Origin of the sequence: Terribacillus saccharophilus, assembly GCF_002272745.1 — a bacterium.
In the GTDB taxonomy this organism is placed as follows: Bacteria; Bacillota; Bacilli; order Bacillales; family Amphibacillaceae; genus Terribacillus; species Terribacillus saccharophilus_B.
Genome location: NZ_NPBD01000020.1, coordinates 1 through 55,115 on the forward strand (window position 1 = coordinate 1; position 55,115 = coordinate 55,115).

The window sequence follows — 55,115 nt, forward strand, 5'->3', positions numbered from 1 at the left end:
TCGTTGTCAACATGTTTTTTGTTTTTGTTTTTCGTGTTTGCCGCTTCGTTTGAAGCAACTTTAATAATTTACCATGGATGTAATGGCATTGCAATAGTTTTTTTAAAGAAATGTAAAATTTTCTTATAAACTGTTACATAGCATTATCTCTCATTCGTTTGCATTCTATGCAAATGCCTATATAAAGGTGAAAAAGAGAAGGGCAGTATAACCCTTCTCCTTTCTATTAAGAACGATTACGCATCTGCGGGAACAGCAATACATCCCGGATGGACGGAGCATTCGTTAACAGCATGATCAGGCGGTCGATACCGATACCCAATCCACCTGTAGGCGGCATACCATACTCAAGAGACTCTAAGAAGTCCTCATCCATTTCATGCGCTTCGTCGTTACCTTGTTCTTTTTCTTTCATCTGTGCTTCAAAACGCTCACGTTGATCGATTGGATCATTCAGCTCGGAGAATGCATTACCATGCTCTCTTCCTACGATGAATACTTCAAAGCGATCCGTAAAGCGCTCATCCTCTGGGTTCTTCTTCGCAAGCGGAGAAATCTCAACCGGGTGACCGAAGATGAACGTCGGCTGGATAAGTTTGTCCTCTACACGCTGTTCAAAGAATTCATTTACAATATGACCGAACGTCATTGTATCTTTAATATCAATACCATTTTCCTTAGCTAGAGCTTTCGCCTCTTCGTCGCTCATATGCTTCCAGAAGTCAACACCTGTATATTCTTTTACTGCATCTACCATGTGCAGACGTTTCCACTTCGGTTCAAGATTGATTTCATACTCACCATAAGGAATAACAGTTTTTCCAAGTACGTCTTTTGCAACATGTGCAATCAGGTTTTCTGTTAATTCCATGATTGTATCCATATCACCATATGCTTCGTACAATTCAAGCATTGTGAACTCAGGGTTATGGCGTGTTGAAACACCCTCGTTACGGAATACGCGTCCAATTTCGTAAACCTTCTCCAACCCACCAACGATAAGGCGTTTCAGGTGCAGTTCAATTGCTATACGCATATAAAGCGGTATATCCAATGCATTATGATGAGTAATGAATGGACGAGCTGCCGCCCCACCCGGAATGCTGTGCATTAGTGGCGTTTCTACTTCTAAGTATCCGATATCGTCCAAGTAACGGCGGATACTTTGGATGATCTTACTGCGAGTGATGAATGTCTGCTTTGATTCAGGATTTACGATCAAATCAAGGTAGCGTTGACGATAGCGCTGCTCGATGTCAGTCAAACCATGGAATTTATCAGGAAGCGGACGAAGCGCTTTGGAAAGTATATCAAAGGAAGTTGCCTTAACAGAAAGCTCCCCAACGTTTGTTTTGAACATAACACCAGTAACACCGACGATGTCACCTAGGTCGGCACTGCTGAATAGCTCATACGCTTCATCACCAACCTGGTCTTTACGAACATAAAGTTGGATCTGACCGCTCAAGTCCTGCAAGTGAGCAAAACCAGCTTTACCTTTTCCACGTTTAGTCATTAGACGGCCAGCAATTGTTACTTCCGCTTTCTTCTCTTCCAACTCTTCTTTACTGAAAGCATCAAAAGCTGCCACAAGTTCTTCTGTTTGATGTGTGCGCTCAAATCTAGCACCGAACGGATTATAGCCTTGGTTCATAAGCTGTTCCATCTTATCGCGACGCACCTGCATCTGATCGTTTAATTCTTCACTCATCCTGTTCACTCCCATTTCTTCTATATTCATTCTCTATAATGCTAAAAAAAACTGCCAGCTTGACTGGCAGTATCGTTCGTCCTCGTATAATGCAAGGTTTTCCGCATTGCTACCTCGTATTAGTATAGAAAAGCAGCCATGCTGTGTCAATAAAGCACGCCCGATTAAAACATTGCCATAGAAGCTTCCTATTGATCTGCAAAATCGTAAAGCAGATCGGCCATGTCTTCTTTTGTGGTTGTTTCATTAATCAATTTGCGTACTTTCCCAGTACCATCTAACCCTTTCAAATACCAGGCAGCATGCTTTCGCATTTCCATGATCGCTACTCTTTCGCCTTTCAGACGAACTAAGCGTTCCATGTGCAGCACACAAACGTCAATCTTCTCACGCGGTTTTGGCTCGTCCAAAATCTCGCCTGTTTCCAAGTATTGAACAGTTCTATATATCATCCACGGATCTCCAAGAGCAGCTCGTCCGATCATAACTGCGTCAACACCAGTCTCCTCCAATCGCTGCTTTGCAATTTGCGGCGTTGTAATATCGCCATTCCCGATGACAGGAATAGAAACGGATTCTTTCACTTGGCGGATGATATCCCAGTTAGCAAGTCCTTCATAGTGCTGCTCACGTGTACGTCCATGTAATGCGACTGCTGCCGCTCCTGCTTCTTGCAGCGCTTGTGCATTCTCCACAGCATAAATCGTACTGTCGTCCCAGCCTGTACGCATTTTAACAGTTACCGGCTTACCTACTTCTTTTACAACCGCAGATACCATTTCATGAATTTTCTCCGGTTGAAGCAGCCATCGGGAACCTGCCATGTTCTTTGTGATCTTTGGCGCAGGACAGCCCATATTGATATCAATAATGTCAGCTGTCGTATTCTGATCGACGAATTTAGCAGCTTCCACCAGCGTCTCCGGATTAGATCCAAAGATTTGTAAGCTCATTGGCTTTTCCTGTTCATCTATATAAAGCATGTTCATCGTTTTGGCGTTCCGAGTCACGATGCCGTTGTCACTAATCATTTCTGCACATACGATACCAGCTCCGAATTCCTTTACAGTCAATCGGAAAGCTGAGTTACTGATACCAGCCATCGGCGCCAATACCACTCGGTTCTTTATGGTGATATCACCGATATTGAACAACGTCTCTACCTCCCTTTGGTCTTTCTATATATTTAATGAACCCCAGCTTCTAACGCCTTGCACATCCCGGACTGCTAATGTATCCAGCCATTCCTGCACACTTTTACCTTTGAGGAGCAACTCAGGAGCTATCTCAGCTAAAGGCACTAATACAAAAGCTCGTTCATGCATGCGCGGATGGGGAAGGATAAGTTCCTCAACATTCATATTTTCTGTACCATACAGCAAAATGTCAAGGTCCACCGTCCGCGGTCCCCAACGAATAATCCGCTTACGACCTAAATCCTGTTCGATTTTTTGACAGACATGCAGAAGCTCCATTGGCTTCAAGCTTGTTTCCACCTCTGCCACCAAGTTCAGGAACTGATCTTGGTCCTCATACCCTACCGGATCGGTTTCATATACAGTCGATACCTGATTCAATTTTATTTCCGCGTGCTCATTCAGCGTTTGGATAGCCTGCTGTATGTAAGTCTCTCTTGGGGCTATATTTGATCCCAGTGCAATCCACGCCTGTTTCATAGGCGCTCCCGCCGTATTTCCACCGCTACCGATTCATAATGTCCTGCGATTGGAGGATTGGGTTTGATGACCTTCACTGTGCACGCCTCTAACAGAGAGAATGCTGCAAACAATTGCTTGGCAATCTCTTCTGCCACTGCTTCTATTAAATTCTTCGCTCGTCCTTCAACAACATCTTTGATGACCTCAAATGCTTGCCCATAATGAATCGACTGCGTCATATCATCCGATTCGCCAGCTTTACTGAGGTCAAGCTCCAGTACAGCATCTACGAGAAAACGCTGCCCTAGCTTATTCTCTTCCGGAAATAAACCGTGATAGCCGTAGAATTGTAATTGGTTCATATATATTTTATCCATCATTTACTCCTTCCTTACTAACGCGTCCATCATTTTCACAATTCGAGCTGTCTGTTTTACTTCATGTACCCGAACCATATGTATGCCCTTTGTAATACCAAAAGCTGTCGTAGCGGCTGTGCCTTCATCTCGTTGATCAGCAGGCAGATCAAGTACAGTACCGATGAATCGTTTGCGTGATGTACCGAGGAGGACAGGGTAGCCCATTGCCGTGATTTTATCTAACTCACGCATAGCAGCCATATTTTCATCAAAGGACTTAACAAATCCAATACCTGGATCAAGCCATATATCCTGTCGTTTAACACCTGCATCAATAGCTATTTGGATACTTTCCTCCAGATCAGCAATCATATCCGGAAGCAAATCGTTATAATGCGCTTCTTCACGATTATGCATTAAAATGATTGGAACGGCCAAACGCGCTGCTACATTCGCCATATCAGCGTCATACTTCGCTCCCCATATATCATTAATAATCGATGCACCCGCTTCGATAGCTGCTTCTGCCGTCTTCGCCTTGTACGTATCAATAGAAATCGGCAAATCCACCACTTCTCTAATGGCCTGTATTGCTGGTACGACGCGCGCAATTTCTTCATCAGCTGAAACAGGTTCATACCCTGGCCGGGTCGACTCCCCGCCAATATCCAAAATATCCGCTCCCTCAGCTGCAAGCTTTTGTGCTTGTTTAGCAGCAGCTTCTACATTTGCATAACTGCCTCCATCTGAAAAGGAATCAGGCGTCACGTTAATGATCCCCATTACAAGCGTTTGCTTAGAAAGATCATATTCTTTATTGCCTATCATGCGCTTCATATAACGTCAACCTCTCGTTCAATCTATCTTTATAGTGTACACGAATCCATGCATAAAAAAACACCCCTGCTAAGATAGGCAGGGGCTTTCCGTTCAATTAGTCTTCGAATTGGTAAAGTGGAGTAGAGAGGTAGCGCTCACCGTTACTCGGAACAATAGCTAATACTTTTTTACCTGCTCCAAGCTCTTTTGCAACCTTCTTGGCAGCAAAGATGGCAGCTCCTGTAGAAACCCCGCCTAGCAAGCCTTCCTTGGCAGCTGTTTCTCTGGCAGTAGCATACGCTTCATCATTCTCTACTTGAATGATTTCAGAGTAAATATCCGTATCCAGGATTGTTGGAACAAAACCTGCACCAATACCTTGGATTTTATGCGGTCCTGGGTTTCCGCCTGATAGAACAGGAGAGCTTGCCGGTTCAACCGCGATGATGCGGATATCCTTATTCAATTCTTTCAGAACTTGACCTACTCCTGTAATCGTGCCGCCTGTCCCGATTCCAGCTACAAACGCATCAAGGTCGCCACCGAATTCTGCTGCAATCTCCTTACCTGTCGTACGTGCATGAATGGCAGGATTAGCTTCGTTCTTAAACTGCTGTGGCATGAAATAGCCATGTTCCTTTTGCAATTCTTCCGCCTTCTGAATGGCACCTTTCATTCCTTCTGCCCCTGGAGTTAACACTAGTTGAGCTCCATAGGCACGAAGCAGGTTACGTCTTTCCATACTCATCGTATCCGGCATAACAAGAATCGCTTTATAGCCTTTGATAGCTGCCACTAGAGCAAGGCCGATTCCTGTATTACCGCTTGTCGGTTCGATGATTGTGTCACCTAGCTTCAATCTGCCGTTTTCTTCTGCATCTTCAATCATTGCAAGTGCAATCCGATCCTTAACAGATCCGCCTGGGTTCTGGAATTCCAGCTTTACATAAATCTCGGCACTATCACTGTCCGCAGTACGATTAAGCTTAACGATTGGTGTGTTTCCGATCAATTCAGAAATGGATGATGCAATTGCCATGATTATTCCCCCTAATTCCCACTGTTTTAATTGGATTTATTTAACTGTAAGCAAAATAGTGCCAAAAGTCAATCCAAACGAGAGGGCTTCATCTTCACCGAAGCAGTTCTTTTAATTCTTCTTCCGTAAACGTATACGTTTCATTACAGAAGTGGCAATTTGCTTCCGCTCCATGGTCTTCATCGATCATCGCTTGGATCTCTTCGTTCCCAAGACTCTTAATTGCATTCTGGATGCGGTCCTTGGAGCATTGGCAAGTAAAGCTAACCGGCATAGTATCGAGGAATTTAATATTTTCTTCTCCTATTAGCATCTCGAGGATCTGCTCCGGCGTTTTTCCTTCTCTAATTAATGTTGAGATCGGGGCAATAGAGCTGATCCGCTCTTCCAATTGTGTAATGATTGTATCATCAGCTCCCGGCAGCACTTGCAGAATAAATCCACCAGCAGCAAGGATGGTATGATCTGGATTAACCAATACGCCCGCACCTACTGCAGAAGGTACCTGCTCGGAGTTGGCGAAATAATAGGTGAAGTCGTCCCCAATCTCTCCAGAAACAATCGGTACTTGGCCGGTGAACATTTCTTTCAGACCAAGATCCTTCGCTACACTCAATGTTCCGACAGTACCTACAGCACGGGAGACATCAAGTTTTCCGATGGAGTTCAATTCAAAGTCGACATGCGGATTCGTGATATATCCTCTCACTTCACCTTTTGCATTGCTGTCTACAATAATTGGTCCGACTGGTCCGTCGCCTTCAACCTTTACCGTCAGCTTGTCTTCTCCTTTAAGCATCACACCCATCATCGTGCTTATTGTGAGCGTACGTCCAAGCGCTGCCGATGCCGTTGCCCATGTATCGTGACGGCGACGTGCTTCTTCCACTAATTCTGTCGATTGTATCGCATAAGCACGGATATTTCCGTTGAATCCTGTTGCTTTAATTAAATAATCACCCATGAGAGCAATGTCACTCCTTCTATATATATCAACCGTTATCGGCCTATTTTTTCCACAAGGTATTTTTTATCTTATCATAATCCTTCTGGTAAATCCTTTTATATGTTTACTATACCCAAACAGAGAAAAAGGCCTCCTAGAAGGAGACCTTTTCTTTTATGCTTTTGGACGATCATCTGAATCATCATTTGTTCGCGGGTTATCTTCAGGTATACCTGACTGATCCGGCGATTTGGAAACATCTTCATCGATGGCTGTGTCATCGGATGGAGTTACTTCCTTTTCTTCCTGCGGCTGGATTGTGACTGTTACATCATCGTCACTATCCTTCAGCAGGCTGGTTTTCTTATCAGATTTGCTGCGTTCAGCGGCAATCTCATCCTCTGTAGGAAGGCGTCCTTTATCAAACAATGTTTGAATTTGGAAAGCATCTAATGTTTCGATCTCAAGGAGTGTTTGGGCAATAAGCTCAAGCTTCTCTTTGTTTTCAGTAAGAATCTGCTTCGCACGTGCATAACACTGATTGATGAAGTTCTGTACTTCCTGATCGATTTCATAGGCGATTGCATCACTGTATGTTTGTTCATTTTGAATGTCACGGCCGAGGAATACATTACCGCCACTGCTAGTGAACTGCAACGGTCCGATCTTATCACTCATACCGTATTCGGTAACCATTTTACGGGCAATGCCTGTTGCTCGCTGGAAGTCATTATGAGCTCCGGTACTTACTTCACCGAAGATAACCTCTTCTGCTACACGTCCACCGAGCAATCCGGTAATCTTATCAAACAATTCCGGCTTGGTCATGAAATAGCGGTCTTCTCTTGGAAGCATGACCGCATAACCGCCAGCTTGGCCTCGAGGAACGATGGTAACTTTATGCACCATATCTGCATCATCAAGTACCATACCGATAACAGTATGTCCGCTCTCATGGTAAGCAACGATATTACGTTCTTTCTTAGAGATAACTCGGCTTTTCTTCGCAGGACCTGCAATGACACGGTCGATCGCTTCATCAACGTCGTCCATGATAATTTGCTTACGGTCACTTCGTGCAGCTACGAGTGCAGCTTCGTTCAATAGGTTCTCCAAATCTGCTCCGGAGAATCCTGGAGTACGCATCGCGATTGTACGCAGATTGACGGACTCATCAAGCGGTTTGTTGCGGGCATGTACTTTCAAGACTGCCTCACGTCCTATTAGATCAGGACGGTCAACTGTAATCTGACGGTCAAAACGGCCTGGACGAAGAAGGGCTGGGTCAAGAATGTCTGCACGGTTTGTTGCAGCGATGATGATGATGCCTTCATTAGCACCGAAACCATCCATTTCAACAAGCAATTGGTTCAATGTTTGCTCACGCTCATCGTGACCGCCGCCTAAACCGGCTCCACGCTGGCGTCCAACTGCATCAATCTCATCAATAAAGATGATACATGGTGCATTTTTCTTCGCGTTTTCAAACAAATCACGTACACGGGATGCACCGACCCCTACAAACATCTCTACGAAGTCCGAACCACTTATAGAGAAGAACGGCACGCCAGCTTCTCCTGCTACCGCACGAGCAAGCAAAGTTTTACCTGTACCTGGAGGTCCCACTAGAAGGACACCTTTCGGGATACGTGCCCCTACAGCGGAGAATTTGCGTGGATCTTTCAGGAAGTCGACAACTTCGACAAGCTCCTGCTTCTCTTCATCAGCTCCGGCTACATCACGGAACTTCACTTTCTTCTTCTCTTCATTGTACATCTTCGCTTTACTCTTACCGAAGTTCATCACTCGGCTTCCTCCACCTTGTGACTGACTCATGAAGAACAAGAAGATAAGCACAAGCAGTAAGATAGGGAGAAGGGTTGTCAAAAGAGTCTGCCAGAAACTTGGCTGCGGCTCTTCTTCCGTATTCACTTCGACACCTTGATTATCTGCAGCAGCGAGAATATCAGTCATCAGCTGTTCATTCTGAGGTATCTCAGCCTGGAACTGCGTGTTATTCTCCGTCTCGCCTCGTACTGTAATAATATTATTAGTAGGCTGGACGGTCATGCTTTGTATATCACCACTCTCAAGCGTGGTTCTAAACTTGTTAATGTCGTACTGTTCGATTTCGTTCGTCTGATTCTTGAATAAGTTGATCACACCGATAATGACTACAAATATAATTATAACCATTAAGGTATTGCGGAACACTTTGCTCATTGCCTACCTCCTCCCAAACGAGAAAACTATAGTAAATACTACCATATGCAAAACCTGCTATACAACTAAATACCCTTTACCTTATGTAAAAGGAAGATGATCCATACCGGTACTGATTATTCAGTACGGGCGCCGCCATATACTTCCGGTTTTAAAACACCGATATACGGCAAATTACGATACTTCTCCTGATAATCCAAACCATAGCCGACAACGAATTCATTTGGCACACGGAAACCGACCAAGTCCGCCTGGATCTTCGCCGTACGTCCTGAAGGCTTATCAAGAAGCGTGACGATTTTAATCGATTTCGCTTTCCGGTATTTGAACAAATCTACCAGATAGCTCAAAGTAAGACCACTGTCGATGATATCCTCAATGATCAAAAGATCTCTGCCTTCCACTTTCGTATCCAAGTCCTTGACGATTTTTACTTCACCAGAAGATGTCATACCGCCACCGTAGCTGGACACATCCATGAAATCCATCTCCAAATGTGTATCCATATGGCGGAGTACATCGGACATGAATGGAAGGGCGCCTTTCAATACGCCGATAGCAAGCGGGAATGAATCTTTGTATTCCTCTGTAAGCTGCTTGCCGATTTCAGCGCATTTCGCTTCAATCTCTTCCTTCGTTATCAGTACTTTCTCAATCTCATCATGCATTGCTCGGTCCTCCTGTTTGTTCCCCTTTTTTCGCTTGGTAGCACAGACGTAAATAGCTGCCTGATTCTCCTGTTGTTCTGCCTGTTTCCCCTTTTCTTAAACCGATAAGCCATAAAATGGTGCCAGTCGCATCCTCCACAATCGGCCAGTCCCGCCTATTAACAGCCGGAATTTTTTCATCAATGAAAATATCTTTTACTTTTTTGGTCCCTCTCATTCCGCGCAGCTTCATTTTGTCGCCATTTTTCCTTGTACGGACCTGCAAAGGCAAGGTAACATCCGCAATGGGCAATACGAAGTCGTGGGAACCGTTTTCGGTTGAGTGTGGGGTAAAAGAAGCCGTTAATAGAGATCCATCAGGTAACGTGACGCTTCCGGGAGCGTGAAATGTATAGTGGAATAAGTCCTTCGCCTCATTACGGAAAGAAACCGTCAATCGGCTATAGGACTTTGTCAGTTGTAATCCTGCCGGAAAATCTAAAGAGCTGTTTGCTTTAGAGCTAGCTATCAGTTCAAAGAACTGCGCTTCGTGCCGATGGTGCAAGTCCACCGGAAGCGCTTGATACAGATACATCAATATTAGATGATACACTCTTCTTTGTAAAGCAATCGGGTATGTAAGAAATCGTTCTATTTCAAAGGCTATCGCCTGTTTCCCGGCATCATATTCTACCACGTCAGTAAACATCTCCGCTGCCTGTCCTTCCAGATAAGCTTCATCTGCTTTAAGCGCTTCGCTAAAGCGCTGCGCATGCTGATGGAATGTCGGAAATTCTGTTTTTATCGGGTCTAGGACACGATGCCGGAAAAAATTACGCGTGTAATCTACTGTAGCGTTAGAAGGATCGATACGATACGGTATGTCATGCTGTTCACAATATTGTTGAATTTGCGCTTTGCTGCACGATAACATTGGCCGGATGAGTTCTCCGCTAGCGAATGGCCGCGTAATATCCATACCGCTGACTGCAGCAGGATTAGATCCGCGTGCCAGCCGCATCAAAATGGTTTCTGCCTGATCGTCTCCATGATGGGCAAGTAACATAGCATCAGCCTTATAACGATTCATACATTCCTCAAAATAGCGGTAACGCATTTCCCTCGCTGCAACCTGGGTACTTTGCTGATGTTTCTTCTTCCATCCTGGAACATCTAAAGTTACAGATTCTGACACAATTCCCCAATTTTCACATATTTCTTTCACGAATACCGTATCTAATCTAGATTCCTCGCCCCGCAAACCATGGTCGACACTTAAGGCGATGATATGCCAATTTCGCCGCTGCCTCTGTTCCTTCAAGAAATGGAGTAGCGCCATCGAATCCGGTCCGCCAGATACACCTACCAAGATAGTTGTACCTTCCTTCCATAAACCATGTCTGTCCATAAATGCTGTCACAGTCTGTTCCATTTACCGTCATCCTTATGTAGTTGCTGCTTTTATCGTACCACTTATGCAGCAAGACAAAAAGTTTATTGCAGCAGATAAAGCACATAGCAGGCGATACCATAGAAACTTAACACTACGCACTCGCCCAAACCCGCCTTGCGTCGATTGCTCTTCGCTACTCGGGAAGGGGTTGCTGCAGAAGCAGGAGCCTTGTTCTTCATAAGATGCTTCACCAGATCCTGTTTCATTGCAGTGGCGGTAGTATACTTGCCTGACAATGCCTTCTCCAAAATGGGCCGTAGTTTTTCAGCACGGGAGAGCGCCTTTCGTATAGTGGATTTCGGCGTGTCTCCTTTTGGAAATCTTCCGCCATTCATTATTTCCAAGGCTGTCATAGCAAGAGCGAATAAATCATATGTGGGTTCTGCTTTCCTGCTTCCCATACCCCAGTGGCCACGGTCATAAAACTCGGTATATTCCTTAATTGAACGGCCTAATTGGGTTGTTCCTCCTACATCTACCCATCGGAGCCGGACAGGATTTTCACTGACTACCAGATTATCTAGCTTCAAATCACCAAAAACCCATCCTGCCTGATGGAGATAATCCAGATCCTCCAGCAGACTCAGCAGCAATACCGGAAGCCACTCCACTCCTCTAGCCTTTATGTATGTATCAAGTCTGCTTCCCTGGATATACTCCATCACATAAAAGGTATACAGCTGGCCGCTCGGACTAACATAGTCATCTGTATCAAACAAACAAGGTCCTAGGAAATGTCCCCGGACCTTTTTCAGCGATTGCAGTACGTTCATTTCCATCGTCATCGAGGTACGCTTATCACTGATTTTCAAGGCGGCATCGACGCCGTTTCTTTTTGTCAGATAAACAGTGCCGATTGCACCGCTGCCAAGTTTTCGTATCAGTGGATAGTTTCCATTATGCCATTTGCCCGTTAAACGGATGCCTGCATGTAAATCAGCTGCCGAATTCTTCATATTCGGTAATCCCGTCTGTACGCTTTGGCAGTGATTGGCGGCTGAATTCATGAATTGCTTCCCGCAGCGCAGGCCCTGTCGGCGTGACTCCGCCTGTAGCAAGCTTCGGGAATACAGAAGACACGTTTTCCAGGCGCTCTGTCCACTCCATTACTTTGACAGCAGGGTCCCTTTTCCCCGGGAAACCAAGTATGGCAAACTTGTTGTTGCCAAGACGTGCATTCATACTAATCGAAAGATCGATTAATGCTTCTTTCACGACAGGAAGCTTATGGTGCATGCTGGCACTTGTATCTACAAGTATAAGCACTTCCAGATTAGCCGTTTCACTTATCTCTTCAACGACCTCTAGTACATCTCCTCTTTTTTCCGGCGGCAAATCGTCCAATGTATTACCTGGGCCCAAGATTTGCTTTAGTTCCCGATTAACGACCCCCTCGATCGTTTGGGTCATTGCCTGTTTTGTTACCATTTGGACTGTCTCTGTCAAAGCTTGCTTATAGATTAACTGACTGACACCGCCTCCAGCTTTTGCAATATTCTCCACTTCATCGAGGCTAAGTGAATGTTCCGTATGTCCTTCTTCCAGAATACCGATTACATTTACCGTAATATGTTGGGCATTAGCCAAGGCAGCGACCGCTGCTGGGTCTTCGCCGCGGTTGGAGCATCCATCTGTGATCAGCAGGATCTGTTTCAGCGTACTCGGTTTCATCGTTATCCCTCTTCTCCATTCGTTATCTCCATCATCGACGGGAAAGAGAGATAATATACGTTCGCTATGCCTCCTTCACTTTGTTTTTATAAGTAGGAATGGATGCCCAATCCGGCATGTTGCGATCAATTGCTGCCACCATGACTGTCATATCATCCTCTATCTCTCCTGCCTGGCGAACAACCTCTTCCAGGAGCAGATCAGCCATTTCCTGCGGCACGGTAGTCTTCATTTCCTTGATCTTTCGTTTCAGCCATATATCCATGTTCTCAACGTGCCGCGGGGCTTCGAAAATTCCGTCACTCATCATGACGAGCAAGTCCCCTGGCTGGAGCTGCTCCTGGACGACGTCCACCTCCAGATCCTGTACAATGCCGATCGGTAAGTTACCAGACTCTATTTTAAGGACCTGATCACCGCGCTTGATGAAGCTTGGTGTCGATCCGATCTTAAGGAATTGGACTGCTGCGTCATGCAAATCAATGACTGCAAGATCCAATGTTGCGAATATCTCTTCGTTGGAGCGAAGCGAGAGGATCGAATTGATTGATTTGATTGCCACTTCTTCTCTGATTCCTGACTGCAGAATCTGCTGAAGCAGCCGTAATGTCTCGGTGCTTTCCTCATGTGCTCTGTCTCCATTGCCCATACCATCACTAATTGCAATCGCGTACTTGCCCGCCCCTAGTTCGATCGTGGAAAAACTGTCTCCCGACACGAACCCCCCACCTTTTGCCGCATGTGCAACACCTGTATCCACAACGAATTTCTTAATAGAAGAGAACGCTAGGAAACAGGACTTATCCGGAAACGGCGCTATTTCTTCCTTCGTTACGACGACAGTCTCCCCCAGAATGTCGGATAAAATAGGGCCAATCAGCTTCTGCCCCTCGCCATGATATCCTTGTATGGATACATACATCTCAATATCGATGCTCCCTTTAGTCAGGGCGAATACATCCAGCTTGTCCACGACTAAGCCAGCCGCCCGCAAAGCAGCCATCATCTCTACCTCTTGATGTTCATGATTCTCCTTTTCCTTAACGATTTCTTTTGCAAAGTCACCCATTACCTCAGATACACCGTTAAGCTGATCGGCGACAAAGCGGCGGCTTTCCTGCACTTGCCGTCGCAGCATCTGATTAGCTTGATGGAAACTCAGCTCATGCTTCATCGTTTCAATCACTTTCTTTGATTTGACACAGTGGGATTCCAGATTCCGCTCTAGCAGCTTATTCGGCGGTCCTCCATCCTCCATATCCTCCTTAAGACTCTCCATTAATTGATAGGTACGATCAAACTGCTGCGCCCCCCAGCAGCGATCTTTTTTAAAGCACAACTGACACGTCTGTTCTGTAACATTGCCAAGCAGAAAATCAGTCTCTCGATTCCGCACATCTTCTGCAGCCCGATCAGGCGTGGCGAAGCTTTTCGCTAATGCATCGAAAACATTGGAGAACTGCTGCACACGATTAGCCGTAACATCGCGTACTTTTTGCAGATATTGCTCCTGTTCTTGGGCTTGCTCAGTAGTACCAGGAACGAAGCGGGACATACGCCGGATCCAGCTGTCCGGCGTCAAAACGAGCAGCAGAATACTAATAGCCGATGCAAGCAAGGATGGATACACCTCCTGCATACCTTGCTCCTGCCCATAAACACCGATAAGTAAAGTACCTATTATGAGACCTATGCTCACCCCAAATTTCTTCCCATCCTTTAATAAGCCGCCAAGCAAACCAGCAAAGGCTAATAGACTCATTTCATAGAGGCTGGCGACATTGGCAAGACTGAGGATCAAGCCGGCAACCACACCAACAGTCGACCCCATTGCCGCACCGCCGATCAAAGCCAGCAGCAAAACAAAGTAGCGGGAGAATATCTGTTCAACACCGGCCCCTTGTATTTGCCAGCCGATCGTGCCGGTCAGTACCGAGGCGAGCAAAATGATCAAGCAGACTATCTCTTCATTCTTTAATGCCGGATAATATCTTTTAATGGATAATAACGGAATGCTTTGCATAAAGATGATAAAGAGTACAGAACCAAGAATTCCTTCGACACCGATCATCATCCAGTCAAAGCTGGACAAGGTACTTTCATAAGAGAGTGCCAGCATCCTCGGGAGGGAACTTGCCAGAAAGACGAGTACAGCCATGACCCGAATTTGATGCGGTATCCTTTTACAAAGCAGAGCTAAGAAGTAAAGGACGAATGCAGCACCTGCTATATAAAGACCATGTGACCAATGATAGGTACTTGCTCCAGCGACTGTTGCCAATGTGATCTGCACCATCCTTTTCCTTCTTGTCAGCCAGATGGATGCCAGAAATGCTACAGCAAATGGGGAAACAGTAGTCAGTACTACAGCCCGTCCAAGTAAGAAGCCTACTAAAGCCAAAAGCCATGCTTTCTCTATTAATAGAAGTTTCGCCAGATCGAACCCCTTCTTCTTCCAATTTTCCAACCGCTTCTGCTCCACTCCATAGATGCCCCATTTCTTTCTTGATACTGTCTCCATTTCATTGAACACTCCTATCCTCATATTTACCGAGGGTCTGTGTACATACTATGGTAATCCCCGGGACAAACTCTTATTTGAATATAGTCATTTAACCACATCCCGCATTCACAATTTGTCAAAAGAACCGAGCATGACCTTAAAACATTTCGACTTAATCCCATACCTTCTCACCGGCTTCAACACAGCTTGGACAGCATAAGCTTTTTTGCGGCAATTTTCCCTGTCGTAATAGGCTCGGGTTCCGTAAGTCTTGTCAGAAAACTTTTATTTTTTATAGGAAGCGTTTTCCATAAAACTTCGATATTGCTTTTTTTAAAAAGAGGAGTAGAATAGTTCCTACTGAAACAGTTCGCATGCGAACTATTTTTTTTGTTGAGGGGATGACAACTTTGACTGATGAGGAAAAAATCAGCCAAGTGATCCAATCGTTTCGATGTCTGAATCAAGCTTTCCACAAGCAATTTTGGCATAATGCTGATCAATTGGGTGTGACTGTCGTTCAGCTGCACATCCTTAAAGTATTAGCGGACGAGCCTGGAACTGGCTTGAACGATCTTGCCCATAAGGTGAATGCGAGCAAGAGTACAGTAAGCGAAACGGTGGAAAGGCTTGTACAAGCTGAATTGGTGAAACGAGAGCGCTCGACACACGACCGCCGCGCAATCGTTCTGTCACTAACTCCAAAGGGACTGGAGCAGAAAAAGACAGCCTACCGAACCTATTTGCAAAGATTGGGGAACATTTCAGACTTCAGCACGGAAGAAGTTGAGACATTATTGTCTCTTCACAGCCGTTTGCTACAAAAGATAACAACTCAAGGAGATGAAACAACATGAAAGATCGTTCCGCCTATGTTAGTCCGGAAACGTTAACCAGAGGTCCGATCGTCGCCATCTTGGTTCTAGGTGCATTCGTAGCTATCCTAAACCAGACACTTATGAACATTGCATTACCTGTCATGATGGTAGATTTGGACATAGAAGAAAATTCAGCTCAATGGCTGACAACAGCATTTATGCTCGTAAACGGTATTTTAATTCCGATTACCGCTTTCTTTATGGAAAGATTCACAACTCGTAAGCTATTTATCACTGCAATGAGCCTGTTCGCAATCGGAACACTTATTTGTGGAGTCGGACCTGACTTTACAACAATCTTAATCGGCCGTATTGTACAAGCAGCCGGCGCTGGTATCATGATGCCTTTACTATTTAATACTGTATTGAGCTTGTACCCAATTGAAAAACGAGGCAGCGCAATGGGTGTCATCGGTCTAGCGATGATGTTCGCACCTGCAATCGGACCTACACTTTCAGGTTTTGTAGTCGAGCACGTATCATGGAGATGGTTATTCTTCATTATCTTGCCAATTGCTATCATCGATATCATTCTTGCAGTATTCATCCTGCGAAATGTAACGAAAACACAGAAATCATCTGTTGATGTCTTATCCGTCATCCTGTCTACTATCGGATTTGGTGGCTTGCTGTATGGCTTTAGTGTTGCCGGAGATAAAGGCTGGGATTCCGCACCGGTTATCACTACACTTGTAGTCGGTGGTATATCCTTACTCATCTTTATCATCCGACAATTGACAATCAAAAAACCAATGCTCGAGTTCCGTGTATTCAAATACTGGATGTTCTCTTTATCGACTACAATCAACGTCGTTATTACAATGGCTATGTTTGCAGCGATGCTATTGATTCCGATTTTCACACAGAATATGCTTGGTTATTCACCGCTTAAATCAGGTCTATTGCTATTGCCTGGTGCACTAGTTTCTGCGATCATGTCGCCGATTACTGGTAAATTGTTTGATAAGATTGGTGCTCGCCCGCTTGCATTGATCGGACTATTGATTACAACAATCACAACCTACTTCCTAAGTACGTTGACTATTGATACAACTTACACGTATATGATGACTGTCTATACTTTCCGTATGATCGGTGTATCTATGGTTATGATGCCAATCATGACAGCTGGTTTGAATCAGCTTCCTAAACGGTATTACGCTCACGGTACAGCAATGGCGAACACACTTCGTCAAATGGCCGGTGCAATCGGTACTGCATTGCTAGTTACAGTGTTCTCTACTCAATCAAAAGATCACGTTACAGACCTAATTACGTCTGGTACACCACAGCAGCAAGCAACATTGCTTGGTTCCATCGAAGGTATCAACGATGCTTTCTGGATTGCAACGCTTATCGCAGCAGTTGGTTTCATCCTTTCCTTCTTCCTGAAAAAGGTTCGTCCTGCAGATGAGATTGAACAGGAACAATCAACAGCTAATACAACACCAGTCGGAAAACCTTCCGAAACGAATTAATAGAAAAACCTGCATCCATAATGGATGCAGGTTTTTTTATATATTAGCCAGATGTTCGGAAAGGTTATAATCATGTACTTTCCACTTTTCCTCGATAAACTGAATATTGCTCAAGCAAGCGTTAACTAAATGTGTGTTCTCTGTATCAATTTCTCCATTAGAAATAGTAGATAGGATTGCCGATATCACGGCCCCATGACAAACGAGCAGCACCTTCTTATCACCATACTTCGCATTCACATCCTGCAAAGCCAGCATAACCCGTTTCACTAGGTCCTCCCATGATTCCATACCAGGGAAGTCCCAGCTAGGATACTTTGCCTCCCGCTCTGCCCGCGTCAATCCCTCTGCCTCACCAAAACCTCTTTCGACGAAACCTTCCATCTCTACAAGCGGCAGCTGTAATGCTTCATTAAGAATATCTGCTGTCTTTCTGGCCCGTTTCATCGGACTTGCTACAATCAGGTCAAAATCACTTCCGGCAAGAAAATCACGGGTAGCCTGCGCCTGTCTTATTCCTCTTTCATTCAGCGGTATATCTGTGCTTCCTTGTACTTTTCCTAGCTTATTCCAATCCGTTTCTCCATGCCTGACAAGACAAATCATCCTGATCCCCTCCCCTAATCTATAGTCCTACTATACCGTATTTTTCCTGCCAGAAGGTATCGATAAATTTATTGTTGACATATAGTCCAGGCTATTGTATTATATTCCTTGTGCTTCTAAACAATTCATTTATATGGCGGTGTAGCTCAGCTGGCTAGAGCGTACGGTTCATACCCGTGAGGTCGGGGGTTCGATCCCCTCCGCCGCTATCTCAAAACAAGGAATGCAATTTGCATTCCTTGTTTTTTTGTGTATAAAAAATCGGATGCTTTTCAGCATCCGATTAATCATTTTATATCTTAAGATTTGCATTTTATCAAATCCCAATATATAGACAGCAAGTTTAACCTTTTTTAGCGCCTCTGCCACCACGTTTTGATTCTGTGTGTTTCTTAAGGGACGCAAGACGGTCCTCTGAATCCTTCAAGAAGCGATTCATTTTTGCCTCAAAATTCTCGGGGCGCTCACGATGACCGCCGCCATGTCCGGAACCTCTATTGTTATTATTACGACGTGCTGGTGGCGGATTATCTTTCGCTTTCTTGATTGAAAGTCCAATTTTTCCGTCCTTCTCATTAATAACCTTGACTGTGATCATATCACCAACAGACAAATGTTCATTAATGTCTTTCACGTAATTATCGGCAACTTCACTAATATGCACTAGACCAGTAGAACCTCCTGGCAATTCTACGAATGCTCCGAAATTAGTGATTCCCGTTACCTTACCCTGATACTTGCTGCCTACTTCAATTGACATAAAAAAAATGCTCCTCCTTAAAGTTTGAAAGAAATATACTTCTTATATATTATATAAAAGCTTGGAAAAGGGTGTCAATAAGAGGGTTCCTCTTCGGTGATTTTAAAAATGGTTTCACCGTCTTTTGAGTAGAAATAGTTCGTTCTGGCGATTTCCAGGACATAACTCTTATCGTTCAAAAGTTCGATTTCCTCCTTAAGATCCTCTTCCTTCTTTTTCAAGCTGGCTAACTCTTCCTGCTTCTCTTCATATTCTGTCTGCTTAGAAGCATAAACATCACGCTGATGAATATGATAACCTACCATTAAACCAAGCAGAACAACTGCAAAAGCGGCGAACAAGATCAAACGCCGAAAGAGTCTTTTCTGTTTTTTCCGCTGCCGTTCTGTATATGCATCGTATTGTCTCGTGTAGCTGGACTCCATCTTCGTTACATTTCGTTTCTTTCTTGCCACGCCATTTTTACCTCCTTGCTCTGCGCAGTGAATCAAGTGCTTTCTTTGCTATATTCTTCATTTTACTATAGATACCTGCTAATTTGGAGTAAATTTTTCGGTACTTTTTTGGCGTCATTCTCCACACTATACGCCCGATCAGGCGTATAGGATAGAATAGAATTACTAGAACCAACCTTATCAATCTCCATAAAAGCGTCACTACTCCTCCTATCAGCAGCAGGAGCCCTTGGAGCAACAAACGGATTGGTGTCAGGATAAGTACCTGTAAAATCCGCCTAACGATCAGGATGGTCCGCCGGATGACACGGATAAGCCATTCGAGCACCCGCCGATAGCTTGTCTGGAACAAAGCTCTATATCCTGCAAATCCACATAACAAAGCTAAAAGAATATAAAAGCGCATTTCCCCCTGATTCACTTGAAACAGCAGGAAAAATAAGAGCAAAGTCTGCAGCAGCCAAAAGCCGCATTCCATGATGTAACGCATAAAAACTTGCTTTTTCCAGTGTCGTTCGAATCGGCGGAACGTATCCATGGCTGCACCAAGATAGACCCCGCCGGCAATCATCGACACGATGGTTAGGAATTGGACAGTGAGCGTCATTTGAAGAGCTTGCTAAAGATTCCTTTAGCCTTTTCCCCATTATGCTCATCCAAATAGGATAGCTCTTGGATTTTGCCTTTGATTGATACCTTCCCCTCCTGCAGATCAAGGTTCTTCATATGCAGGTTGCTCCCGCGAATGATCATATAGCCCATCTCAGTCTGGAGCAGGAATTCTTCGCTATCGAAGCTGTCCACTTCCTTCACACCGCTGATCTCGAGCTCTTTCCGATTGAACATCTTTATATCATGATCCGCTTGGGTTTTCCGGGTTTGATCCATCATTACCGCCTCCCTTTATCCCTAACAATCTATGAAGAAAGGGACAAGGTTAGAACGGGTTTATTGTACAGGCTCTTCCTTTTTCACTGTGTACAGTGTCGCAGCATCTTCCTTCTTAACTGCTTCCTTCAGCTGCTGTACTTCGATCGTTAGCAGCTTCTGACCGAAGCGGATCGCCATCTCATCTCCAACCGCTACATTCGTTGAAGCCTTCGCCTGGACGCCGTTGATCGTTATACGGCCTTGGTCGGCCACTTCTTTTGCCAATGTCCGGCGTTTGATCAAGCGTGAGACTTTTAGAAATTTATCTAAACGCATATTATTCACTTCCCTCATCCGTACTTTTCTTACCCTCTATTACTTGATGCAACGCAATTTCTGGATTTATTTTATAATAGCCCGCATATGAAGCAATAGCAAACAGAAGCTCTCCAACGACTTTTTCATCCACCTCTGCCTCTGATGCCCTTCTGCTAAACTCAGCCAGCAGCTGCGCCAAATTAGATGGAGAAGGTTTCTGCTTGCCAATCTCTGCTGCTTTCATCAGCTCCGGCTGCAATGATTCTTCATCCTGCTCAGGAACATACTCTGCCTTTTCTTCCTGCTTAATAGCTTCCCAGCTCTTGCTCAGCTCTTCTTCTGTTTCCAAGACTGCCTCTCCGAACACATGCGGATGACGGCGAATCATCTTTTCGGTTACACTTCGAATGACGTCTTCAATAGAGAAATAACCATCATCTTCACCGATCTGACTGTGCAGCATAACCTGGAGCAGTACATCTCCGAGTTCCTCGATAAGATTCTCATCATCATCCTTATTGATAGCATCAATCAGTTCGTAAGCCTCTTCGATCAAGTATCGGCGTAAAGATTCATGTGTTTGCTTTTGATCCCATGGACAGCCGCCAGGACCTCGCAGTGTCTGGATAACCTCACGTAATCTGTAGAATTTGTGGTTCATCTCCAGGGAGACTGCTGGTGGTACATACACACTCATCAAGTTACTGAATTCTACACTCCTGTCCAAGTCCTCCAGCATTACAGTTTTGATACTCTCATCCGAGCTGCCTACTGCGTCTACAATCGTAATCGGATATTCCGGCGGTAAATCTTCCAATAACTCCAGTTTTACTTCCGAAGCAACCATTTGGTCATATACCTGACAGAAGATGAGGTGTTGTCTGTATTCCAGCTCATCACGTTTGAACGATGTGGCATCAACGAACTGAAAACCATCAATCGGATCAATTCTCAGTGCAGAGAATAAATCATCTAAAAAGCTCTGTCCTCCAATAATCTTAACGTCCACTTCTTGTTGAGCCAATAGCAGCTGAACGGTCATTTCAGCCAGCATCGGATGACCCGGAACCGCATAAATCAACGAACCTTTCTCAGCTTGCCGGAATAAACTGTTAGCTATCTCTTCATAAACCGATTGAAAATCTGGATAATTTTCGTAAATTTTGTCATAGGAATGGAACTCCACCCCTTCTTCCTCCAGTGTTCTGACAACAGGATGATCCTTCGTTCTTACAAAGATAGGCTCACCATGTTCTTTTAATTTCTTATATATTCCTAGTGACAACTGATTTATATCACCACCACCAAGACCGACAACTTCAATTGTATGTTTCATTTTTCTTTTCTCCCTTCCAAGCGCGGTAAGTGTTTGCTGAACGGCAACGATTCTAACTCTACCCGATTGAATGCTCCTGTCTTAATCAAAGTAATTCCATACAATAAAGCACCTACGATGACCGCAAACAATACATACCCTAATAACAAAATTCGTGTTTTCACGTGAAACAATTCGACGGCAGCTACATATAAAAGTCCGACAGCGACAAGCATGGACAGTAATCCGACAAATAGACTTTTCCATGGAAGCTGAAATAATTTAATCTCCGGCAGATAGCGTTTAAGTAAATACATATTGCAAGCTAATATGCATGCCACAGTAATGACAGTCGCCAATGATGCGCCCATGATCCCATAGATCGGAACAAGCCATTCATTCAAAAACCACTTTAGTAGAAAACCAGCTGCGATTATAGCAGCTGTTTGCTTCCATTTTCCTAAAGTCTCTAACATCGAAGCTGTCGTCAATGTGAGCGAACAAACAAAGATCGTCAGCGTAAATACCTGCAAAGAATATGTACCGACATCATCCTTAAACAGTAGTTCGTTGACTAGCGGAAACAGAGTGACCAATCCAGCTGTTGCTGCGATTGATAACAGGAAGCTGAGCTTCCACCCGCTATGCAGCAAATGAACAACAGCGGTCTTCTCACTTATCAGCTGATTCTTCGTTATGGAAGGCACGAATGCTAATGCTAGAGAGGAACCGACGACGATGCCTAATTGGACTAGCGGCTGTCCTCGATCATATATCCCTTTCCATTCACGTGCTTCATCCAAACTCAAACCATGATCCAGCAATCCGGAAACAAGCGTGAAAGCATCGGCAAACTGCAATAACAGCAGTAGCATATAGTTTAGACAAATAAAAAGGCCGTATACGAGGATCGTCTTTATGATATATCCCCACGGAAGGCTCTGCTCTACCGATGAAATAATCGGCTCTTTCCTCATATAAAGGCAAAGTACTACGATACCAAAGCATGCCCCTACTAAAGATGCCAGTGCGGCTTTAGCTCCTATGTCGTACAAATCACTCCCTGAACGGACAAGCAGGAAAGTGACGGCAAGAATTAAACCTACACGGACAAGCTGCTCCACTACTTGTGAAACAGCTGTCGGCGTCATATTCTGCTTCCCTTGATAAACACCTCGCAGAATCGAAGTAAATGGCACTGCCAAGAAAATGAAAGCCGCTGCTTGAAGTGGTTTCTCCAAAGCTGTATCACCCATCAGTCCAGCTATTTGCGGTGCTAGCATATACAGCAAAGCAAATGTAATCACAGCCAGTCCGAGCAAGAAAATCCCTATTGGTAAATAAAACGAACGAAGAGACGGTGATGTGCTTCGGTACCGATCAGCAACTAGCCTGGACACTGCTGCCGGAATACCGTATAGAGCCAGACTTGCTGCTATCCCAAGGAATGGATACACCTGCTGATAGATATAGAATCCCTTATCTCCTACTATATTTTGAAACGGGACTCGATAGCCCGCACTTAAAACCTTACTGATCAAACCAGCGACAGCCAGCACAAAAGCACCATGAAACAGCCGCTTCATCCCTAACCCCATCCGATGATTCCTCCAAACTTTTCCTATTGGGATTATACCATATAGCATATCCTGCTTTAACTTTGAGCAAGATTCAATACGACTTGTCCTCGTTAAAGAAATATGCTGGATAAGAGGTGAACAGCATGTATAAGGAAGTTATCAAAAATAAAAAAGCAGTCTATTACTTTTCAGGAGGCGCAGTATCCCAAATCGGTGATATTTTATCAGGATTAGCCTTTCTGTTTCTCGCTTATCGTTTGACTGGGTCCAGTATCCATACAACAATTGTTGCCATTGCAGAAACTACGCCATACCTTCTTTTTGGATTATTCGGCGGAGCTTTGGCAGACCACATCAATAGAAGAAATCTGATGGTAATCATTGACCTATTAAGACTGATTATCCTTACTATAATCATCATTCTCTACATACAGGATTGGTTAACCTACCCTCATCTTCTTGTTGGAAGTTTCCTGCTTCAGTGCTGTGGATGTTTTTTTAATCCGGCTCACCGAGCTGTGCTCCCTGAGATAATCCCAGAAGAGAAACTGTCTACTGCCAATAGTGCCTGGGACACAATTCAACGTACTGCTTCCTTAATTGGTCCGATACTCGCAGCTTGGCTGCTAGCGAGTGCTGATATTATCTACTTTTTTGTAATAGATGCAGCTTCCTACGCTATCAGTGCTCTTTGCCTTTCTCGATTGCCGACTATGCCTCCGACTAGTAAGGAAGGCCGGCTGTCTATCGTATCCCTTTATAAATCTGTATTCGATTTCTTTAAATGGATAAATAAGAAGCCCGCCCTCATGCATCTATACATTACTACCTTTTTCGTTGTCTTTTTCAACACTTGGGTATGGCAGGTTGGCATATTGCTTGCGTTCGAGGAAATCACACAAAATGGAGAATCTTGGTATAACGCACTTCAAATCGTATATGGCGTCGGGGCAACAATAATAAGCATTCTAATTCCGCTACTGATAAAAAGACTGGAAATGAAAAAATATATTCTAGGATGCGTTATATGGGGTTCTGGAATCAGCATAATCGGTTCTGCTTACATGGTACCCTTCTTCTTTGTCGGCGCTATCCTTATCGGTATAGGTCTTCCTATAAGCAGCCTAACCAGGGTATATCTTATACAGACCCATGTACCAAAAGTGATGCTGGGAAGGGCATTCAGCTCTAATGCTGTACTCCTGTATGCAGCAAATACGCTGTCACTAGCACTTTATGCCGGCTTATTACCCTTCCTATCCATTCGCAGCCTCATCCTGGTAAGCGGAACAGGTATATTAGTAATTGTTTGTTTTTATATGTTAGGTATGTTTTTCCGAAAAAGACCGGGAGTCTGACCGTAGATACGCCTGAATACTGCGTGGTAAGAAGATACATTCTTAAAGCCTACTTGCATGGCGATGGAAAGGATGGAATCATCAGTTTGACGAAGCAGCTTCTGGCTTTGGATAACACGATATATTTGAAGCCAGCTATAAGGCGACAGACCCGTTTCCTTTTTAAAAAGATGACTGAATTGATATTTCCCTAACTGCGTCAGCTGCACCATGTTGTCCAATGTCCAGTCTTGCTGATAACTTTGTTTTAAAGCATCCAGAACGACGTGCACGGTTGGTTCATACCCTTTAATGTCCCACTTATCAATATGAGATCCTGGAACAAGGCGGAGCAGAACCATCGCAATCTGGATCCAGCTGTTCTCCAGCCATAGAGCTCTTTCCTTTTCTGTAGCTGCCATTCTCCAATATAGATGAGTCGTGGAAAACCATTGCTGAAGAAGTGGGTGTTTACATACCACTAAAGCAAACATAGGATCAACCGTACTTCCGCTTAGTTCCTCTGCTAACTCTGTTACAAAAGCTGGCTGCAATTCAACAATCCATTTTTCCGACGTATGGCGGAGCTGTTTATGTATCTCATGCGGATTAAGGAGCATAGCCTCACCATCAGACAGTTCCATATTATGTTTCTGAAATCGGTAGGCGGCTTGACCGCTAGGGCTGAAAATCAATTTATACGTATTATCATCCCGCCAGTTTCTTTCACCGAGCATTGTTGTCCGGTTCAATAAGAGACCATTTGTGTGCTCCTCTATCATAAGCTCTCCTCCTCTTTTGGATTAGCTTAGCATAAAAAGAATCCCGCAACATAATCAGTTGCGGGATTCCATCTTTACTATTCCATCTGTCTTGCAAGGAAATTGGCAGCTGTTTCTGCTGCTTTCTCTTCGACTCTGCTAAGTTCACCATCATTACGGCTCACGATAATAACACATCCAATTGGGTCGCCGCTAGCAATAATCGGACTGACCACATAAGCTGCAATCTCTTCTTCCCTGTCTTCTACAAGATCTACACTGCCAGCTTGATTATTGATCGCAGTCGTCCTCTCCATCATCGCCTTTTCGACAACTGAACCAATACCTTTATTCATGTATTCTTTCTTCGATTCTCCTGCAACTGCAATATATTCATCACGGTCACATATCAGGACTCCATGATCAATCGAAGTAAATAATGCTTCCGCGTATTCTTTTGCGAAGTCACCCAACTCACTAATGGGAGAGTATTTCTTTAAAATAACCTCACCATCACGATCCACAAAGATCTCCAGCGGATCTCCTTCTCTAATGCGCAGTGTCCGGCGTATTTCCTTCGGGATAACAACTCGTCCCAAGTCATCGATTCTACGTACGATTCCTGTAGCCTTCATGTTCCAATGCCTCTCTTTCTGTATCCTAAGCTGCTCTGGGGTATTTTCTACTTATTATGAAGAAAAGAAGAATTCACCAGTTGTGAAGTTAGTATGATACACATCGGCATTACTATACATTTCCTGCGCAATTTTTAGTAATGGAAATTTAGCTGGCCCGCTTTAGTTCGCGTATGGCTTGAATGAACTCTTCAGCTATTTCATATCGTCGTCCATAAGAGTTTCGATCCCAATTAAAGACGATTTTCAATTTCTTATCCTCTGTACCAAGCTGGACCATCCGTCCGTATTGATTTGCGAATTCGAACAACTTGCTGCCATCAACATGCTGACTCATATCGGAATCGACCAAAATCTCCATACGCTGCTTTTTCTTCTTCTCGCTAATGGATTCGATTTTTTCGCGTTTGGCATACATCTTCAAAGAGGTAACATGGAAGAGATTGCCCACTTCTTCAGGATAGTCACCGAATCGATCGATCAGTTCTTCCCGTAAATCATGAATTTCCTCTTGAGATGTACAGCTCTGGAAACGTTTATACATATCGATTTTCTGTTTCTCGTCTTTAATATAAGATTCCGGAATATACGCATTGATATCCAGATCAAGCTCGACCTCGAATGGTTTGATTTCTTCTGCAGGTTTACCTGCCTTCCGTGCTTCCACTGCTTCTGTAAGCATCTGAGAATACATATCAAAACCAACGGAATCAATAAAGCCATGCTGCTGAGAACCAAGCAAGTTACCTGCTCCGCGGATGGACAAATCCCGCATCGCAATTTTGAATCCTGATCCGAGTTCAGTGAATTCCTTAATTGCCTGCAGACGCTTTTCCGCCACCTCTGTTAACACTTTATCCTGCTGGTAGGTGAAATAAGCATATGCCACACGATTAGAACGTCCTACTCGACCGCGTAATTGGTATAGCTGACTAAGTCCCATTCTGTCTGCATTATCAACAATCAATGTGTTCACATTCGGAATATCCACACCTGTTTCAATGATGGTTGTGCTGACAAGAACATCATATTCTCCTTCAAGGAACGCGAGCATGACACTTTCCAGCTCAGATTCGTTCATTTGTCCATGCGCAAATGCTACTCTGGCATCATCAACCAAAGCTGCAATCTCCTGTGCTTTACGCTCGATATTTTCTACCTTGTTATAAAGGAAGAACACCTGGCCATCCCGAGCCATTTCACGTTCAATTGCCTCGCGGATAAAGACGGGATTGTACTCCATAACATACGTTTGAATCGGGAACCTATTTTCAGGTGGTGTCTCGATAACAGAAAGATCACGAACACCTAGCATGGACATATGCAATGTACGCGGAATTGGTGTTGCAGTCAAAGTCAGAACATCCACATTCGTCTTCAGCTGTTTTAGTTTTTCTTTGTGTTTTACACCAAAGCGCTGCTCTTCGTCCACTACTAATAGGCCTAGATCTTTATAAACAATGTCCTTGGATAATAGTCGGTGAGTACCTATTACTACATCCACTACGCCGCTCTTCAAATCTTTGATTACTTCATTTTGCTGCTTACGCGTGCGGAATCGACTCATCAGCCCTACATTGATTGCGTGGTCCTGGAATCGTTCCAGAATCGTCTCATAATGCTGCTGCGCCAAAATAGTTGTCGGTACTAAGATTGCTACCTGCTTACCATCAGCAATCGCCTTAAATGCTGCACGGATAGCCACTTCGGTTTTCCCGTATCCGACATCACCGCAAAGCAGCCTGTCCATCGGCCGTTCCCGCTCCATGTCCTTCTTGATTTCATCAATGGTACGAAGCTGGTCTTCGGTTTCTTGATAAGGAAATGCCGCTTCGAATTCTCGCTGCATCTCGGTGTCTTCTGAAAATGCATATCCTTTGGAAGCTTCCCTCTCGGCATAAAGCTTGATCAGCTCATCTGCAATATCCTCCACAGATGATTGGACCCTGCTTTTAACCTTCTTCCACTCTGTTCCGCCAAGCTTGTAGAGCTTCGGTTCTTTTCCTTCTGATCCAACATATTTTTGCACAAGATCAATCTGATCAATTGGCACAAATAACTTATCGTCTCCGGAATAGCGGATCAGCATGAAATCCTTACGCAGATCCTGCACCTGCAATGTCTCAATACCAACATAGCGGCCAATACCATGGTTTGCATGGACAACGTAGTCGCCTACAGCCAGCTCCTGGTAGCTCTTGATCCGCTCTGCATTGGATATTTTCTGCTTCCGCTTCGGTCTTGCCGAACGCTTTTTAAATAGTTCGCTCTCTGTCAGCACAGCCAATTTGTGAAAAGGCAGCTCAAAACCGCTGCTGATATTGCCAATCAAGATAGTCGGTGTGCTCACCGGCAAGGAAACACGCTCTACAATGACTGCTTCCATATCGTAGTCAGCTAGAACAGCCTGAATTTTCTCTGCACGCTGCTGGGTAGGTGCCATTAAGATAGTAGAATAATTGCTCTTTTCCCACCGCTCCAGTTCATTTTTCAGCAAATGCATCTGTCCATGGAACTGCTGCATAGCCCTGCATGTTACATTCACAATATTTTGAGGCTGTGTATTCGGTATATGACGCAGGAATACACTCAAATACAAACGTGGCTGCTTCATTTTCTGCAGTACTTCATGCCAGTCAAACGATAATTTCAGCTGTCTGACGGTTTGATGTGCTTCCAAGAGACTCTGATGCCATTCCGCTTCCTCTTCATCCAGCCGATTAGCTGTTTCTTGGATTCGGCTCATTTCATCAAGGATAATATATCCACCTTCACCGAGATAATCCAACAGGCTAGCTGGCTGCTCATAGAAGTAGCCTGCATACTTGGCCATGCCCTGAAATCGCTCTTGCTGGCGTAGCCTTTCAAGATCCTGACTGACAGCCTCAAGAACTTGCTGCTTATGTTCATCCGCTTGCAGCTTGCCTATTGTTTCCCCTAATGCTTTCTCCAACCGATCTGCTGCTTTGGCGATGTCCTCACTATCGATGAGTAATTCTGTAGCAGGACCTACTTCGACCGAGTCTTTTTTCTCCAAAGAGCGCTGTGTGTCTGAATCAAAATAACGAATGGAATCGACTTCAGTATCAAATAATTCAATTCTAATCGGATTGGATTCGGTTAACGGATAAATATCCAATATCCCTCCGCGCAGACTGTACTCTCCTGGTGAAGCAACCATATCCGTACGTTCGTATCCCATATCGACCAATGCGCGTAGGTAGTGCTCTAAATCGATTTCTTCCCCAACACGAAAAGCCAGCTGATAGCTTTCCCATTTAGCTGGTTGTGGAAGTATTCTTTTTAGTGCTGCAGCCGGAGCTACTAAGATACCATTCTCGCTATGTTTCCAATTCCGCAACGCATCCAAACGTTGTGATCGAAGCTCCGGACTGGAGATAGCAATTTCTGATGCTAATAATTCATTAACAGGATACAGGTACACATTTGAATGCGTACTCAGCTCCAATAAATCTTCATAAAGTGTCTGCGCCTGAGTCAGCTGATGGGTGACCAGGATTACCTTTCGCCGTATGGAGTCCTGCAGCACAGTTGCCAGTACTCCTCTTGCTGAACCAGACAATCCTGTCAAAAGCTGTTCGTCCATCCCAGACTTTATCCCATTGATGACTGATTGTATGTCATCCTGAGTTGAGATGAATTGCTTGATTTCTTGCATAATGCCTCCTTCTGCTAGTACATGTCATAAGCAAAAAATGCCTTGGTTCACGCACCAAAGCTTTGTATGACAGCATTATTTAGCTTTACGTTATTGCATGAAATGATCCAGTTCATGATAATGCGGGTTTCGCTGCAGCGCATTTTCACAATCCTCACATACTACCTGACAGACGATATGACCCGAATCGATCTGCACCATTTCCTGATAGTCTGCCGCGGATAATCGATCCCATCCGAGCGCTTTAATATCCACCTTATATTCATCCAGCTCTGCTAGCTGTGTTTTACAATGACGACAACGATAAACGATAGCCATAGTTACGCCTCCGGGACTTAGATTTGACTCTGTCAAAGTCTGCCCGAAAGCGCATAGATTCATACTTATATTGTTGCAGTGTATGAATCAGCGATTGAAATCATTCATCACGTTCAGGAAAGGTTCTTTCAGCCATGTTTCTGTGGCATCTGCCGCCTTCTTAACACTATCGACGATGTCTGTCAGTTCTTCCTTGTGGAAGCGCTGAAGAACATAGTCTACAACAGGCTGCTGACTGACCGGACGGCCAATTCCAAGACGCATACGTTTGAATTCTTTTGTACCTAAATGCGCAATCAAAGAACGGATTCCATTATGGCCCCCATGACCGCCTTTTTCCCGTAGTCGTACTTTTCCTGCTGGTAAATCCAAATCATCATAAATGACAACAAGATCCTCAAGATCTACATTATAATAATCCATCAGCGGTCGAACGGCTTCACCAGATAGGTTCATGAAAGTTATAGGCTTTACCAAAATCACCTTTTCCCCATTTATCAAGCCGGTCGCATAAACACTATTGAATTTTTTATTTGATAACGGCAAATTGTGCCGATGCACTAATTCATCAATCGCAATGAACCCTATATTATGCCGTGTCTGATCATATTTCTGACCCGGATTCCCAAGTCCAACAATCATTTTCATATTTTAAACGCCCTTTACTCATAGTCCATTCCCAAAAAACTATACCCTAACAGAAAATAAAATACAAGAAAACCGAAAAGCGGAGAAAGCCGGTAAGAAACGTAAGGATAAGTGAGAAAACACGGAGTGGGTGTCTTCCCCACGCAGGGATTTATCTCTTATCCTGCAGTTTCTGGCTTTCGTAGCTAGACAAAACCGAAAAGCGAAAGAAACCGTTTAGAAACGGAGGAATAGGTGAGAAAGCCCGGAGTGAGGCGCATTTTCCTTACGCAGGGATTTATCGCCTATACCGCAGTTTCTGGTTTCTTCAGCTAGACAAAACCGAAAAGCGGAAGAAACCGTTTAGAAAAGAAGCGGTAAGCAAGGAGCACGGAGTGGATGACCTTTCCACGCAGGGATTCATTGCTTACCGCGCAGTTTCTGCTCTTTGGAGCTAGACAAAACCGAAAAGCGGAAAAGACCGCCTAGAAACGAAGGAAATAGGCGTACCATTGTTAACACCCCACTGCTATTCTCCTTCTCCGACAGAAAGGATAATTCCTTCTTTCCTGCACAAAAAGCACATCAAGGATGCTTTCTTTCCCATCCTTGACATGCTTTACCTATACTTTTATCATATCCTTCGCGTGTAAGGAATAATCCTACTTCATTAAAACTTTACACTTTTTTCAAATTGTTTCACCATTGTAAAAAGTAATAAAGCAATAAAGGCAATAGTTGTAGCGAGTACAGCTCCCATATGCATAGTACCCTTTTCCGTATTCAGTACCTCTGTTGCCAGGTAGAGGATATTTGAAGGCAAATAAATGGCTATATCAGGTATAACAGTCGATAAGATAGCGATACTCGCCACTATTAAAATAGATATGCCTGCTACTCCTCCAGTGCGACGAAGAAACGTACTAACAAACAACGTGACTGTTATAACTAGCACAATCCATAAACAATAAATCACAAAGCTTTTCCATACAGAAGTAAAGGATACATCAGAAAATAGTATGTTTGTATAATACCATGCTGCTCCATAGGAGATTGTAAAAGCTCCAAGATGAAGAAGTACAAGCATCGTCCATTTACTGAATATGTAGGTGACAGTATTTACAGGTCTGGAGAATAGCTGCATAAGAGAGCCGTTATTTCTCTCCTGTACAATTACATTCATACAAGCTAGCACAATAATCGCCGTACCAATTGTATGCAGTTGAGACAAAGTCCCTGCAAGAACTTCAGCACCGCTAGGGATCGGCAGTTCAATTACTGCGCCTGGCGGCAGGCTACTCGAACTCTCCAAAATAGTTGGCATGAAATATAAACTAATAGGCTGAAGAAGTGTTACTAACAGGATAACAGCAGGCAGCCAAACCAACTTCTTCTCTCTCCAAGCCTCTACCCATTCTTTATGAAATAGTGCGTTGAACCTCTTCAACCTTCAATCACCTCTATGTAATGTTCTTCTAGGTTTTTTTCTTCTGCTCCGAAGTACTGAACTCCTATGTTTTGTTGGATACAATGATGCAGTAACATATTGGGCGTTACATTATGCCTTAAAGTACCAATGATTTTCCGTGTTTCCTTTATATCAATCTCTTCATATAGTTCCTGCAGTCCTTCAATCCGCAAAGGATCTGATGTTTCCAAACGATAGCGTTCTCTTAGCCGATTTCCTTTCCATTCCTTCATGTTTTCATAGGAAATGCTTTGACCCGATTTCATAATTAACGCCTTATCACATATCTGTTCCGCATCATGCAATACATGTGTAGAAAACAGGATGGCCATATCTTTTTTCAAATCCTCCAAAATGTTCATGACATCAATCCTTCCAGCTGGATCAAGAGCGGATACAGGTTCATCCAATAAAAGAATTTTCGGTTCATGCATGATTGCTTGTGCTAAACCGAGGCGCTGTTTCATTCCCCCAGAGAAACCACCTATCTTCTTTTTCTGTGCCTCTAACAAGCCTGTCATTTCCAATACACGCAAGCTTCGTTCTTTTATGGTTCGTTTAGTCATCCCGGATAGTGTTCCTGCTAACATAAGATATTCTTTTGGGTACATCCAATCGAAGAAGGTAGGATATTGAGGCAGAAATCCAATTTTATCTTTATTAAGTACTTTGTTATCACTCATTATCACCCCATCAGTAGGTGTAATCAGTCCAGCCAGCATATGCAAGGTTGTTGTCTTACCTGCTCCATTTGGTCCTAAAAGCGCAATACACTCATTCTCCTTCAGCTGAAGATTTAAGTTTTTTACTGCGATATGTTTTCCGTATCGTTTCGTCAATCCGCGTGCTTCTAAAATAGTCATTTATATGCATCCTTTCTTTGCCCAATCACGAAATAAAGGATAGGTCCGATGATACTGATACAGAAAATAATTAATATCCAAGCCCATTTGGGTCCTAGTGTTTCTTTTGCTCGAATACAACTGATCAATGCAATAATGAGTAAAAGAAACTGGATAACAATAACGGGCAGCAGCAATGTCACAGTGTTCTCCATCTATCACTACCTCCTTTTGTCTTTGCGAATGATAAATACATAATATAAAAGAAGAGGTGTGGGGAACTGGATCAGTCCGACAATTCCCCATGCCCATGCATAAGTACCTCTTCTTTTTGCATCTACGTACAGCCAGATTCCTTGTGCCAGCAATATAGGAATTACCAAGATTATAATTATCAGTTCATTCGTTGACATCATGTGACCCTTCCTTTGCTTCTCTCAACTAGTAATAGAACGACCACAGCAATAATTGAAATGAACTGCATAACGTAGAAAGCCCACGTGATATGTACGGCCATAAGAATGTACAACGATAGCAACACACACGCCAGAATGATGAACCTACTTAGTTCTCTACGCATTCTTTCTCGATATCGCTTCTCACCAGAGCTTATCTGCTGAAGCATCTCATCAGTTTCAGGAACGTCAATATGTAATTTTGCATCCATGTCACTCCACGTTTCGTCCAGTTTCTTCATCCAGTCATCTTGTTTCATCTGACCACTCCTCTCTTAATTTCTTTAACGCATAATGAATACGAGACTTTACTGTCCCTGTTCTTAATTTTGTCATTGCACTAATTTCCTCTAGTGAAAAACCATAATAATGACGAAGCAATATCAACGTCCTAGTTTCTATAGATAACGATGCAAACAGATCCAGGTGCAATGACCAATGCATATTGCCTTGTTCTAATTCCCATTTCATTTTTCGTTTTTCATTCTCCGTCAGCTGCTGTTGCCTTTTTCTATCTCGCTTACTTTTCCGTTGTTCATCCAAATATAAGCGAGTTGCGATAGATATAAGCCATGTAGAAAATTTAGATTGATAACGAAATTTTGGCAAATTCATATATGCCCGAATCATCGTTTCCTGCAGCAAGTCTTCTGTCATTTCTTTATTCATCGTGAGTTTAAAAAGATAACGATATAAGAACGTATAATATTGCTGGAAAAGCTGACTGAAAGCCGATTTGTCTTGTTTGGCATTTTCAATCGATATTGTTTCCGCTGATTCCTCCATCTCACTCCCCCTTTCTTCTCTGACTATATGACGTTTGAGGAATTTGAATAGTTCAATCAAAATAAAAAAAAGCTGTGCCTTTTCAGGCACAACTTTTTGTAATCACTTAATCTTCTTTATCGTTCTTAGATCCTTCTTCGATTGCTTCTACATCATCCGCGTCACCAGTAGTTGTATCATCTGTTTCAATCTCTGCAGTAGGTGCAGTGACTGTAGCGATTGTTGTATCAGCATCCGTTAGGATTTCATAAGCACCATCTGTTGGGAGGTCACCAACGCTGATACTGTCACCGACTTCAAGTTTGGAGACATCGACTGTAATCTGATCTGGGATGTCATTCGGTTTTGCACTGATTTCCAGATCGTATAGTGGCTGCTGTAGAACGCCGCCTTCATTAGAACCTGGTGCTTCACCTTCAAGCTGGATCGGCACTTCCACGGTACGTGCTTCCGACATGTTCACCACATAGAAATCTGCGTGTACAAGACTAGCTTTCAATGGATCAGTTTGGTAATCATGCAGCATAACATCCACTGATTCGCCTTTAATATCCAATGAAATAACTGCATTTTTCCCTTCATCTCGAACAGTTTTTAGTAGGTCAACACTATCGACTGCAACGCTGACAGGCTCTTTGCCTTTGCCATATACGATTGCAGGGATGACTCCCTCTTCACGAAGTCCTCTGATATAAGATTTTGTATTGTTTTCTCGTTTGTCTGCTTTTAGTTTTACTGCCATCGTAATCACCCTCCATAGTTTTTACGTGTCTACAGATTATGATTCCCTTACGATATCAGTACTAAACATACAATCAATCAAACAGGATGCTAACAGATTGCTGTTCGTGGACGCGGATTATTGCTTCACCGAACAACGGTGCAACAGAAAGCTGCGTAATGTTTTCGATTTGCTTCTCTTTTGGAAGAGGAATGGAGTTTGTAACAACAAGCTCTTTAATTTGTGAATTTTGGATTCGCTCGATTGCCGGTCCGGATAATACCGGATGAGAACATGCCGCATATACTTCTACCGCGCCTTTTTCTCTTAACGCATTAGCAGCAAGCGTCAATGTTCCAGCTGTATCAATGATATCATCGATGATGATTGCAGTTTTGCCTTTGATCTCTCCGATGATGTTCATCACTTCTGCCACGTTTGGACGCGGACGGCGTTTGTCGATGATTGCAATTGGTGCTTTCAAACGATCAGCCATACGACGTGCACGAACTACGCCGCCGTGGTCAGGAGATACAACGACGATATCTTCCAAGTTCTTTTTCTCGAAATAGTCGGATAGGATTGGAACACCTACCAAGTGGTCGATCGGAATATCGAAGAAACCTTGGATCTGCGGTGCATGCAAGTCCAATGCCAAGACACGTGTAGCTCCGGCAGTCTGCAGGATATCAGCGATCAGTTTGCTTGTAATTGGTTCACGGGCACGGGCTTTTCGATCCTGACGTGCATAACCGTAATAAGGCATGATGATGTTGATTGTTTTAGCTGATGCACGTTTCAATGCATCAATCATGATTAGCAGCTCCATCATATGCTGATTGACAGGTGCACTAGTAGACTGGACAACATAAACGTCACAGCCGCGGATACTTTCTTCGATATTGATCTGGATTTCGCCATCGCTAAAGTGGGAAACAGTGATTTTACCCAGTTCTACGCCAATGTGGTCTGCAATTGACTTAGCTAACTCCGGATTAGAATTCAAAGAAAAAACTTTTAACGATGGATCATTATAAGGCATGTCGAGTAACCCTCCAAAATTATTTATTCTTTAGATAAGAATTTTTGTTTTCTTGTCTTGCTCTGGCAATCGATAAAGCATCTGCTGGTACATCTTTTGTTATGGTCGAGCCTGCTGCCACTAGGGCACCTTCGCCGACCGTTACTGGTGCAATCAGGTTCGCATTACAACCGATAAAGGCGTTGTCCTCGATCTTCGTCAGATGTTTATTCTTTCCGTCATAGTTCACTGTTATTGTACCACAACCGACATTCACATCTTTACCAACTTCAGCATCACCAATATAACTTAAATGAGACACCTTGCTTCCCTCACCGATAGATGCTTTCTTCACTTCGACGAAGTTCCCGATCTTCACATTGTCTCCAAGCTGTGCTTGCGGACGAATATGAGCGAAAGGTCCTATATTGACGTCATTTCCGATTTCACTGTCATGTGCTACACTTTGCTTCACGACTGTGCGGCTGCCAATTGTGACATCCTTCACTTCTGAATTCGGTCCAATGATAGCATCTTCCTTAATAACTGTCTTCCCAAGGATCATCGTGTTCGGTAAGATGGTTACATCCTGTTCAATAACCGCATCTGTACTGATATAAGTTGAATCTGGGTCAATGATTGTTACGCCATTACGCATATGCTGTTCATTTACACGACGCTTCATAATCTGTTCTGCTTGAGAAAGAGCTACCCGATCGTTTACACCCATTGTTTCGTCAAAATCAGGTGTTTGATAAGCGGTCACTAGCTTGTTATCTTTTTTCAGCAGTTCTAGTACATCTGGGAGATAATACTCGCCTTGGGCATTATCATTCGATACATTATGCAATGCTTGGAATAATAGCTTATTATCAAAGCAGTATGTACCTGTATTGATTTCATCAACGAGAAGCTCTTCCGCATTCGCATCTTTATGCTCTACAATACGCAGAACCTCTCCAGCGTCACTGCGGATAACACGGCCATATCCTGCTGGTTCCGGTGCTTTTGCAGTCAATACTGTTGCGCTCGCTCCTTGCTGTTCGTGATGATTAAGCAATGCTTGAATCGTTTGGCCTGTAATAAGAGGTGTATCTCCGCTTAATACGACCGTAACACCCTCATTGTCTTTTAAGAACTCTTCCGCTTGCAGAACCGCATGTCCTGTACCAAGCTGTTCCTCCTGAAGGGCATATTCACTCACATCTCCAAGTTGGGCTTTTACGTCTTCTGCTCCGTGCCCGACAATGGTAATTAATTTATCTAATTGTAAAGAATTCAACTGGTCAGTAACATGCTGTACCATTGGTTTACCCATAACAGGATGCAGCACTTTGTACAGCTTCGATTTCATCCTGGTGCCTTTGCCGGCAGCAAGGATGACTGCATATCGGTTTGACATGCGAACCCTCCATTCTTTTTATCCTCTGTAAATATATCTTAAAATAATTGTCATTTCAACAGGCGCAACGCTCGAATTCAAGTAATTCGAGACGTTTTTTTCTCCAATCAACTGGATTATGGGCATAAAAATAACAGCTATTCCATATGTTAGAACAGCTGTTAATTTTACCTTTATAGAAGATGACGTATTTATCATCTATTGAGCTCATATCAAGAAGCGCCAGCGGCTTCCTCATACTCCACTTCTATTTCTTCTCCTGCACGATGATATTCCTGCAGCACAGCATCCTGTATCTTGCTCCGGGTACCAGAGTTGATTGGATGTGCTACATCGCGGAATTCACCGTCTGGTGTACGTTTGGAAGGCATAGCAACAAACAAGCCGTTATTCCCTTCGATGACACGAATATCGTGTACAACAAACTCTTGATCCATTGTAATAGAAGCGATAGCACGCATTCTTCCCTCGGTATTAACGCGGCGTAATCTTACGTCAGTAACTTCCATTATGCTTCACCACCCTTACCTTATTTAGAACTTATTACCAATAATTCTACATAAAGCTGGAAACTCCTGCTCCCAATAGAACTTTTTTAAAAAATAAATCGGTAAGGTGGAAAAGCCGGATTAGTTAAAGTAATTACCTTTTTGTACTTCGACTCGCTGATTACGTACATCAACGTTCTGAATCTTAATCAATGACGTGTAATCTTCAACTACACGTTCTTCTTCTTCGTCCTCTGCTTCAGCCAATACGCCTATAGCAGTAACATTTGCATTGAATTCCTGCAAAAGACTCTTCATTCCGTTTATGGTTCCGCCTGCTTTCATAAAGTCATCCACAATACAGACATTGGCTTGATCCGGAATACTGCGCTTGGACAAAACCATCGTCTGAATCTTCCTGGATGAACCAGAAACGTAATTCACACTCACTGTCGATCCCTCTGTCACCTTCGGATCTCGTCTAACAATGACAACGGGGACATTCAGATAAGCAGCAGTTGCATAAGCAATCGGAATACCCTTTGTAGCGACAGTAACCACTACATCAATTTCACGGTCATGGAATGCTGTTGCAAAAAGACGGCCGATCTTATTAACTGTTGCTGGTTCTCCGAGTATATCGCTCATGAATAGATATCCCCCAGGAAGAAGCCTGTCTGAATCCGCCAGCTTACTGCATAGCTCATCAATGAAAGCAGCACTGTTCTCCTTGGAGTATACCGGGATGTAGCGAACACCACCAGCAGCGCCGGATACAGATTGTAAGTACCCAATACCTTCATGTTGGAACATATCATTTATAATCGACAAATCCTCGCTGACGGAGGATTTGGCAGCAGCGTACGTCGTCGAGAAATATGGCAAAGACACCAATTGCTGCGGATGATCCATTAAATAATTCGTCATCGCAACCAAACGTTCACTTCTTTTCATCTCTACACCTCAAAACCGAATGTTATTGTTAGATAATAACATTCTCGTACGGATTTAATCAAGCTCCGTTCGCCCTCCGAGCATCCGTACAACATACACTTGTTCACAGAATCCTCTTAAGCTGTTGTAGATCCGATATGCGCGGCTCTCCTGGGATACGAGAGAGAAGACAGTCGGTCCGCTTCCGCTCATCAGTACCGCATCGGCGCCTGCTTCAATCATTTGCTGCTTGATTTGTTTTACTTCCGGACAAAGTTTAAGCGTAACGGGCTCGAGTACATTACCAACCTTGTCACAGATTGATTGAAAATCGCTTTGCTCAATAGCTTCGACCATTCCCTCCGTATCAGGATGCTGAATATGATCGATTTTTAACTGCTGATAGATTGTCTGGGTGGATACACCAATTCCCGGATTAGCAAGTACAACCCAGCAAGCCGGCGGAGCCGGGAGTTCCTTAATCTTTTCCCCACGTCCAGTTGATAATGCTGTAGAACCGTATACACAGAAGGATACATCCGAACCAATTTTCGCACCGAGCTCAGCCAGCGTATCCAAGGATAGCTGCAGATTCCATAGTGTATTCAGACCGCGCAGTACTGCCGCTGCATCACTGCTTCCCCCAGCAAGACCAGCTGCGACCGGTATCTGTTTGTCTATGTATATCTTGACACCTTTATTGATATTATATGTATCCTTGATCAATTGCGCCGCACGGTAGGCAAGATTACGCTCATCGTTCGGTACAAAACGATTGTCCGATTCGATTTCGATCTTGTTCTCCTGTAACACGATTAACTCTATCCGGTCTGCCAGGTCGATCGTTGTCATAACCATCTCTACCTCATGATAGCCATCCGGGCGTTTATACAGTACGTCCAACGAAAGATTGATCTTAGCTGGCGCCTTTTCGAGCAAATACATGTCATGTCACCTACTTTAGTTGAATTTCTCCAAAATTGTATCATAAAAAGGAAGTACAGGCTATTCTGCCTAAAAAGAAGAAGCCCTCCTCTTCATAAAAAAGAGAAGGGCTTCACTTTATTGCTTATCGCGCATCGACTGTTCGGCCATGGCAATGGCATACTTAACCATGTTCCCGGCGTCACGAGAACGAATGCCGCCCCAGCCTTCCTTTTGTACGGTGTCGTAAAATCCAAGCTCCTTTGCAATTTCCTCTTTTAGTGCATCAGACATGATTCCTCTTCTTCTGCCCAAAGAAAACAGCTCCCTTCAGAGATTATCACGACATCCTTATTTTCTGTCCAAGACCGTAGGCTATGCCTGTCAGATGTTTGCAAATAAGGCAAAATAAAAAGCAGGGGACTAAGCCCCTGCTTTCGTTTATGCGTTATTTCGCAATTTCGTTTAAATCATCCGTATCAAAATCTAATTCGACTGTTTCGGTTAAGACATCTGCATAGCTATAGGAGACACGCTCAAACGCATTTTCATCTTGATCAAGTTCTACGATGAATACAGCTGGATACGTTTCCGCAAGTACTCCGCAACGTTCGATGGTTTTCTTTCTCCCACCATTAGCTTTCAATTTTAAACGTTTACCAATTTGTCCTTCGAGACCCTGCTTAATTTCCACTAATGTTTTAGCCACTGCACTCCACCTCACTGATCTAATCATAGCATATTTTAGGTATGGAGTCAAATAAAACTTTTTATTATAACAGCATACCATTTTTGATGTCAATGAAAAGATTAAATGTTTCTTATTTCACTTTATTCTTTCAAATCCATACAAAATTATGCATCAGTGGTAAATTTACGATAAGGCAATGGTCTAGGCGTCTTCTTTCTCCTCGTCTGGATCCACGAAGGGCAACCCTGTCCGAAGCAGTCCACGAGTTTCAATTCCACCAAGGCCGCGTTCTCCTGTCAGTGTATTCCGGAGTGCATCCCATACGCCCACTTTTTCCATAAACGGTGTGAATGCGATTTTGGCAACAATATAAACAGGATCCAAGGCATGGATATTAATCCTGCTTGGAGAGCTTGCAAAATTCGCTCCTGCACGTATCAAGGATTCAAAATGAGATTGGCAGGCGCCAGCAAAGATGATTAATTGATCTAGATGCGGATACAAGCGGCGCGCCTCTCTTACCGTTTCGACGAAATACTGGGAATTCCGATAGGCACGGATATCCTGCTTATCTCCCTTGTTTTTCTGAAAGGCATCATGTCCTGTAATGACAATAATATCTGGCTGAATCTTTTCTAAGAGGGAAGCAATTTGAAGTGGCATTTCTTTTTCGTGTAAATGGACACCATGTACTTGGATACCAAAACGCTGATAAAAATCGATGCATTTTTTTAAATATGTCTTATCTCCATCTATGTGGAGTACCTTTGCAGGAATCTGGAAGTAATTTGGGCTATGCTGATAACCTGAGGTTGATTCATAATCCCGCTTATCTTTCATCAGCAGGTAATCCTGGCGAAAGAGGCGGTAGGAGTAATCTTCTTTATCCTGCCATGTTTTCTTGCGTTTCGTTATTTCACGTGTTCCAGTCTTTACGAGGTCATCCTTGGGAGCATCTGCGATGAGACGCATATCTTCTCCATGGAGGATGACCTTATTGGCTGTAAAGCTGGATACACGGAACATTAAATCGTGCTTATATGATATTCTAGTGACGATATCACCAATCGCCAAATCCATTCCGTTCACCTCACCCACCAAAGCTTTCTCCTACAGCGTATGATGGATGGGCAAAAATGTTCAGCCTTTAGCTGTAAAGGTATTCGCTAAAGCAGCGAATTCCTCCATCGAAAGCGATTCTCCTCTTCTTGTGCCATCAATTCCAGCTTCGTTCATGATTTCTTCGAGCTCTTCTTTAGAAAAACGAGAGGAAAAATGCCTGTTCAGATTGTTACGCAATGTTTTTCGCCGCTGACCGAATGATGCTTGAATCAGGTTGAAGAAGAATTTTTCATCCTCTACATGGACTGGCGGCTCACTGCGTACTGCTAGATGAAGAACAGCCGAATCAACATTTGGCTGCGGCATGAACGCTGTTTTCGGTACGGTCATCACGACCGCAGCTTCTGTATAATATTGAACTGCCAGCGATAAGGAACCATAGCTTTTCGTATTTGGAGAAGCGGCCATGCGGTCAGCTACTTCTTTTTGAATCATGACCGTTATGCTAGAAATCGGCAGATTCCGCGTAAGCAGATTCATCAAAATCGGTGTTGTAATATAATATGGCAGGTTTGCGACGATTTTTACTTTTTGGTCGCCGAAATACTGCTGCAGCTCCTGCTCAACATTTGCCTTCAGAATATCCTCGTTTACGACTTTAACATTGTCATATGGAGACAATGTGTCCTCCAGGATAGGCAGTAGACGCTGATCTATCTCAAAAGCCAATACTTTTTTTGCTGAAATAGCCAGCTGCTCTGTCAATGCGCCCATCCCTGGTCCAATTTCAATCGCACCAACATCTTCTTTTATTCCTGCATGGTGGATGATATTCCGCAGGATATTTGTATCAATCAGGAAATTTTGCCCGAGGCTTTTCTTGAAGGAGAAATTATATTTCTTAAGCAGTTCATTCGTTCTTGTCGGTGTGGCAATATGCCGTTCATTCGTCATTGTCTTCCTCCTGTATAATTTGCTGCATCGTTTCGACAAACAACCGCTCCGGTATTCGGAACATAGCAAGTCGTTTGAGAAGCTGCTTGCCATTCGTATGGCCGATTGACAGTCTTTCTCCAAGCTTTTCCCGCCGCTGTTTTGCTCTTGGTCCGCCAAGGAGACCGTATGCTATAACAGCTTCCCTGGAGATTTCCGGTTCGTACATCTCGCTCATCTCATACACTTGCTCCAAGGCTGTCCGAATTGATTCAGCTGAAGCGTGCTCAATACCTATTCCTTTGTTATTACGCGCACGCGCTTTGTCCTTTGATAGGAACGCATGCTTACATCCAGGCACTGCCTGGGAGACAATATGACGAATACGCTCACCGGGATAATCGGGATCAGTAAAGATGATTACGCCTCGCTTCGCTTGTGCATGTCTTATTTGTTCAATGATACCAGCATGTATAGCAGATCCGTTCGTCTCAATTGTATCTGCCTGGATCGCCTGGTTTATCTTAGCTGTATCGTCTTTACCTTCAACAACAATTACTTCTTTAATTTGCACGTTATACCCTCTATGATTTGATTTGATATAGTCTTTCTGCATTTCGCATTGTCAGCTCTGCCAATTCCTCGTAACCAATGCCGCGCAGCTCAGCAATCTGTTCAGCTACAAGCTTCACGTAAGCAGGTTCATTGCGTTTACCGCGGTTAGGGTGAGGTGCCAGATACGGACAATCTGTTTCAATCAGCAGCCGATCTGCTGGTACCATTTTCGCTACTTCCTTCGGTGCCCTAGCATTTTTGAAAGTGACAGGCCCGCCAAGGGAAATATAGAAGTTCATGTCCAGAAACTCCTGCACAAGATCCGCTTCATCACTATAGCAATGCATGATGCCTCCGACTTCAGCTGCATTTTCTTCCTTCAAAATCGGAATGATATCCTGTGTCGCTTCCCGATTATGAATGATAATCGGCAGTTTGACGCGTTTAGCTAGTTGAATCTGCTTCCGCAGAACATCCTTCTGAATATCCTTTGGTGATTTGTCCCAGTGATAATCTAGACCCATTTCGCCGATCGCCACAACTTTTGGATGTGACGAAAGCTCCTCAATCCGATCAAGATCAGCATCTGTCATATCAATTGCATCAACAGGATGCCAGCCGATTGCTGCATAGACGAAATCGTATTTCTCCGCAAGCTCAATTGCCGAGGTGATTCCTTCCTCATCACAGCCAATAACTACAAGACGGGATACGCCCGCATCCATCGCCCGCTGCAACATCTCTTCGCGGTCTTCAGCAAACTGCTTATCATTAATATGAGCATGTGTATCAAATAACATAGCATGATGTCCTTTCTATCTGTTAAAAAAGGAAAAACGCTTGCGTGCAAGCGTCTCCCCCTTGTTTATTATTTTACGATTGATCCATTCGGCAAATCCTGCTCCACTGATGCCAACGCAAGCTTACCGTCTGCACTTTCACCGGACAGAATCATCCCTTCGGACATCTCCCCACGAAGTTTAACAGGCTTCAGATTTACCACACAAATCACTTTCTTGCCGACAAGCTCTTCTGGTGTATAATGCTCTGCAATACCAGAAATAACCTGACGCTTCTCTGTTCCCAAATCAAGCTGGATCTTCAATAGCTTATCTGCTTTCTTCACTTTATCAGCAGCAATAACCTCCGCCACGCGGAACTCCAGCTTCGCAAAGTCCTCGTACTGCACTTCCGGAAGTGAAGCCGATTCCTGCTCCTTTTTCGGCTGTGCTTTTTTCTCTGGTTCAGGAATTTTCATCATGTTCTTAATTGCTTCCACTTCTACCTTTGCATCCAGACGAGGGAAGATCGGGCCTTCTTTCTTCACTTGACGGCCTGTTTTTACTTCTGTTGTCAGAAGCGTATCCCAGTCTTGGCTTGCTTCTTCTACACCAAGTTGCGCAAAGATCTTAGCTGGTGTTTCAACAAGGAATGGACGAAGCAAAATAGCTACTTGGCGCAGCACTTCTGCAAGGTGAGCAAGCACGTTTCCAAGACGATCTGCTTGGGCTTCGTCTTTTGCCAACACCCAAGGCTTCGTTTCATCGATATATTTATTTGCTCGGCTAACTAGCTGCCAAATTTTCGCAAGAACAACGGAAAACTCCATGTTCTCCATTCCTTCTTCTACTTCCTTGACTGTTTGTTTCGCCATTTCTTCGAGCGCCTGCTCGAATTCCGTCTCTCCTGCAACATAAGCTGGCACAATACCTTCTTTGTATTGGCTGATCATAGCTACTGTACGGTTCAGCAAGTTGCCAAGGTCATTTGCCAGGTCAAAGTTCGTACGATCGACGAAACCTTCCGGCGTGAACACACCGTCTGCACCGAATGGTACTTCACGAAGCAAGTAGTAGCGAAGCGGGTCAAGACCATAGCGATCCTTCAAATCAACTGGGCTCACGACATTTCCTTTTGATTTACTCATCTTGCCGTCTTTCATTAGAATCCAGCCGTGTGCGAATACTTTCTTCGGCAGCGGCAGATCCAATGCCATCAGCATGATCGGCCAGTAAATTGTATGGAACCGGACAATTTCTTTACTCATCAAATGAACATCCGCCGGCCAGTATTTCTGATAAAGACTATCATCATCAGAACCATATCCAAGTGCCGTAATATAATTGGATAGCGCATCTATCCATACATAAATAACATGCTTCGGATTCTCCAGCACTTTCGGTCCCCATTCAAATGATGTACGGGAAACTGCCAAGTCTTCCAAACCAGGCTTGATGAAGTTGTTAATCATTTCATTCTTCCGGCTCACAGGCTGGATGAACTCAGGATTTTCTTCATAATACTTCAACAGGCGGTCAGCATACTTGCTAGTCCGCAAGAAATAAGATTCCTCTTTTACGCGATCGACCGGGCCGCCGCAGTCCGGACATCTGCCATCGTCCAACTGTGTTTCCGTGAAAAAGGATTCACAGGAAGTACAGTACCAGCCTTCGTATTGATCCAGATAAATATCATCCTGTTCCAATAGTCTGGAGAAGATTTTCTGTACGGTTTCCTTATGACGCGGTTCAGTTGTGCGGATGAAATCTGTATTGGTAATCTCAAGCGTCTTCCATAAAGCTTTGATATCTTTTACGATGTTGTCCACATATTGCTGCGGTGTTACACCTTGCTCTTCTGCTTTGCGCTGGATTTTCTGACCATGCTCATCCGTGCCTGTCAAATACGCGACATCATATCCGCGCAGACGCTTATAGCGAGCCATCGCATCACCAGCTACTGTCGTATAGGCATGTCCGATGTGCAACTTGCCACTCGGATAATAGATTGGCGTTGTAATATAAAACGTTTTATTCTCTTTCTGCATCTGCTTACCCTCCATTAAGAAAAAAGCCCACCTGCGTGAGCTACTCGTATCGCTATTACACTTATCTCTATTGTAGCGACTTTCCGACATAAATTCCAATCCAGCAAGAAATTTTTTCTTTCCTGTTGCGACATAAAAATAAGCACATATACGTATTTCTATGGTAATAATCCGACACATTAAGCAAATGTGTCGAATTATGTCGAGTATTCGACAGAACTCTCCTATCATCTTTCTATTTAGATATCCCTATTTAATTTACTCTTTTTACATATACAACCATTATAATAGTATCAAATACCCACTATATTCCCTTTCTTCTGTTTTTGTTGCCAGCAACATGCTAAACTTCAAGATTTTTGAATTGACACTTATGTCAATGACTGGTACGATAAGCAATAGTTAAATTGTCGAATAATGACGAATAAACATATATAAACACCCGAGAGGAGAAACATTATATGAAATCAACAGGTATTGTACGTAAAGTCGACGAATTGGGAAGAGTTGTTATTCCAATCGAATTGCGCCGCACACTAGGAATCAATGAGAAAGATGCTTTGGAAATCTACGTAGATGATGACCGCATCATCCTTAAAAAATACAAACCGAACATGACTTGCCATATCACTGGTGAGATCTCCGATGACAACTTGTCTTTGGCTAACGGTAAACTAGTTCTTAGCCGCGAAGGTGCAGAAGAGCTAATCAACGAAATTCAAACACGTCTGAACAAATAATAAAAAACCGCTCCGGTATGGAGCGGTTTTTCTTTTTTACTCAACATGATAAGCTTGATACACATCTCGTTTAGGAAGCTGACGATCTACAGCTACTTGCTTGATCGCTTGCTTTGAGGGTAATTCTTCATTTTCTATATACCAATTGACATGCTCTTGCACACTCATATCCTGCCAAAAAGTCTGAACTTCTTCAATCTGCTCTGCTTCTGAAGCTCCTTCTACAACAAGGCAGAACTCGCCCCTCACTGTTTCAGAGGAAGCCCATTCCTTTGCTTCTTGTATAGTTCCTCGCAGAAACTCTTCATATCGCTTTGTCAGCTCTCTGCCAAGCGCTATCCTTCTGTTCCCAAAAACCTCTTTCAAGGCAGCGAGTGTTTCCTTCAAGCGGTGCGGACTTTCATAGAAAATCAGAGTTGCCCCCACTTTGCGCAGCTTCTCCAATTCCCCAGTCAATTCCTTCTTCTTCCGCGGCAGGAATCCATAAAATTGATAAGCATCTGTGGAAAGACCTGACCCGACTAGTGCGACAAGCGCCGCATTTGCCCCTGGTAGTACGACGACCGGGTAGTCAGCAGCTGCCGCTGCTTGAACCAATTCCTGACCCGGATCGCTAATAGCCGGCATACCAGCATCGCTAACAAGACCAACATCTTTCCCCTCTTCCAGCAAATCGAGAAGCATTTGCTCTCGTGCTTTCCGATTGTGTTCATGGTAACTGATTAGCGGTGTTGGAATTTCAAAATGGTTGAACAGTTTCTTCGTATTCCGTGTATCCTCTGCTGCGACAGTATGTACTTGTTTTAAAGTTTCCAATGCTCTTAACGTAATATCCTGCAGGTTGCCAATTGGCGTCGGAATAATGAACAGTGTGCCTGTCTGATGTTCTTCAAAGCTTTTCTGTGATTGCATACGCGTTGCCTCCTTTCTGAACAAGAGCCCATTTTCGATGTTTCGGAAGCTGCTTGATCCTATATTCTTCCCGCAGGGCAGCTTGCCTTGAGTCAAAAAAACGGATATAAACAAGGATGAATGGGCCCCTGCCTTTTGTATATTTTGCCCCTTTACCAGTAGCATGCTGCTTTAATCGTTTCGCGAGTGCGTTTGTATATCCAGTATACAAACTTCCGTCCTTGCATTTCAGCATATAAACCATATGCTCACTTACAGCCATACAGGATTTCCTCTAATTCTTCTGTATATCCTCCACCTTGCTTATGAGAATATAGAGGCGGCAAAATCTTTAAACCAGGATTGCCATTACGGACCCCTTCTATAAGGAGGATATTTGCTTCTTTCCCAGGCTTCGGATAGACAAGCCGCATCCGTTTTGGTTCGATTTTCTGCTCGCGCATGCTAGTGACAATATCCAACAGCCGATCCGGACGATGAACAAGGCTGACCTTACCGCCTGGTTTTACGAGTTTCCGGCATGCTAGAATAACATCATCCAACGTACACATAATTTCATGGCGAGCAATGGTCAAGTGCTCATTTAGATTCTGCTCGTTTTTGCTTGGTGTCTTGAAATAAGGAGGATTACATGTAATTGCATCAAAAGGACCGTTTCCTAAAACAGCTGGCATCTCTTTCAAATCACCATGTATCATCTCCACTTGATCCTCCAGCTTATTCAACGCAACATTTCGCACCGCCATATCATAAAGACGCTCCTGAATCTCGACACCTGTTACCTGCGCTTTTGTCCTTTTGCTGAGCAATAAAGGAATCACAGCATTACCGGAGCATAAATCCAGTATTCTTCCTTTCGAAATTGGGATTGATGCAAAATCAGCCAGGAGCACTGCATCCAATGAAAAGGCAAATACAGTCGGACTCTGAATAATGCGCATGTTTTCATCAGCAAGCAGATAATCCAGCCGCTCATCCCCTTTTAATTCCACCATACACTTAATTCCCTTCTTATTTTTTTACAAAAAAGGACCTTCCCTACTAAATCGTAAGAAAGGCCGCCACATCATTTATTCTTATTCAAGAACGTCAAACAGAACAAGCAATCTTCATTACGTCTCGGACTGCCGAAATGCACATTACAGATATGGAAACCTTCTTCATATAAACGCGCCAGGTTATCATATCCTTCGCCAATCTGTGCATCCTTGGACGGTGAGCCTTTGCTGCCGGCTTTCTGTTCCTGTTCAGCTTGGCCATCTAGACGATTGCGCAGGTGATGGTTTTCTACCGTCAGACGGTTATTCTCTTCCAATAGCTTCGCTACATGACCCTTTACATCGCCCAACTGCTTGTACAGCTGTCCGATTTGCTCTTCCATCTGTGTGACATGCTCCAGTATTTCCTTCTTGTTCACCGTCTCTCCACCCCATTAATCCATGGCTTGCGTTGAGATAACTCCTTCTTCGATCAGTTCATCTAAGGTATACTCAATAACCCGTTCCTTTTCCGGCACTTCAATCTGAATCAACCGTTCCAAAATGTTCAAGCCGACTACCTTACCCGATCCGTAGGAAGTCCGAATCGCTTCACCCAAATCCGGAAGCTCACGTTTCGCCTCTTCATACTCATCATTTTCATACTTCAGACAGCACATCAGCCGTCCGCATAGACCGGAAATCTTCGCTGGATTCAACGATAGATTCTGATCTTTTGCCATCTTGATTGATACCGGCTCAAAATCACCCAGGAAAGTGGAGCAGCAAAGCATTCTGCCGCAAGGACCAATGCCGCCTAGCAGCTTCGCTTCATCTCGCACCCCAATTTGTCTAAGTTCAATTCTAGTCTTGAAGACTGCAGCCAGATCCTTCACCAGGTTCCGGAAATCGACCCGGCCGTCTGCTGTGAAGTAAAAGATGACTTTATTTCGGTCGAAGGTATATTCGACTTCGACCAGGTTCATGTCGAGCTTATGCTCTCGAATCTTCTTCTCACAAACCTTATGTGCCTGCGCAGCGTTCTCTGTATTTTCCGCCACGGTAAATTTATCTTTGTCTGTTGCGATACGAATTACCTTTTTCAGAGGAAGGACGACATCCTCTTCATCCACTTGCTTATCTGCAAGCACAACTCGTCCAAATTCTACGCCGCGAACAGTCTCTACAATAACATAATCGTCCAAAGCAACCGAAAGTTTGCCCGGATCGAAGTAATAGATTTTACCCGCCTTTTTAAAACGGACACCAATGACTTGCATCTACCCATTCACCTCTGCATCTGAAGTGTTAATTTTTCCATAACAAGTGCAGGATGGACATTCTGGTCTAATTGGCGTTTCGCTTCCATAACGGACTGCAAGCTATCAGTAGCTCGCTGCCTCGTCCAATGGCGAAGGCTGTTCTCAAGCCTGTCTTTCTCCTGTATATAGATAATGGAATCCGGCCTGTCAGCATAAAGATAGATAATGTCTTTAAACCACAATAATAGCAGATGTAACGCCAGCTGCTGCAGCTCGCGATCCTTCATCACAGGCATCCATTGACTATGGATAAACAAAAGCGCTTCGTTAGGCCTGGTTTCCAGCACTTCTACTAATTGTACCACTAGTTTTCGCGCTTTAGCAAACCACTCTTGACCGGAAATCTCCATTGCTTCCTCATAATTCTGCGTCAGCTGGGACAAAAGTCGGGCTGTAGATTGCGGAAGACCTTCCGAAATCAGTAATTCCTCGAACTGTCCTTCATGCAAAGGCTGCAGTGCGAGGATCTGACATCTGGATTGAATTGTCTGAAGCAATGCCTGACTATTTTCCGTCAATAGGATTGCTGTTGTATGAGCACCAGGTTCCTCTAGAAACTTGAGTAGGCGATTGGATGCATTGGCTGTCATTTTATCTGCGTCTTCCATTACGTATACCTTACGATTGGATTCCATACCGGTATAGGAAAATTCCTTTTGCAGCTGGAGAATCTGATCGTTTTTTATAGAGGCACCATCTGGCACGATCCAATGGAGATCCGGATGGTTGCCAGAATCGATGCGGCGGCAATCCTTACATGCATTGCAAGGCTCTGCGTCCTTGCGGTTCTTACAAAAGATACTCTTGGCAAACAAGCGGCTCAATGCTGATTTGCCAGTTCCACGCGATCCTTGGAATATGTAGGCATGAGAAATACGGTCGCGTTTCAGGCTGTTGACGAGCATTTTACTGACAACAGGCTGTTTTGTAGACATTTCAGCCCAATTTAACATAACGTTCTTCCTTTATCAGTTACTTCACGTGTAAAGATTGAAAAGGAGCCCTTTGATCTCTCCGATCAAACCGAGGACACCGATTTGCTGCTTCTCCTGATCCATCAGAATTTCGGTCAGCTCCATCAGTTTCTCATCGATCAGCCGCACAGTCGTGAGCTTCCTGGACCCATGCTGGTTCCAGGAATGCTCATGGTGTAGCTCCATCCCGTTGTCCTTTACATCTTCCATGAACTTCTTAATCTTACGTTTATACAAAGCAAGCTCCCGGAACGAACGCGTACGCGCGAGCCGTTCCCCTTGCTTGGTAATGTCTGTGATCAGCTGCTGCAGTTCCTGTCCCTGCAGTTTCCTGCTTTGGGACTGCACCAGATCCTGGAACCTTTTAGGCTCAGCTGGTGCCTGTGACTTATTCTTACGTGCAGCATCGAGCTGCGCACGTAAATCCGGACCGATTTTCAACGGTATTGTCTCCTTTGTTTAGAACTTTATAAAGGAATCGACAGGAAGTACGAAAACAGTAGCTCCGCCAACCTCTACTTTAACAGGGTTCGGGATATAGGAATCCGCATTGCCTCCCATTGGAGATATCGGCGCCACCATCTGATTGCGCTGACTGCAGTTGTCCTTGATAATATCTAGCACATCATCGACTTGATCATCCTCACAACCAACCATAAGCGTCGTATTCCCTGCTTTTAGGAAACCACCTGTAGTGGATAGCTTAGTCGTCTTGAAATTCTGATCTCCGAGTGCATCTGTCAATCTGTTGCTGTCTTTATCCTGAATAATTGCTAATACTAGTTTCATCTTATTTCCTCCTCCATGTCTTTTCCATCACTTTTCTTTATCTTGCAAAAAAGCCATGATCGCTTGCACAGCACTTTCAGCTACATCAGCAAGCGGTTTGGAAGCATCAAGTGTCACATAGCGGTCCTTGTATTGTTCCCGAAGAATCTGATAACCTTCATAAACACTTTCATGGAAGGATAATGCTTCCAAGTCCAACCGATTCTGTTCTCTACCTTTATTCTCCGAAATTCGTGCTAATCCTGCTTCTGGTGAAATATCAAAGAATAATGTCAAATCCGGCATGGTAGTTTCAACAGCAAATCGATTGATTTCCATCACTTCCTCCATCCCAAGACCGCGTGTATAGCCCTGATAAGCCAAACTACTGTCTACAAAACGATCGCATAGTACGATCATTCCCTTTTTCAGCGCTGGCCACACCTTTTCAACCAGATGCTGTCTTCTGGCAGCTGCATAAAGCAGTGCTTCTGTACGGCCATCCATGCTCGTATTGGCTGGATCCAGGATAACTGCACGGATTGCCTCCGCTATCTCGATTCCGCCCGGCTCACGTGTGGCAAGTACCTGATAGCCTTGTTCTTCTAAACGAGCTGTCAAAAGCGATACTGCAGACGTTTTGCCCGCACCTTCTCCGCCCTCCAGCGTAATAAACAATCCTGTCAAAATAATTCTCCTTCGTTTGTGCCTGTATACGTAAGCACCCCTTCTTCGATATGTTCATTTTGAAAAGAGATGCTGCTATTCTTCCACAATTGTATCATTTCCACATGCTGTTTTGTTATGATTTCTCCTTTTGCCAGTACCGGTATTCCTGGCGGATAAGGAATAATTGATTCTGCTGCAATACAGCCGACAGCCTCGTCCCAATTTACAAAGACTGGCTGCTGCTCTTCCATCTCTGCATAACTTACAGCAAGCTCCTGTATCGGCTCAGAGAAAAGATGAGCTGCTTGGACAGGGCTGATAGAAGCTGGTTCCTTCATATCTTCTATAGCTGTTCTGACACGATCCAAATCGCCTTCTGTTAGTATTTCTAATCCATGGACAAGCAAAATATGCCGATCTGTTACTAATTCTGGATAGATACCGGATGACTCCAGCATATTAGCAAGCTGTCTCGGCTGATAACCCGTCCCTACACGCAAAACGATCTTCAGCCAATCACCATCCTGGCTTTCCACTTCCCATAGATCCGACGCAGAAAGCAGTTTTCGAAAAGCTTTAACAGCAGTATGAAGGTTATCCATTTCCTCTGCTGTACGAGTAGCCAGGTACTTCCTGGCTGTATCCAACGAGGCAAGGAGCAAATAAGATGGACTGCTGGACTGTAGCATCCTCAAGTAACGGTCAACGGAAGAGATGGAGATATACTCGCTATTCAGATGAAGATAGGAACTCATCGTGAACGCAGGCGCCATTTTATGAGCGGACTGGACGACAACATCTGCTCCAGCCTCTAATGCGCTTAAAGGGAGTGTCTTGGCAGTCTTTAAATGTACTCCATGGGCCTCATCTACTAAAATAGGTATCCTGCTCGCATGCGCCATCTCAACGATTTCTTTCAAATCAAATACCGTACCGAAATAGTCCGGATACGTCAATATGAGTGCTTTTGCCTCCGGATACCTTTGAATTGCCTTTTGTATCGTATGCTTCGTGGGATGAGTATATCTCTCTTTCTCTTTATCATATGCAGGCGCCAGAAAGACGGGCTTTGCTCCAGCGAGCTCCAATCCGTTCAGTATCGATTTATGGCAGTTGCGCTGTACGAGAACTATTTCATTTCTTTTGATGCTTCCGAGAATCATTGCTACATTTCCAACTGTACTTCCACTGACTAGGAAACGTGTATGCTTTGCACCAAAATAAGACGCAGCTAATTCTTGCGCTTCTGCTATAACACCTTCTGGAGCATGAAGATCATCCAACCCCGTTAGCTCCGTCTGATCGAGTAATGCAGCGGTTCGAAAGAATGATTCCTCCTCAAATAGCATTCCATGTTTATGTCCTGGCACATGGAACGATATTGGATCCTGTTTAGCGAACTGTACCAACCTATCGTATAGCGGCGTATCTAACTGATTCATTTGATTCTTCCTTTGAGCTTTTTCACTTATTATACGCACACATACAAAAAGAAAAAAGCCTAGCTTAGGCTTTAGTGAAATGTCATTTGATTCAAGTTACGAAGTTTTTTCACAAAATAGTGATATTGTACTTCTTTCGGTTCTGTCTGGACGATTTTCTGTTCACATTCTCTGCAGATAAATAAGCGATAAAGATGTATACCTTCTTGTTTCTCTTCGTCACAAATACCGCATAAGCATTTTTTGCTCAACATTCTCCACCTCCGTTAGGTTAGTTTCTCCTAAACTAACGAACATCATACCTGCTAATCTTGTAATCTAAGTTTATCTTCAACTGGCAGAGATGTTGTTTGTACGGTTTGTACGTATTGACGTTGTCATATGAGGTACTGATTTCCTTTTATAAACTATAGGAGAATAGGAAACTTGCTTATGAATACTGCAACAAGCAGCGCAGATGGACAAGCAGGTTGGGACTATTCGAAAAAGTCTTTTCAAAAAGGCTGATTTTTTTTACACTAAAATAGAACATACGTTCGTTTTTGGTTGAAAGGGGGAACATAATGATGTGCAGCAAGGAGAAACCCAAACAAGGAAAATTTCATCCAAATGCAGCCTTGATGCAAGGATTCCTGAAAGAAGAACAGCACCGCATTGTTTACGAACAAGCAGAGCGTTATCCTTCCGAGGCAAACCTGCGAAAGCTTAATGCTGCTTTTCAGCAATTTTATACAGAAATACAATTAACCAATTATCTTACGACGACACTTAGCTATTATGCGAGAAATTACAGCAAACAAGCAGCAGTACTTCAAGGCAGGGAATTAACAGTCCTTGATCAGCCAGCAAGCGAAGAACAAGAAACCAGCAAAAAGGAGATGCTCGTAGCCAAGGAAGATCAGACTGTGTACAGCTGGGAACAGGCCATTCATGATCCTGTTCTCTTAACTGCTATTCAGGACTTGCCTACTAAACAGAAACAATATTTAGAGCTGCATTTTATCCATCAGCTGACTCATACTGAAGTTGCTGAGAAACTGGACATCTCCCAGCAAGCTGTTTCAAAGTCAATTCAATCTGCACTTAGGAAACTCCGTTCAGTCTTGCCGAAAGGAGACGCGCCATGACGACAGAAACCATTATTTCTATGATCGGTAACCTTGGCTTTCCTATAGTAGTCTCATTTTATTTGCTCATACGTCTTGAGCAGAACATTAAGCGCCTGGAGCAAACACTGCAGGCGCTAATAGAACAGATTCAAAAAGGAGGAAACTAAAATTGAACACATTACTTGAACTTACAATTAAAGCAAAGGCGGAAGATAAAGCTGCACTGGAAACTATGCTTATCCGATTTCAGCCAAAGATTCGGAAACTGAGCAGTTCTGCACCATATGCATGGAAAGAAGATATGGAGCAGGAGCTGTATATCCAGCTAATCAAAGCCATTCATCGATTTGAAATTCAAGAGGTGGAGCCTCAGTGGAAATTCTCTCATCAATTTCATTCCGCAATATAAAAAAATCCCTGATCCTTATTGGATCAGGGATTTCATCTT

At 43.8% G+C, this 55,115-nt stretch carries 63 protein-coding genes and 1 tRNA gene; 8 read left to right on the plus strand and 56 right to left on the minus strand.

Features of this window, described 5'->3' with window-relative positions; translation table 11 throughout:
* Window positions 1-226: 226 nt before the first annotated feature.
* The 13 genes from lysS to spoIIE form a co-directional block, all read right to left on the minus strand.
* Complete coding sequence (gene lysS, locus CHH58_RS17600) at window positions 227-1,711, minus strand: lysine--tRNA ligase (protein WP_095231242.1); 1,485 nt, start codon at window positions 1,709-1,711, stop codon at window positions 227-229.
* 188 nt (window positions 1,712-1,899) lie between these two features.
* Window positions 1,900-2,865 carry a tRNA dihydrouridine synthase DusB gene (gene dusB / locus CHH58_RS17605; protein WP_095262910.1) on the minus strand — a complete coding sequence of 322 codons (966 nt, stop codon included), beginning with the start codon at window positions 2,863-2,865 and terminating at the stop codon, window positions 1,900-1,902.
* A gap of 24 nt (window positions 2,866-2,889) precedes the next feature.
* Window positions 2,890-3,387: a 2-amino-4-hydroxy-6-hydroxymethyldihydropteridine diphosphokinase gene (gene folK / locus CHH58_RS17610; RefSeq protein WP_095262911.1), complete on the minus strand. Its 498-nt coding sequence runs from the start codon at window positions 3,385-3,387 to the stop codon at window positions 2,890-2,892.
* Complete coding sequence (folB, locus tag CHH58_RS17615) at window positions 3,384-3,746, minus strand: dihydroneopterin aldolase (protein WP_095231255.1); 363 nt, start codon at window positions 3,744-3,746, stop codon at window positions 3,384-3,386. The genes folK and folB overlap by 4 nt, the downstream gene beginning before the upstream one ends.
* Window positions 3,747-3,749: 3 nt before the next feature.
* Entirely contained in the window at window positions 3,750-4,565 is an 816-nt protein-coding gene (gene folP, locus CHH58_RS17620; protein ID WP_095233804.1) for a dihydropteroate synthase, read from the minus strand.
* Between the two features lie 97 nt (window positions 4,566-4,662).
* Window positions 4,663-5,586, minus strand: coding sequence for a cysteine synthase A (gene cysK, locus CHH58_RS17625; RefSeq protein ID WP_095235303.1), 924 nt, complete (start codon window positions 5,584-5,586; stop codon window positions 4,663-4,665).
* Window positions 5,587-5,680: 94 nt separating this feature from the next.
* Entirely contained in the window at window positions 5,681-6,550 is an 870-nt protein-coding gene (gene hslO / locus CHH58_RS17630) for an Hsp33 family molecular chaperone HslO (protein WP_095220782.1), read from the minus strand.
* A gap of 156 nt (window positions 6,551-6,706) precedes the next feature.
* Window positions 6,707-8,755 (minus strand): ATP-dependent zinc metalloprotease FtsH, encoded by a 2,049-nt coding sequence (ftsH, locus tag CHH58_RS17635; RefSeq protein WP_095231247.1) that lies wholly within the window; start codon window positions 8,753-8,755, stop codon window positions 6,707-6,709.
* A 116-nt stretch (window positions 8,756-8,871) separates the two neighbouring features.
* The gene (gene hpt, locus CHH58_RS17640; RefSeq protein ID WP_095224721.1) at window positions 8,872-9,423 is read right to left on the minus strand and encodes a hypoxanthine phosphoribosyltransferase; all 552 of its coding nucleotides are present in this window, start codon (window positions 9,421-9,423) and stop codon (window positions 8,872-8,874) included.
* On the minus strand, window positions 9,416-10,834 hold the full coding sequence (gene tilS / locus CHH58_RS17645) for a tRNA lysidine(34) synthetase TilS (RefSeq protein ID WP_095262912.1): 1,419 nt from the start codon (window positions 10,832-10,834) through the stop codon (window positions 9,416-9,418). Before tilS ends, hpt begins: the two co-directional genes overlap by 8 nt.
* A 62-nt stretch (window positions 10,835-10,896) precedes the next feature.
* Window positions 10,897-11,811 carry a protein kinase domain-containing protein gene (locus tag CHH58_RS17650; protein ID WP_095262913.1) on the minus strand — a complete coding sequence of 305 codons (915 nt, stop codon included), beginning with the start codon at window positions 11,809-11,811 and terminating at the stop codon, window positions 10,897-10,899.
* Window positions 11,792-12,526, minus strand: a complete 735-nt coding sequence (locus CHH58_RS17655) for a VWA domain-containing protein (RefSeq protein ID WP_095231250.1) — start codon at window positions 12,524-12,526, stop codon at window positions 11,792-11,794. Before CHH58_RS17655 ends, CHH58_RS17650 begins: the two co-directional genes overlap by 20 nt.
* A gap of 64 nt (window positions 12,527-12,590) precedes the next feature.
* Complete coding sequence (gene spoIIE, locus CHH58_RS17660; RefSeq protein ID WP_095231251.1) at window positions 12,591-15,047, minus strand: stage II sporulation protein E; 2,457 nt, start codon at window positions 15,045-15,047, stop codon at window positions 12,591-12,593.
* 392 nt (window positions 15,048-15,439) lie between these two features.
* Here spoIIE and CHH58_RS17665 point away from each other — a divergent pair, with 392 nt between their 5' ends.
* Entirely contained in the window at window positions 15,440-15,886 is a 447-nt protein-coding gene (locus CHH58_RS17665; RefSeq protein WP_051748206.1) for a MarR family winged helix-turn-helix transcriptional regulator, read from the plus strand.
* Window positions 15,883-17,385: a DHA2 family efflux MFS transporter permease subunit gene (locus CHH58_RS17670; protein ID WP_095235299.1), complete on the plus strand. Its 1,503-nt coding sequence runs from the start codon at window positions 15,883-15,885 to the stop codon at window positions 17,383-17,385. The genes CHH58_RS17665 and CHH58_RS17670 overlap by 4 nt, the downstream gene beginning before the upstream one ends.
* Before the next feature lie 36 nt (window positions 17,386-17,421).
* Here the strand turns inward: CHH58_RS17670 and CHH58_RS17675 are convergent, their stop codons facing one another.
* Window positions 17,422-17,997, minus strand: a complete 576-nt coding sequence (locus CHH58_RS17675; protein WP_095231254.1) for a histidine phosphatase family protein — start codon at window positions 17,995-17,997, stop codon at window positions 17,422-17,424.
* Between the two features lie 129 nt (window positions 17,998-18,126).
* Between CHH58_RS17675 and CHH58_RS17680 the strand changes: the two genes are divergently transcribed.
* A tRNA-Met gene (locus CHH58_RS17680) sits at window positions 18,127-18,200 on the plus strand.
* 134 nt (window positions 18,201-18,334) lie between these two features.
* On the opposite strand, the gene CHH58_RS17685 is transcribed toward CHH58_RS17680, so the two are convergent.
* The 7 genes from CHH58_RS17685 to CHH58_RS17715 all read right to left on the minus strand — a co-directional run bounded on the left by CHH58_RS17685 (window position 18,335) and on the right by CHH58_RS17715 (window position 23,307).
* Complete coding sequence (locus tag CHH58_RS17685; RefSeq protein WP_038562403.1) at window positions 18,335-18,751, minus strand: S1 domain-containing RNA-binding protein; 417 nt, start codon at window positions 18,749-18,751, stop codon at window positions 18,335-18,337.
* A 74-nt stretch (window positions 18,752-18,825) separates the two neighbouring features.
* Window positions 18,826-19,206 carry an FtsB family cell division protein gene (locus tag CHH58_RS17690; RefSeq protein ID WP_095231256.1) on the minus strand — a complete coding sequence of 127 codons (381 nt, stop codon included), beginning with the start codon at window positions 19,204-19,206 and terminating at the stop codon, window positions 18,826-18,828.
* A gap of 7 nt (window positions 19,207-19,213) precedes the next feature.
* Complete coding sequence (yabQ, locus tag CHH58_RS17695) at window positions 19,214-19,813, minus strand: spore cortex biosynthesis protein YabQ (RefSeq protein WP_095261613.1); 600 nt, start codon at window positions 19,811-19,813, stop codon at window positions 19,214-19,216.
* Window positions 19,810-20,097, minus strand: coding sequence for a sporulation protein YabP (gene yabP / locus CHH58_RS17700; RefSeq protein ID WP_095231258.1), 288 nt, complete (start codon window positions 20,095-20,097; stop codon window positions 19,810-19,812). The genes yabQ and yabP overlap by 4 nt, the downstream gene beginning before the upstream one ends.
* A gap of 57 nt (window positions 20,098-20,154) precedes the next feature.
* Window positions 20,155-20,412: an RNA-binding S4 domain-containing protein gene (locus CHH58_RS17705; protein WP_038562415.1), complete on the minus strand. Its 258-nt coding sequence runs from the start codon at window positions 20,410-20,412 to the stop codon at window positions 20,155-20,157.
* A 1-nt stretch (window position 20,413) separates the two neighbouring features.
* On the minus strand, window positions 20,414-21,730 hold the full coding sequence (locus tag CHH58_RS17710; RefSeq protein WP_095262914.1) for a MazG family protein: 1,317 nt from the start codon (window positions 21,728-21,730) through the stop codon (window positions 20,414-20,416).
* Window positions 21,727-23,307: a putative polysaccharide biosynthesis protein gene (locus CHH58_RS17715; RefSeq protein WP_170937686.1), complete on the minus strand. Its 1,581-nt coding sequence runs from the start codon at window positions 23,305-23,307 to the stop codon at window positions 21,727-21,729. Before CHH58_RS17715 ends, CHH58_RS17710 begins: the two co-directional genes overlap by 4 nt.
* A gap of 125 nt (window positions 23,308-23,432) precedes the next feature.
* Between CHH58_RS17715 and CHH58_RS17720 the strand changes: the two genes are divergently transcribed.
* Window positions 23,433-24,647: an MFS transporter gene (locus CHH58_RS17720; protein WP_095262916.1), complete on the plus strand. Its 1,215-nt coding sequence runs from the start codon at window positions 23,433-23,435 to the stop codon at window positions 24,645-24,647.
* Here the strand turns inward: CHH58_RS17720 and CHH58_RS17725 are convergent.
* From CHH58_RS17725 to metG, 24 genes are all read right to left on the minus strand, one after another.
* Entirely contained in the window at window positions 24,605-25,408 is an 804-nt protein-coding gene (locus CHH58_RS17725; protein ID WP_095262917.1) for a helix-turn-helix transcriptional regulator, read from the minus strand. The genes CHH58_RS17720 and CHH58_RS17725 overlap by 43 nt on opposite strands.
* Window positions 25,409-25,485: 77 nt before the next feature.
* Complete coding sequence (spoVT, locus tag CHH58_RS17730; protein ID WP_095231261.1) at window positions 25,486-26,022, minus strand: stage V sporulation protein T; 537 nt, start codon at window positions 26,020-26,022, stop codon at window positions 25,486-25,488.
* A 148-nt stretch (window positions 26,023-26,170) separates the two neighbouring features.
* The gene (mfd, locus tag CHH58_RS17735) at window positions 26,171-29,701 is read right to left on the minus strand and encodes a transcription-repair coupling factor (RefSeq protein ID WP_095262918.1); all 3,531 of its coding nucleotides are present in this window, start codon (window positions 29,699-29,701) and stop codon (window positions 26,171-26,173) included.
* A 90-nt stretch (window positions 29,702-29,791) separates the two neighbouring features.
* Window positions 29,792-30,019 (minus strand): anti-sigma-F factor Fin, encoded by a 228-nt coding sequence (locus CHH58_RS17740; protein WP_170937687.1) that lies wholly within the window; start codon window positions 30,017-30,019, stop codon window positions 29,792-29,794.
* An 87-nt stretch (window positions 30,020-30,106) separates the two neighbouring features.
* Complete coding sequence (gene pth / locus CHH58_RS17745) at window positions 30,107-30,667, minus strand: aminoacyl-tRNA hydrolase (protein ID WP_095231264.1); 561 nt, start codon at window positions 30,665-30,667, stop codon at window positions 30,107-30,109.
* A gap of 649 nt (window positions 30,668-31,316) precedes the next feature.
* Entirely contained in the window at window positions 31,317-32,093 is a 777-nt protein-coding gene (locus CHH58_RS17750) for an ABC transporter permease (protein WP_095262919.1), read from the minus strand.
* Entirely contained in the window at window positions 32,090-32,977 is an 888-nt protein-coding gene (locus tag CHH58_RS17755; RefSeq protein WP_095262920.1) for an ABC transporter ATP-binding protein, read from the minus strand. The genes CHH58_RS17750 and CHH58_RS17755 overlap by 4 nt, the downstream gene beginning before the upstream one ends.
* The gene (locus CHH58_RS17760) at window positions 32,974-33,171 is read right to left on the minus strand and encodes a PLDc N-terminal domain-containing protein (protein ID WP_095231267.1); all 198 of its coding nucleotides are present in this window, start codon (window positions 33,169-33,171) and stop codon (window positions 32,974-32,976) included. The genes CHH58_RS17755 and CHH58_RS17760 overlap by 4 nt, the downstream gene beginning before the upstream one ends.
* A 6-nt stretch (window positions 33,172-33,177) precedes the next feature.
* A complete protein-coding gene (locus CHH58_RS18700) occupies window positions 33,178-33,369 on the minus strand; it encodes a transcriptional regulator (RefSeq protein ID WP_095231291.1) in 192 nt (63 codons plus the stop codon).
* A complete protein-coding gene (locus tag CHH58_RS17770; protein WP_095231268.1) occupies window positions 33,369-33,671 on the minus strand; it encodes a YxlC family protein in 303 nt (100 codons plus the stop codon). Before CHH58_RS17770 ends, CHH58_RS18700 begins: the two co-directional genes overlap by 1 nt.
* Entirely contained in the window at window positions 33,658-34,197 is a 540-nt protein-coding gene (gene sigY / locus CHH58_RS17775) for an RNA polymerase sigma factor SigY (protein WP_095262921.1), read from the minus strand. The genes CHH58_RS17770 and sigY overlap by 14 nt, the downstream gene beginning before the upstream one ends.
* A gap of 106 nt (window positions 34,198-34,303) precedes the next feature.
* Window positions 34,304-34,939, minus strand: a complete 636-nt coding sequence (locus CHH58_RS17780; RefSeq protein WP_095231270.1) for a 50S ribosomal protein L25/general stress protein Ctc — start codon at window positions 34,937-34,939, stop codon at window positions 34,304-34,306.
* Window positions 34,940-35,012: 73 nt separating this feature from the next.
* The gene (locus tag CHH58_RS17785) at window positions 35,013-35,960 is read right to left on the minus strand and encodes a ribose-phosphate diphosphokinase (protein WP_095231271.1); all 948 of its coding nucleotides are present in this window, start codon (window positions 35,958-35,960) and stop codon (window positions 35,013-35,015) included.
* Between the two features lie 19 nt (window positions 35,961-35,979).
* A complete protein-coding gene (gene glmU, locus CHH58_RS17790; protein ID WP_095231272.1) occupies window positions 35,980-37,341 on the minus strand; it encodes a bifunctional UDP-N-acetylglucosamine diphosphorylase/glucosamine-1-phosphate N-acetyltransferase GlmU in 1,362 nt (453 codons plus the stop codon).
* Between the two features lie 212 nt (window positions 37,342-37,553).
* Complete coding sequence (gene spoVG / locus CHH58_RS17795) at window positions 37,554-37,850, minus strand: septation regulator SpoVG (RefSeq protein ID WP_038562451.1); 297 nt, start codon at window positions 37,848-37,850, stop codon at window positions 37,554-37,556.
* A gap of 120 nt (window positions 37,851-37,970) precedes the next feature.
* Window positions 37,971-38,783, minus strand: coding sequence for a pur operon repressor (purR, locus tag CHH58_RS17800; RefSeq protein WP_095231273.1), 813 nt, complete (start codon window positions 38,781-38,783; stop codon window positions 37,971-37,973).
* Window positions 38,784-38,837: 54 nt separating this feature from the next.
* Window positions 38,838-39,707, minus strand: coding sequence for a 4-(cytidine 5'-diphospho)-2-C-methyl-D-erythritol kinase (ispE, locus tag CHH58_RS17805; protein ID WP_095231274.1), 870 nt, complete (start codon window positions 39,705-39,707; stop codon window positions 38,838-38,840).
* Window positions 39,708-39,824: 117 nt separating this feature from the next.
* Window positions 39,825-40,001, minus strand: a complete 177-nt coding sequence (locus CHH58_RS17810; protein ID WP_038562461.1) for a small, acid-soluble spore protein, alpha/beta type — start codon at window positions 39,999-40,001, stop codon at window positions 39,825-39,827.
* Window positions 40,002-40,134: 133 nt separating this feature from the next.
* Window positions 40,135-40,395 carry a biofilm formation stimulator Veg gene (gene veg / locus CHH58_RS17815; RefSeq protein WP_038562465.1) on the minus strand — a complete coding sequence of 87 codons (261 nt, stop codon included), beginning with the start codon at window positions 40,393-40,395 and terminating at the stop codon, window positions 40,135-40,137.
* A gap of 183 nt (window positions 40,396-40,578) precedes the next feature.
* Window positions 40,579-41,457, minus strand: a complete 879-nt coding sequence (yabG, locus tag CHH58_RS17820; protein ID WP_095231292.1) for a sporulation peptidase YabG — start codon at window positions 41,455-41,457, stop codon at window positions 40,579-40,581.
* Window positions 41,458-41,517: 60 nt separating this feature from the next.
* Window positions 41,518-42,393, minus strand: coding sequence for a 16S rRNA (adenine(1518)-N(6)/adenine(1519)-N(6))-dimethyltransferase RsmA (rsmA, locus tag CHH58_RS17825; protein ID WP_095262922.1), 876 nt, complete (start codon window positions 42,391-42,393; stop codon window positions 41,518-41,520).
* Complete coding sequence (rnmV, locus tag CHH58_RS17830) at window positions 42,383-42,946, minus strand: ribonuclease M5 (RefSeq protein WP_095231276.1); 564 nt, start codon at window positions 42,944-42,946, stop codon at window positions 42,383-42,385. The genes rsmA and rnmV overlap by 11 nt, the downstream gene beginning before the upstream one ends.
* A gap of 10 nt (window positions 42,947-42,956) precedes the next feature.
* Window positions 42,957-43,727, minus strand: coding sequence for a TatD family hydrolase (locus CHH58_RS17835; protein WP_095231277.1), 771 nt, complete (start codon window positions 43,725-43,727; stop codon window positions 42,957-42,959).
* 68 nt (window positions 43,728-43,795) lie between these two features.
* Entirely contained in the window at window positions 43,796-45,754 is a 1,959-nt protein-coding gene (gene metG / locus CHH58_RS17840; protein WP_095231278.1) for a methionine--tRNA ligase, read from the minus strand.
* Window positions 45,755-46,215: 461 nt separating this feature from the next.
* Between metG and CHH58_RS17845 the strand changes: the two genes are divergently transcribed.
* Window positions 46,216-46,494 (plus strand): AbrB/MazE/SpoVT family DNA-binding domain-containing protein, encoded by a 279-nt coding sequence (locus CHH58_RS17845; protein WP_038562480.1) that lies wholly within the window; start codon window positions 46,216-46,218, stop codon window positions 46,492-46,494.
* 36 nt (window positions 46,495-46,530) lie between these two features.
* Here the strand turns inward: CHH58_RS17845 and rsmI are convergent, their stop codons facing one another.
* The 11 genes from rsmI to CHH58_RS17900 form a co-directional block, all read right to left on the minus strand.
* Window positions 46,531-47,406 carry a 16S rRNA (cytidine(1402)-2'-O)-methyltransferase gene (gene rsmI / locus CHH58_RS17850; RefSeq protein ID WP_095233798.1) on the minus strand — a complete coding sequence of 292 codons (876 nt, stop codon included), beginning with the start codon at window positions 47,404-47,406 and terminating at the stop codon, window positions 46,531-46,533.
* Window positions 47,384-47,668, minus strand: a complete 285-nt coding sequence (locus tag CHH58_RS17855) for a GIY-YIG nuclease family protein (protein WP_095231280.1) — start codon at window positions 47,666-47,668, stop codon at window positions 47,384-47,386. The genes rsmI and CHH58_RS17855 overlap by 23 nt, the downstream gene beginning before the upstream one ends.
* The gene (locus CHH58_RS17860; RefSeq protein ID WP_141235033.1) at window positions 47,655-48,398 is read right to left on the minus strand and encodes a tRNA1(Val) (adenine(37)-N6)-methyltransferase; all 744 of its coding nucleotides are present in this window, start codon (window positions 48,396-48,398) and stop codon (window positions 47,655-47,657) included. Before CHH58_RS17860 ends, CHH58_RS17855 begins: the two co-directional genes overlap by 14 nt.
* A 74-nt stretch (window positions 48,399-48,472) precedes the next feature.
* Window positions 48,473-48,823, minus strand: coding sequence for a DNA replication initiation control protein YabA (yabA, locus tag CHH58_RS17865; protein ID WP_095231282.1), 351 nt, complete (start codon window positions 48,821-48,823; stop codon window positions 48,473-48,475).
* A gap of 15 nt (window positions 48,824-48,838) precedes the next feature.
* Window positions 48,839-49,663 (minus strand): PSP1 domain-containing protein, encoded by an 825-nt coding sequence (locus tag CHH58_RS17870; protein ID WP_095231283.1) that lies wholly within the window; start codon window positions 49,661-49,663, stop codon window positions 48,839-48,841.
* Window positions 49,664-49,671: 8 nt separating this feature from the next.
* Window positions 49,672-50,658, minus strand: coding sequence for a DNA polymerase III subunit delta' (gene holB, locus CHH58_RS17875; RefSeq protein ID WP_095261604.1), 987 nt, complete (start codon window positions 50,656-50,658; stop codon window positions 49,672-49,674).
* Between the two features lie 24 nt (window positions 50,659-50,682).
* Window positions 50,683-51,120: a YaaR family protein gene (locus CHH58_RS17880; RefSeq protein ID WP_095231285.1), complete on the minus strand. Its 438-nt coding sequence runs from the start codon at window positions 51,118-51,120 to the stop codon at window positions 50,683-50,685.
* A gap of 18 nt (window positions 51,121-51,138) precedes the next feature.
* Entirely contained in the window at window positions 51,139-51,468 is a 330-nt protein-coding gene (locus CHH58_RS17885; RefSeq protein ID WP_038562504.1) for a cyclic-di-AMP receptor, read from the minus strand.
* A gap of 27 nt (window positions 51,469-51,495) precedes the next feature.
* Window positions 51,496-52,134, minus strand: coding sequence for a dTMP kinase (gene tmk, locus CHH58_RS17890; RefSeq protein ID WP_095231286.1), 639 nt, complete (start codon window positions 52,132-52,134; stop codon window positions 51,496-51,498).
* Window positions 52,131-53,558: an aminotransferase class I/II-fold pyridoxal phosphate-dependent enzyme gene (locus tag CHH58_RS17895; protein WP_095233796.1), complete on the minus strand. Its 1,428-nt coding sequence runs from the start codon at window positions 53,556-53,558 to the stop codon at window positions 52,131-52,133. Before CHH58_RS17895 ends, tmk begins: the two co-directional genes overlap by 4 nt.
* Before the next feature lie 71 nt (window positions 53,559-53,629).
* On the minus strand, window positions 53,630-53,812 hold the full coding sequence (locus CHH58_RS17900) for a sigma factor G inhibitor Gin (RefSeq protein WP_095231288.1): 183 nt from the start codon (window positions 53,810-53,812) through the stop codon (window positions 53,630-53,632).
* Window positions 53,813-54,121: 309 nt separating this feature from the next.
* Between CHH58_RS17900 and CHH58_RS17905 the strand changes: the two genes are divergently transcribed.
* From CHH58_RS17905 to CHH58_RS17915, 3 genes are read left to right on the plus strand one after another with little or no spacing between them, the layout of a single operon-like run.
* On the plus strand, window positions 54,122-54,685 hold the full coding sequence (locus CHH58_RS17905; protein WP_095231289.1) for a sigma-70 family RNA polymerase sigma factor: 564 nt from the start codon (window positions 54,122-54,124) through the stop codon (window positions 54,683-54,685).
* A complete protein-coding gene (locus CHH58_RS17910) occupies window positions 54,682-54,834 on the plus strand; it encodes a YvrJ family protein (RefSeq protein ID WP_084160723.1) in 153 nt (50 codons plus the stop codon). Before CHH58_RS17905 ends, CHH58_RS17910 begins: the two co-directional genes overlap by 4 nt.
* 2 nt (window positions 54,835-54,836) lie before the next feature.
* Window positions 54,837-55,076: a helix-turn-helix domain-containing protein gene (locus CHH58_RS17915; protein ID WP_095231290.1), complete on the plus strand. Its 240-nt coding sequence runs from the start codon at window positions 54,837-54,839 to the stop codon at window positions 55,074-55,076.
* The last annotated feature ends 39 nt before the right edge of the window (window positions 55,077-55,115 follow it).

Coding starts and splice junctions, on each gene's coding strand:
- mfd (WP_095262918.1), bottom strand. CDS start 29,701: ATGCAAGAAATCAAGCAATTCATCTCAACTCAGGATGACATACAATCA.
- CHH58_RS17885 (WP_038562504.1), bottom strand. CDS start 51,468: ATGAAACTAGTATTAGCAATTATTCAGGATAAAGACAGCAACAGATTG.
- CHH58_RS17905 (WP_095231289.1), top strand. CDS start 54,122: ATGATGTGCAGCAAGGAGAAACCCAAACAAGGAAAATTTCATCCAAAT.
- yabQ (WP_095261613.1), bottom strand. CDS start 19,813: ATGACGCTCACTGTCCAATTCCTAACCATCGTGTCGATGATTGCCGGC.
- CHH58_RS17910 (WP_084160723.1), top strand. CDS start 54,682: ATGACGACAGAAACCATTATTTCTATGATCGGTAACCTTGGCTTTCCT.
- rsmA (WP_095262922.1), bottom strand. CDS start 42,393: ATGACGAATGAACGGCATATTGCCACACCGACAAGAACGAATGAACTG.
- CHH58_RS17720 (WP_095262916.1), top strand. CDS start 23,433: ATGTATAAGGAAGTTATCAAAAATAAAAAAGCAGTCTATTACTTTTCA.
- purR (WP_095231273.1), bottom strand. CDS start 38,783: ATGAAAAGAAGTGAACGTTTGGTTGCGATGACGAATTATTTAATGGAT.
- CHH58_RS17870 (WP_095231283.1), bottom strand. CDS start 49,663: ATGCAAGTCATTGGTGTCCGTTTTAAAAAGGCGGGTAAAATCTATTAC.
- hpt (WP_095224721.1), bottom strand. CDS start 9,423: ATGCATGATGAGATTGAGAAAGTACTGATAACGAAGGAAGAGATTGAA.
- CHH58_RS17725 (WP_095262917.1), bottom strand. CDS start 25,408: ATGATAGAGGAGCACACAAATGGTCTCTTATTGAACCGGACAACAATG.
- CHH58_RS17670 (WP_095235299.1), top strand. CDS start 15,883: ATGAAAGATCGTTCCGCCTATGTTAGTCCGGAAACGTTAACCAGAGGT.
- CHH58_RS17835 (WP_095231277.1), bottom strand. CDS start 43,727: ATGTTATTTGATACACATGCTCATATTAATGATAAGCAGTTTGCTGAA.
- rsmI (WP_095233798.1), bottom strand. CDS start 47,406: ATGCAATCACAGAAAAGCTTTGAAGAACATCAGACAGGCACACTGTTC.
- sigY (WP_095262921.1), bottom strand. CDS start 34,197: ATGGAGGAATCAGCGGAAACAATATCGATTGAAAATGCCAAACAAGAC.
- CHH58_RS17785 (WP_095231271.1), bottom strand. CDS start 35,960: ATGCCTTATAATGATCCATCGTTAAAAGTTTTTTCTTTGAATTCTAAT.
- CHH58_RS17770 (WP_095231268.1), bottom strand. CDS start 33,671: ATGAAACAAGATGACTGGATGAAGAAACTGGACGAAACGTGGAGTGAC.
- cysK (WP_095235303.1), bottom strand. CDS start 5,586: ATGGCAATTGCATCATCCATTTCTGAATTGATCGGAAACACACCAATC.
- spoVG (WP_038562451.1), bottom strand. CDS start 37,850: ATGGAAGTTACTGACGTAAGATTACGCCGCGTTAATACCGAGGGAAGA.
- yabP (WP_095231258.1), bottom strand. CDS start 20,097: ATGATGGATCAAACCCGGAAAACCCAAGCGGATCATGATATAAAGATG.
- CHH58_RS17705 (WP_038562415.1), bottom strand. CDS start 20,412: ATGCGTTTAGATAAATTTCTAAAAGTCTCACGCTTGATCAAACGCCGG.
- folK (WP_095262911.1), bottom strand. CDS start 3,387: ATGAAACAGGCGTGGATTGCACTGGGATCAAATATAGCCCCAAGAGAG.
- CHH58_RS17845 (WP_038562480.1), top strand. CDS start 46,216: ATGAAATCAACAGGTATTGTACGTAAAGTCGACGAATTGGGAAGAGTT.
- pth (WP_095231264.1), bottom strand. CDS start 30,667: ATGAAAATGATTGTTGGACTTGGGAATCCGGGTCAGAAATATGATCAG.
- CHH58_RS17655 (WP_095231250.1), bottom strand. CDS start 12,526: ATGAAACCGAGTACGCTGAAACAGATCCTGCTGATCACAGATGGATGC.
- CHH58_RS17710 (WP_095262914.1), bottom strand. CDS start 21,730: ATGAAACATACAATTGAAGTTGTCGGTCTTGGTGGTGGTGATATAAAT.
- CHH58_RS17685 (WP_038562403.1), bottom strand. CDS start 18,751: ATGTCAATTGAAGTAGGCAGCAAGTATCAGGGTAAGGTAACGGGAATC.
- CHH58_RS17760 (WP_095231267.1), bottom strand. CDS start 33,171: ATGGAGAACACTGTGACATTGCTGCTGCCCGTTATTGTTATCCAGTTT.
- CHH58_RS17895 (WP_095233796.1), bottom strand. CDS start 53,558: ATGAATCAGTTAGATACGCCGCTATACGATAGGTTGGTACAGTTCGCT.
- spoIIE (WP_095231251.1), bottom strand. CDS start 15,047: ATGGAGACAGTATCAAGAAAGAAATGGGGCATCTATGGAGTGGAGCAG.
- folB (WP_095231255.1), bottom strand. CDS start 3,746: ATGGATAAAATATATATGAACCAATTACAATTCTACGGCTATCACGGT.
- lysS (WP_095231242.1), bottom strand. CDS start 1,711: ATGAGTGAAGAATTAAACGATCAGATGCAGGTGCGTCGCGATAAGATG.
- CHH58_RS17855 (WP_095231280.1), bottom strand. CDS start 47,668: ATGGCTGTAAGTGAGCATATGGTTTATATGCTGAAATGCAAGGACGGA.
- glmU (WP_095231272.1), bottom strand. CDS start 37,341: ATGTCAAACCGATATGCAGTCATCCTTGCTGCCGGCAAAGGCACCAGG.
- ftsH (WP_095231247.1), bottom strand. CDS start 8,755: ATGAGCAAAGTGTTCCGCAATACCTTAATGGTTATAATTATATTTGTA.
- CHH58_RS17740 (WP_170937687.1), bottom strand. CDS start 30,019: ATGGCTATCGTTTATCGTTGTCGTCATTGTAAAACACAGCTAGCAGAG.
- tilS (WP_095262912.1), bottom strand. CDS start 10,834: ATGGAACAGACTGTGACAGCATTTATGGACAGACATGGTTTATGGAAG.
- spoVT (WP_095231261.1), bottom strand. CDS start 26,022: ATGAAGGCTACAGGAATCGTACGTAGAATCGATGACTTGGGACGAGTT.
- CHH58_RS17650 (WP_095262913.1), bottom strand. CDS start 11,811: ATGAAGAATTCGGCAGCTGATTTACATGCAGGCATCCGTTTAACGGGC.
- holB (WP_095261604.1), bottom strand. CDS start 50,658: ATGTTAAATTGGGCTGAAATGTCTACAAAACAGCCTGTTGTCAGTAAA.
- hslO (WP_095220782.1), bottom strand. CDS start 6,550: ATGGGTGATTATTTAATTAAAGCAACAGGATTCAACGGAAATATCCGT.
- ispE (WP_095231274.1), bottom strand. CDS start 39,707: ATGTATTTGCTCGAAAAGGCGCCAGCTAAGATCAATCTTTCGTTGGAC.
- CHH58_RS17780 (WP_095231270.1), bottom strand. CDS start 34,939: ATGGCAGTAAAACTAAAAGCAGACAAACGAGAAAACAATACAAAATCT.
- yabG (WP_095231292.1), bottom strand. CDS start 41,457: ATGGATTTGGCGATTGGTGATATCGTCACTAGAATATCATATAAGCAC.
- CHH58_RS17715 (WP_170937686.1), bottom strand. CDS start 23,307: ATGGGGTTAGGGATGAAGCGGCTGTTTCATGGTGCTTTTGTGCTGGCT.
- metG (WP_095231278.1), bottom strand. CDS start 45,754: ATGCAGAAAGAGAATAAAACGTTTTATATTACAACGCCAATCTATTAT.
- CHH58_RS17900 (WP_095231288.1), bottom strand. CDS start 53,812: ATGTTGAGCAAAAAATGCTTATGCGGTATTTGTGACGAAGAGAAACAA.
- folP (WP_095233804.1), bottom strand. CDS start 4,565: ATGAAGCGCATGATAGGCAATAAAGAATATGATCTTTCTAAGCAAACG.
- CHH58_RS18700 (WP_095231291.1), bottom strand. CDS start 33,369: ATGTCAACGAATGAACTGATAATTATAATCTTGGTAATTCCTATATTG.
- CHH58_RS17755 (WP_095262920.1), bottom strand. CDS start 32,977: ATGACTATTTTAGAAGCACGCGGATTGACGAAACGATACGGAAAACAT.